The following is a 55829-nucleotide window of genomic DNA, read 5'->3' as shown; positions in this document are numbered from 1 at the left end:
CGGGGCGACCGACCAGGCCGTGCTCATCGCCCTCGCCGACACCGCCCACCGCTACGACATCGAGGGGCGCCACTTCATCGACTTCATGCGGTCGATGCGAATGGACACGCAGGTCAGCGGCTACGCCACGTTCGAGGAGCTCGACGTCTACGTGCACGGCTCCGCGGCCGTGATCGGACTGCAGATGCTGCCGATCCTGGGCACGATCGTGCCGCGCGCCGAGGCCGAGCCGGCCGCCGCCGCGCTCGGCGTTGCGTTTCAGATCACGAATTTCCTTCGCGACGTCGGGGAGGACCTCGATCGGGGCCGGCTCTACCTCCCCGCCGACGAGCTCGCCGCGTTCGGGGTGGATCGCGAGCTGCTCACCTGGTGCCGCCGCACACGCAGGCACGACCGCCGCGTGCGCCGGGCGCTGGCGCACCTCGTGGCCCACACGCGCGCGATCTACCGACGTGCTGCTCCGGGCGTCGCGATGCTCGAACCGGTGTCCCGGGCCTGCATCGCGTGCGCGTTCAGGCTGTACCGGGGCATCCTCGACGAGATCGAGGCGGCCGACTACGACGTGCTGCACCGCAGAGTGACCGTCTCCAACCGCACACGCGCCGCGGTGGCGGTGCCGGGGATGCTGCGCGCCGTGCTCGCGCGGGCGCGTTCCTGAGCCTGCCGTACGACCCTGTCAGAACGCCATCGCCTGGGCGCGGCGCTTGACCTCACGGTGGCGGCCCGCACGCAGCGACGCCACCGGTGTGCCCGGCAGCGAGTCGTCCTCGGTGAACAACCACCGCAGGATGTCCGAGTCCGAGTAACCGCCGTCGCGCAACACCGTGATCGTCCCGGACAAGCCCTTGACCACGGCGTCGTCCTCGTCGAGGAAATCGGCGGGTACAACGACCTCGCCATCACGACGGAAGGACAGGAGCTGGCCATCGCGCACCAACTGGTGCACGCGGGAAACGGGCTGGTTGAGTCTCTGGGCGACCTCCGCGACGGGCAGCGTCGCCACGACCTCGGAGAGCACGGACACGTCGTTCACGAGGAACCACGATGCCACAGGCGCGGTAGGTCCGGCACCACCGTACGCGGACGGTACCGTCTTAGTGTGAACGCCCCGCCGGCCGCGCTGCTCGACGCGCGGTACCAGGTCGGCCCGGTGCTCGCCCGTGGTGGCATGTCCACCGTCTACCGGGGTACCGACACCCGTCTGGACCGCCCTGTCGCGATCAAGGTGATGGAGTCGCGACTAGCGTCCGACCCGGCGTTCCGGGCACGTTTCGAGCGTGAGGCCCGCTCCGCGGCGCGGATCGACCACCCCGCGGTCGTCGACGTGCACGACCAGGGCGACCACATGGGCGTCGACGGGCCGGTGCTGTTCCTCGTGATGGAGCTCGTGGACGGCGGCACGCTGCGCGACGTTCTGCAGGCACGGGGAGCGCTCGGCGTGCCGGCAGCGCTGGCGGTCATGGAGCCGGTGCTGGCCGGGCTCGCCGAGGCACACCGGCTCGGGCTCGTCCACCGTGACGTCAAGCCGGAGAACGTGCTCATCAGCTACACCGGCGAGGTCAAGGTCGCCGACTTCGGGCTCGTCACGGCCGCCGCGCAGGCCGGCGCCAGCCACGCCGGCTACATCCTGGGCACCGTCAACTACTTGTCCCCCGAGCAGGTCACCACGGGCGCGGCCGACTCGCGCAGCGACGTCTACGCGGCCGGCGTGCTGCTCTACGAGCTGCTCACGGGCGCACCACCCTTCTCGGGCGACACGGCGCTCTCGGTGGCGTACCGGCACGTCAACACCGACGTGCCGGCGCCGTCACTGATCGCCGGGGACGTGCCTCCCGAGCTCGACGACCTCGTGCTGCGCGCCACCCGCCGCGATCCGGCCGCCCGTCCCCCGGACGCCGCGGCGATGCTCGCCGAGCTGCGCCGGGTGGCGGTGCAGCTCGAGGTGCCGCGGGTGCCGCCGCCGGTACCGCCACAGCGCTCCCTGGAGGACCAGGACACGCTGCCCGCCATGCCGCAGCACGTGCCCAGCGGCGCCGGTGCCGCGCTTCCTCCGGGCGCGGGCAAGCGCACCGGCACCCGGATGATGCCGCGGTCCGAGGAGGCGGAGCACCTGGCCACGCCGGGCGGTCCCCCGTCTCACCTGCGCGCCCGGCGGCGCAGCCGACGCATCTTCGCCATCTGGGTGGCGGTGGTGCTCGTGCTCGCCCTGCTCGTGGGGGTGACGGCCTGGTGGCTCGGCAGCGGCCGGTGGACGGCCATGCCGTCCCTGGTGGGCCTGCAGCAGGCCACGGCGCAGCAGTTGCTCAGCGAGTCCGACCTCGTCGCGAGCATCAAGACGGCCCGCGACAACACGCAGCCCGAAGGTGCCATCACGGCCACCGATCCGCAGCCGGATGCCCGGTTGCTGCGGGGCAGCATCGTGGTGATCACGGTCTCCTCCGGTAGGCCCACCGTGCCCGCCGTCGCTCCCGGCACTGCCGTCGCGGCTGCCGAACAGGCCCTGCGCGACGGCGATCTCACCCCGGTGCGGTCCACCGAAGCCGACCAGTTCAGCGCCACTGTGCCGGCCGGCGCTGTCGTCGGCACGAACCCCGCCGCCGGCACCGCCCTTCCGATCGGCGCACCCGTCACGCTGGTGCTCAGCCGCGGCCCCGAGCCACCGGACGAGGACCAGGTGGAGGTGCCGTTCGTCATCGGGGAGCGGTATGACGACGCCTCCGACAAGCTCGACGACGTCGGACTGGACTCCGACCAGCACTCCCGGTTCTCCGACGAGCGGGGTCGCTCCCGCGTGATCGGCCAGGACCCGAGCGCCGGCACGCTGGTGGACAAGGGCAGCACGATCACCCTGGAGACGTTCTGAGCCCCCCGCGAGTCGCCCGCATCCCGTGCGCGACTCGCGGGGGTTCGGATCAACCGCGGAGCATCTCCGCCACGAGGAACGCCAGCTCCAGCGACTGCTGCGTGTTCAGGCGGGGGTCGCAGGCCGTCTCGTAGCGTCCGGCGAGGTCGGCGTCGGAGATCTCCTGCGCGCCCCCGAGACACTCCGTGACGTCCTCGCCCGTGACCTCCACGTGGATGCCACCGGGGTGGGTGCCGAGCGCCCTGTGCACCTCGAAGAAGCCCTGCACCTCGTCGACGATCCGGTCGAAGTGGCGTGTCTTGTAGCCGGTGGTGGACTCGACGGTGTTGCCGTGCATCGGGTCGCACTGCCAGATGACCTTGTGGCCCGACGCCTCCACCTTCTCGACGATCGGCGGCAGCACGTCGCGGACCTTGCCGTTGCCCATCCGGCTGACGAGGGTGAGCCGTCCGGGTGTGCCGTGCGGGTCGAGCCGCTCGACGTACTCGACGGCGTGCTCCGGCGTGGTGGTGGCGCCGATCTTGAGCCCGATCGGGTTGGACAGCAGCTCCGCGAACGCGATGTGAGCGCCGTCGAGCTGGCGGGTGCGCTCCCCGACCCACAGGAAGTGAGCCGAGAGGTCGTAGAGCCGCGGCTCGGGGCCGGTGGTGTCCATCCGCAGCATGGCCCGCTCGTAGTCGATGAGCAGGGCCTCGTGGCTCGCGTAGAACTCGACGCTGTGCAGGTTGTGGTCGTCGACCCCGCAGGCGTCCATGAACCGCAGCGCCCGCTCGATCTCCGCCGCGATGGTCTCGAACCGCTCCCCCGCAGGCGAGGTGCGCACGAAGTCCTTGTTCCAGTCGTGCACCATCGTCAGGTCCGCCATGCCCGTGGCGGTGAGCGCCCGCACGAGGTTCATCGCCGCGCTCGCGTTGGCGTAGGCCCGGACCATGCGGGACGGATCCGGCACGCGGGCGGCCGGGTGGGCGACGATCGAGTTGACGATGTCACCGCGGTAGGAGGGCAGCCCCAGAGCGTCGACGGGCGCGCTGCGCGGCTTGGCGTACTGCCCCGCGATCCGCCCCACCTTCACCACGGGCAGCGAGGCGCCGTAGGTGAGGACGATGGCCATCTGCAGGAGCGTGCGGATCGTGGCCCGGATGTGCGGCTCGGTGTTGTCGACGAAGGTCTCGGCGCAGTCGCCGCCCTGGAGCAGGAACGCCTCGCCGCGGGCGACCTGGGCGAGCCGCTCCTGGAGGCGGTCGACCTCGGGGGGCAGCGTGACCGGCGGCACGCTCTCGAGCACGGTGCGGACGTGCGCGACGTGCTCGCTGTCGGGCCAGTCGGGCTGCTGAGCGGCGGGCCGGTCGAGGGCGTCGTCAAGGCGAGCACGCAGCTCGGCGGGCAGGGGCGGCAGCTCGGGCAGCACTTCGACCGGGGCGTCGACGGTCCAGTTCACACCCAGCAGGGTAGCCGTGCCCACGGCAGCCGGACCGCGGGAGCCACCGACCCGAACGGCCTCAGGAAGCGGCAGCCGATCCGTTCGGCCGCGCGCCGGATGAGCGCCGATACGGCCGAACTGTTGCGTGGGTCACCCGAACGGCGCGGTTCCCGGGCGAGTGATCAGGGCACTTAGCGGTATGTCAACTCTACTGTGGATCATCGCCGTGGTTCTGGTGATCGCCGGCGTGCTCGCGATCCTTCGTAAGCAGCTCATCTGGGGAATCGTGCTCATTATCGTCGGCCTGCTCGTCGGGCCCGGTGGCGTCAGCATCTTCACTTAATGCCGAGAGCACGTATCGGTGGCCGCTCGCTGATGGTCAGCGGGCGGCCACCGCCGACTCGATCGCTTCCCACCGCTTCGCGTTCAGGCGGGCGTCGGCCAGTGCGTCGTGTGCGTCGGAGGTGGGCGGCGGGAGCGGGGGACGTCCGGCGTCCTCCCAGCGCTGCCGGAGTTCACGGGTGAACCGGGGCAACGCGCGCGGCAACGCCGGCATCGCGCCCCACAGCTGGCAGAGCGCCACGTGGTCGTACGCGGCGATCCAGGCCCAGAGCTCGACGTCGCCCGGCGCTGAGGTCAGGAACTCCAGCAGGTCGGCGCGCAGCCGGGCGCGTGAGCGCCAGGCCTGATCCGCCGGGGACGGGAGCTTGGGTAGGACGTGAGCCCGCACCCAGTCGCCCGCCCGGGATGGGTCGAACTCCGTGGACACGGCGTAGAACTCGCGACCGTCCTCTCCGACCACGCCGATCGACACCAGGTCGATCGTCGTGCCGTCCTCGATGAACTCGCAGTCGTAGAAGAAGCGCATATCCGTCCTGTTCCCGCTGGTCGACACACGACCGGCCACGTTCGGTCCGCACCGGACGGGCGTGCCGGGCCGTGCCGGCGGGCGCCAGGCGGCCCGGTCGTTCCGAGCGGGGCATCGATGACTGTATGTGGCGGTTCGTGATCGCTGCCGCCGAGTGTCCCGACCGGCACACCAAGATGCCGCCGGACGACAGACGCGTCAGCGGGTCCCCGACGTCCCTGCGCCCGGCCGGGGAGTGGTGGTACGGGGCTGCGTCTGGAACAAGGGCGGGCGTCGTGTGGTGGTTCTCGGGGTGGTGGTAATTCGTGGGGTCTGGCTCGCCGTCGTCTGGGGCGGCGCAGCAGTGGTGGTGACCGGAGGAGGCGGCGGGGGCGGAGCCGGCTGCTGCGGGGTGGGGCTGGGAGGGGCCGGGCGCCTGACCTTGGTCGCCACCACGGCGGCTCGCTCCGTCTCCGGCTCCGGCTTCGCGGTCGGCTCCGCGGGTGGCGGGGCATCCGTGGTTGCCTGCGGCACGGCCGCATAGGTGGAAGGAACGGAGGCGAGAAGCGGCTTCTCGGGGCCGCGCACGGAGGCCGACCACGCCGTGGTGCCGCCGACGACCACCACCGCGACCACGCCGAACACCGCCCATGGCGCCATCCTGCGGATCCAGCTCTGCGGCGGGGCCGGTGGCGGGCTCGTCACCACCTGGACGTGTGAGGTGGGTATGTCGTCGAGGCGGACGATTGACGTCGGTGAGTCGTCGCCGGAAGAAGGGGCGTTGTCCCGTCTGACCACATTGACCCATCGCGGCACCGGGCAAGGGTATTACACCGATTGCTGGAGCTTCGTCCAAGTGGGTGTAACCGACACGGCCTAGCTCGCGCGAGCTTTCGGAAGGCCGTCTCCGGAGTGGCCGTCCGCGCTCGATTCCTGGGGATCCGCGAGCTTCGCCTTGGCCGCTCGTTCCTTGACGGACGCCGCGTACATGTCGACGTAGGTCTGCCCCGATAGCTCCATGAGGGCATACATGATCTCGTCGGTCATCGAGCGCTCGATGAATCGATCGCCCGCCATCCCCGCGTAACGGGAGAAGTCGAGCGGCTCCCCGATCTTGATGTGCACCTTACGCGGGCGCCACATTCTCGAACCGATCGGATTGACCTTGTCCGTGCCGATCATGGCCACCGGAATGACGGGGACGGCAGCCTCCAGCGTCATCCTGGCGATGCCCGTCTTCCCCTTGTAGAGACGCCCGTCGGGCGACCGCGTGCCCTCGGGGTAGATCCCGAGCAGCTTGTCCTCGCGCAGCAGCCGCACCGCGGTGTCCATCGCCGCCTGCGCGGCGGAACCCCCGGACCGGTCGATCGGCACCTGGCCGACACCGGAGAAGAACATCTTCTTCATCCGGCCGACGAGTCCCGGCTGGATGAAGTACTCGCGCTTGGCGAGGAACGTGATCCGTCGCGGGACGAGCAGCGGGAGGAAGAACGAGTCGACGACGGCGAGGTGGTTGCTGGCGAGGATGGCGCCGCCGCGCTCCGGGACGTTCCCGACTCCCTCGATGGTCGGCCGGCAGAAGAGCCGCAGCAGAGGACCGAGGAGCACGAACTTGGACCACCAGTACAGCACCTGGGCGTGCCCCCTCCACCTCGACGGCGTCAGCCTACGGACGCGCGTCACACGGCGACAACGGGCTCTGTCGATCGCACCGAACCGGGGAGCGCGCTTCTCCTCTTCCTCGCGCCGGCATGTCAGGATGGTGAGCACAGCGGGGGGCTTGGATGCGGGCCGCAGGTCGAAAGGAGGCCGCGTGGACCGGGATCCCGACGAGCGCGCGCAGCCCGACGGTGGCGGTCGGACGCCGGACGAGTTCGACGCGATCGTGGCGGAGTTGCGTCGTGATGGTCACGTGCCCGAATGGCCCGCTGCCCCGGAGCCGGCGGGGTCGCTGTTCGAGTCCCGGCCCGTCCCGACGCCGGAGCCTGCCCCCGCTGCCGACGACGAGCACTTCGTCCCGCCGGAGCCGCCCCCGCTGCCGCGGCTCGGGCCGCCCGCGATCGTCGGTCTGGTCCTGCTCGGCCTCGGTCTCGTGCTGGTCGTGGCCCCCGACTGGATCGGGGTCCCCTCGCTCTACGGGCTGCCGCTCGGACTCGTCGCGCTCGCTGCCGGGATCGGCTGGCTCGTGCTGCGGCTGTGGCCGGACCCACCCGGTACGGAGCAGGACGAGGGCGACGACGGCGCCGTGGTCTGACGCCCGGCCGGACCGCCGGGCGCGACCGCTCAGGAAAGCACGACCTCGCGCGCGAGCTGTGCCGCGCCCACCACAGCGGCCGCTTCGCCGAGCTGGGCGGTGCGGATCCTCGCGAGCGGGCGACGTCCACCCCCCGTGACGGTGGCGGCGTAGTGCTCGCGGGCCTCGTCGAGGAACAGCGGGGCCGACTCCGACACCCCACCCCCGATCACCACGAGCTCCGGGTCGAACACGTCCGCCACCAGCGCGAGCCCCTCCCCCAGCCACCGGGCGAGCTCGTCCATGGCGGCGCAGGCCACCGGGTCACCGTCGCGGGCGGCGGCAGCCACCCGCTGGCCCGTGACGCGTCCGGGGTCGCCTGCGACGAGCCTACGCAGCACCGGTGAGCGCCCCGGGTCTCGCGCCAGCAGCTCGACGGCGGTGGTGGCCAGCGCCGTGCCGCTGCAGTACCGCTCCCAGCAGCCGTTCTTGCCGCAGGGGCACGGACGGCCGTCCGGCACCACACGCAGGTGCCCCAGTTCGGGAGCCACCCCGAAGGCGCCGCGGTAGAGCTGCCCGTCGATGAGCAGGGCCGACCCGATGCCGGTGCCCAGCGCGACGAACACCGTGGTGGCCGCGCCGGATGCCGCCCCGAAGTGGCGCTCGGCCAGCGCAGCCGCGTTGGCGTCGTGCTCGACGACGACGGGCAGCCCGACACGTTCGGCGATCCGGTCGGCGACAGGGGCGTCGCGCCAGGACAGGTGCGGGGCGAACCGGACCCCGCGCCGGTCCGGCGTCACGAACCCGGCCAGGGCGAGCCCCACGGCCCCGATCCGGTACCGGCCGGCCAGCTCAGTGATGACGCCGGCCAGCGCCGCCTCCAGCGCCGCCTCACTCCGCGGGGTCGGAGTGCGAGCAGTGTCGTGAACGTTCCCCTCGGCGTCGACGACGCCGGCCCGCACACTCGTTCCCCCGACATCGACACCAACAGTCAGCACAGGAGCAGACACAGCCACCCGGGGAGTCTCCCGCCGGCGGTCATCCGGCCTCCTGCCCACGATCGATCGGAATGTGCTGCACCCGCCGTTCCGGCTCGGCCGGCTCGGGATCGGGCGGTCCACCGGAGCTCGCCGGTGCACCTTCCTCGAGCGCTGCCCTCAGCACCGCGAGCAGCCCCGCGGCGTGCGTGGCGAGCCGTCCCGCGAGCTCGGGGTGGTCGCCCCGCAACGCGGCGAGAAGGGCGCACACCGGGCAGTTCGCGCAGGTCTCGGGCGTCCGGCCGGTCGGTTCGACGCGCAGCCGCTCCACCAGGGGCTCGACCTTGCCGAGCGCGCTCAGTGCGAACGCACGCAGCTCGGCGCTGAGCCCGCTGTGGTCGCCGCAGCCTCCCGTGCCGGTCACCGGAACCAGACCGCAGGGTCGGGGGTGAACGCCACCCGCAGATCATCGCCGGAGAGGCGGGCGCCGCTCACGGTGCACCGGCGCAACACCGACGGCAGCGCGACCATGCGGCGCGTGCCGCCCGCGGTGACGGCGAGGTCGTCGTCGACGCGGCTGAGGTCGAGCGCGCCGACACCGGCGCCCGGGAGGTGCATCACGAGCTCGAACTCGGAGTCGAGCGACTTGCCCTGTCCGGCCGTGCGCTGCACCTGCAACAGCGGTTCGGGCGCCCCGCCCGCGGGTGGGACGGGATCGCTGGAGCCGTACAGGGACTGCGCCACCTCCAGCAGCGCCTCGACGCCGGTGGGCTCCTCAGCGGTGTGGACGGCGGTGCGAAGCGGCACCGGCACCGCGTCCAGCTCGGCGAGCACGGCCTGCTGCTCGGTGTGCCGGACGCGCAGCCACCGGGCGGCCGGTCCACGCAACGAGGACGGTGGCCGCGGCACGACCCGGTTGGCGACCAGCCCGTCGACGTGCAGCCCGTGCAGGGCGAGCGCGGTGAGCGTGCGGCGGGTCTCGGCGACCACCACGCGTTCCGGGGTGAGGACGAGCCGGATCGAGGTCCTGCGATGGTCGGCGAGCATCGTGCGCAAGCCGTCGAGCTGCTCGGCCAGCGTGTCGAGGGCGTCGATCGTGCGGTCCCAGGCCGACTGCGCCTCACGTCCCGCACCGGACAGGCCTGCGAGCAGGCCGCGCACGGCACGGCGGTGGGCCGGGAACAGCCGCTCCAGGTAGCCCGACATCGCCTCGGGCAGGGCGAGCAACCGCAGCGTCTCGGCCGTGGGTCCACAGTCGACGACCACGACCTCCCACGGCCCGGTCTCCGCCGCCCGGCGCACCTCGCCGAGGGCGAGCAGCTCCTCGACGCCGGGCAGCACCGTCAGCTCGTCGGCGACCAGCTCGTCGACGCCCGCCCCGGCCAGGAGCGTGCGTAGATGGGCCCGCAGGCCGGTCCAGGAGCCGTCGAGCAGCGCCCTGGTGTCGATGTGGGCCGCGGAGAGACCGGGTTCGAGCTCCAACGGTTCGCCGCTGAGCTCGACCGCCAACGCGTCGCCGAGCGAGTGCGCCGGATCAGTCGAGACGACCAATACCTTGCGACCCGCACGCGCGAGCAGCGCGGCAGTGGCCGCAGCGAGAGTCGTCTTCCCGACGCCCCCCTTGCCCGTGAACATGACGACGCGCACGAGCCGGAGAGTAACCGCGAGATGGCCGACGACCAGTCACGGGGCGCTTTCAACCCGCCGCTTCAGCCCTTTGAGAGCGGTGTCGATGATCACCTTCTCGGCCTTGCGGCGCAACATTCCGATCATCGGGATGTTCAGATCAACAGCGAGGCTGTAGGTGACGGTCGTCTCAGATCCCGTCCCTACCACGGTATATGACCCGTTCTGGGCCTTCTGGATCTGGCCCTTCACCAGCGTCCAGCTCACGGACCTCGCATCGGGCGCCCACGTGTAGTCGAGTGTGTAGGAGTCCTTGATCGGGCCGGCGTCCATCGTGAACTTCACTCTTTCGGCGCGCCCGTTCGGGTCACTGCCGAGCACCTCGACGCTCTTCACCTGAGAAGCCCACTCCGGGTAGGCCGGGAAGTCGGCGATCACCGCCATGACGCGCTCCGGCGCCGCGGCAATGGTGATCGTGGATGTCGTAGCGTCGGCCATAGCGGCAGGCTACCGAAGGGCCTCGGGCAGATCCGAACATCGATACCGAAGGGTCGCTAAGCGGGCCCCAACATCGACACCGACGGGTCACCCAGCGGGCCCGAACATCACCTACCGCGACATCCGGGGATCACCAGCGCAGCACGTAGGGCACGCCGGTCCGGCGGAAGTGCCCGACGTTGACGCACTCGGTGCGGCCGACCCGCGCCCTGGGTGCCAGTGGCTGGTGGACGTGCCCGAACAGAGCGGCCCGCGGCCGGTCCCGGCGGACGACGTCGAGCAGCGCGGGTGCCGCGGCCTCGGGGCGGCGGGAGACCACGTCGTAGGCCAGCTCCGCAACCGAGGGCGGGATATGGCTGCACAGCACGTCGACAGTGTCCAAGGCGCGGACGGTGGCCGCGTACTCCTCGAAGGGCAGCAGGTGCGGCGTCCAGGGACCGCTGGAGAGCACCGTCTGCCCCGGTGGCAGCGGCACGCCACCGACGAACCCGATCCGCAGCCCGCCCACCGTGACCACGCGCCCGTCCGGCAGGTGGAGCCCGGGCCGCTCGTACTCCGGCCACAGCCGCGGGAGATCGACGTTGCCCGGGATGGCGTAGGTCGGCACGGTCATCGCCGCGAACAGCCGGTCGTACTGCTCACGCACGGCCTGCTCGAGCACGGCGTCGGCGTCGGCGATGCGCGACCACGCGTCCTTGACGTAGGCGACGAGCTCGCTGCGGGCACCGTTGGTGCGCAGATGAGCGAAGCGGATGCTCACCTCGGGGCCGAGGACACGCCCGAGAATTCCGGCGGCGGGGTTGCCGTAGTCGACGTAGTCGATGAGGTCGCCCAGCACGAGCAGCGCGTCGGCACCGTCCCCCGCCCGGGCCAGCGCTTCCACGTTGCCGTGCACATCGGACACCACGTGCACGCGCATGGTCGCCAACCTACGTCGGGGGCTCCCCCGGCGCGCGACCCGCCTCCAGCCTGTCCTTACAGGCGAACGCGATGGCCTTGGCCGCGCGCTGGCGCCTGCGGGCCTCCGCAGCGGCGCGGCGCGGCGACGCCGGGCGCGGCGTGCCGTCCGGTCCGGCCGGGTCGGCGCGCAGGAAGTAGTGCAGCACGGTCCCGTCGAGCACGGGCTCCAGCCAGACCTCCATGCTGCCGACGAGCGCGCCCTGCACCGTCCAGCGCACCCCCTCCGCACCGCGGTCGGTCATCACCTCGAGGCGCAGATCGGGCCACAGCACGGGCCACCGCGCCGGTTGGGCGAACTCGGCGGCCACCACTTCGGGCGCCACGGCGAGAAACGTCTCGTCCACCACGTCCACCGACGGCATGCACGCAGCGTGCCGGATCTGCCGCGGTATGCGCACTCGACCCTCCCTACGGGGGGATCTCACGGTAGGTTGCCGTGAACCACAGCCAGCGCAGGCCAGGAGGTCAACGACCGTGCGCGAGTACAGCGTCCCCGCAACCTTCCGGGTCGGTGAGAACGAGAACCTCGTCGACGCGGTCTACGACAACTCCGCACAGGACGCCGCGGCACCGGCCTTCCGCCGGCGGATCGACGGGGCATGGACCGACGTGTCCGCAAGACGGTTCGCGGACGAGGTCACCGCCATCGCGCAGGGCCTGATCGCCGCGGGCGTGCAGCAGGGCGACCGCGTGGCGCTGCTGTCGCGCACCCGGTACGAGTGGACACTCGTCGACTACGCGGTGCTGGCCGCGGGTGCGGTGACCGTGCCGATCTACGAGACTTCATCGGCCGAGCAGATCAGCTGGATCCTCAGCGACTCCGCGGCCGTTGCCATCGTCGTCGAGTCCGGCAAGCACCGCGAACTGGTGCGCAGCGTCGCAGACGATCTCCCGGCCCTGCGGCACGTCTGGCAGATCGAACCGGCCGCCGACGGCGCCGACGATGCCGACGCGGCGCCGGCCGTGGACCGGATCACGGCGCTCGGCGCGGACGTCCCCGCCGACCAGGTGCATGCCCGGCGGCACGCCGTCGGGGCCGACGACCTCGCCAGCCTCGTCTACACGTCCGGCACCACCGGTCGCCCCAAGGGCTGCGAGCTCACCCACCGCAACCTGCTCAGCGAGGTCAAGGCGGCGGCGCACATCTTCCCCGAGATGCTCGGCAAGGACGGGTCCGTCCTGCTCTTCCTGCCGCTCGCACACGTGTTCGGCCGAGCGATCCAGTGCGCCTCCTTCGCCACGCGCACCGTCATCGGGCACACCCCCGACGTGTCCACCCTGCTGCCCGACCTCGCCGCGTTCCGTCCGACGGTGCTGCTCGCCGTGCCGCGCGTCTTCGAGAAGGTCTACAACGCAGCCCGCCAGCGCGCCCACGACGACGGGAAGGGCAAGATCTTCGACGCCGCCGCCGACACAGCGATCGAGTGGAGCCGGGCGCGCGACACCGGCGGCCCCGGACTCGGGCTGCGCCTGCGGCACGCGCTGTTCGACAAGCTCGTCTACGCCAAGCTGCGCGCCGCCGTCGGCGGTCAGGTCGTCGCCGCGGTCTCCGGCGGTGGTCCGCTGGGCGATCGGCTCGGCCATTTCTTCCGCGGAGTCGGCCTGCCCGTGCTCGAGGGCTACGGTCTCACCGAGACGTCGGCGGGCATCACGATCAACACGCTCGCGGCCCAGCGCGTGGGCTCGGTCGGGAGGCCGATGCCCGGCAACTCGGCGCGCATCGGCGACGACGGCGAGATCCTGCTGAAGGGCCCGCTCGTCTTCCAGGGGTACTGGCACAACGAGGCCGCCACCGCCGAGGTGCTCGAGGACGGCTGGTTCCACAGTGGTGACATCGGCGAGGTCGACGACGCCGGCTTCCTCACGATCACGGGCCGGAAGAAGGAGATCATCATCACCGCGGGCGGCAAGAACGTCGCCCCCGCGGTGCTGGAGGACCGGCTCCGGGCTCACCCGCTGGTGAGCCAGTGCATGGTCGTCGGGGATGCACAGCCCTTCGTCGCGGCGCTGGTGACGATCGACGCGGAGGCGCTGCCCGGGTGGCGCCAGCGCAACGGCAAGCCTGCCGCCGACGGCGTCGGCGACCTGGTGAACGACCCCGACCTGCGTACGGAGATCGCGGGCGCCGTGGCCGAGGCCAACAAGGCCGTCTCGCGTGCGGAGGAGATCCGCGAGTTCCGGATCCTGCCCGTCGACTTCACCGAGGAAGGTGGCGAGCTCACCCCCACGATGAAGGTCAAGCGCGCGGTCGTCGCGAAGACCTTCGCCAGTGAGATCGCGAGCATCTACAGCGCGACGAAGACCCCCGCCTGACCCTCAGGCCGACGCGGGGAGGGGGGTGCCGGTCAGCAGCGCGTGCAGGCGGGCCACCCGCGACGGCCACCCCCACTCCTCCACCATCCACTCGCGGCCTGCCGCACCCATCGCGCGGGCGCAGTCGGGGTCGGCGAGCAGGCGCGTGAGGGCGTCCGCGACGGCGGCGACGTCCTGCCCGTCGACCACGTGACCGGTGCGGCCCTCCTGCACGGTCTCGGGAGCGCCGCCGGAGTCGCCTGCCACCACCGGCACCCCGGACGCAGCGGCCTCGAGCAGCACGATCCCCAGGCCCTCCACGTCGAGCCCGCGACCCCGGGTACGGCACGGCAGCGCGAACGCGTCGCCGACGGCGTGATGGGCCGGCAGTTCGTCGACCGGCACCCGCCCGGCGAACACGACGTGCTCGGCGACGCCTTCCTCGGCCGCCAGCCTGCGCAGCTGCGGGCCGTACGGTCCGTCGCCGACCAGCAGCAAACGTGTTCCCCGCACCCGCTCGCGCACGCGGGAGAGCGCCGCGATCAGAACGTCCTGCCCCTTGCGTGCCACCAGCCGCGACACACAGGTGACGACCGGCGCGTCGCCGAGGCGGTAGCGGCGGCGCAGCTCGTCGCGGGCAGCGGGGTCGGGGCGGAACACCGCGGTGTCCACCCCGGACGGCATGACCTCCAACGCCGCATCGGGGCCGAAGGCGGCGGCCACCCGCCTGCGCGTGTAGCGGGAGATCGTGGTGAGCGCGTCGGTGTCGGTGCCGATACGGCGCAGGGCCTGCCGGGCGCCCGGCAGCATCGCCCAGCCCACCTCGTGGCCGTGGGTGCTGGCCACGACCCGGGAGATGCCCGCCCGGCGGCGCAGCCCCGGCCCGAGCAACGCCAGGGGCGCCGACGCCCCGAACCAGACGGTGCTCGACCCGTGCTCGCGCGCGAGCGCAACGGCCCGCCGGGCGACGTCGGGGGTCGGCAGCATCAGGGAGGTCGGGTGGCGGTGCACGGGATAGGAGCGCGTGGCGTCGAACTCCGCGGCGCCCGGCCAGGCCGGTGCATAGACGGCGAGCTCACCGGCGGGGAGCCGGTCGGCGAAGGCCTGCAGGTAGCTCTGGATGCCGCCGGTGCGGGGCGGGAAGTCGTTGGTCACCAGCAACGTGGGTGGCACGCGCCCGACGCTAGTGCAGGCCCTTGGCGGGCGGCGTCGGAGCGCCCTGCACGGCCGGGGGACGCGGCTGAGAGATCGGGCGGCGGCCGGCTGCGATGCCGGCCGCCGCTCGTTCCCGGGGAGCGGACGAGGTCTGTCAGGAGCGCGCTGAACAACTCGGCCCTACTGCGCGGTGTTGTTCAGCACCCTCCCTAAAGGCGCCGGGCGCCGCTGAAGGCACTGCTCGACACCGTCTGGTACTTCACGACGTCGCCGGTCTGCGGTGCGTTGATCATCTTTCCGCCGCCGGCGTAGATGCCGACATGGCTCACGGGCGAGTAGTAGAAGACGAGGTCACCAGGGCGCATGTCGCCCCACGGCACCGCCTTGCCGACCCGCGCCTGCTGGCTGCTCGAGCGCGGGAGCGTGACACCCGCCTGCTTGAAGGCCCAGCTGGTGAGGCCGGAGCAGTCGTAGCTGCCCGGTCCGCCCGCACCCCACTGGTAGGGCTTGCCGAGCTGGGTGGCCGCCGCTCGGAGCGCCTCGACGCCGACGCCGGTGCCGGTGATCGGACCCGGCGCGCTCTCCCCCGGGCCGTTGCGGTTGCGCCGTTGCTGCGGCGACAGCCGTTCGAGGAGCTTCTCCGCGTCGTCGATCCGCATCTCGGCATCGCGCTTGCGGTCCTCGACGTCCTTCTCGGCCTTGGCCGCCTCGTCGGCGGCGGCCTGCGCGCGCTGGACGGCGGCATCGGCCTCGGCCTGGGCCTTGGACGTCTGGTCGACGACGGCCTGCAGTTGCTCGAGAGCGGCCTTGTAGTCGGCCGAGATCGTCTCCAGCGCCGACATCTGGTCCAGGAAGTCCTGCGGCGACTTGCTTGCGAGCAGCGCGTTGAACTGGTCGAGGCTGCCGCTCTCGAACGTGCCCATGGCCACCGCGTCGAGCTGCTGGCGGTACTGCTCTTCGTTGCCCTTGGCTGTGTCCACGGCCGCCTGCGCGGGCGCAATGGCTTCGCGCAGCGTCCCCAGCTCGGCCTGCCGGGCGTCGACGGTGTCCTGGGCCGCGTGCCACTGCTCGGTGAGAGCTTCCGCCTCATGCTGCACCTGCTCGAGCTGCTTCGCGGCGTCAGCGGCGTTGGTGGGGGGCGGTGGGGGTGGAGGTGGGGATGGGGGCTGGGCGCTCGCCGGCCCGGCGCTGAGGACGAGGGCGAGAAGCGAAGCAAGGACGAGGGCTCCGGCCGAGGGCGCAGAACGCCTGCGGAGGGCGGGTCGATGTGTGAACCACCGGGACTTCCGACCGCGACCGGATGGGGTACGCCGAGGCGACACCACGCGGATGGATCTCCTCTCGCCACCCGCGTGCTCCCCGATCGGGGGCCCCGAACATCCGATCGGATGAGTACGCGGTGACCTTGCGTCGCCATTCCCTGCGAATGGCTGAACCGCCACAAGGTCTCGCGGAGATTACGGAGATCACCAAAGGCGTCCAAACAGAGGGTCACGGCGTGTCAGGCGTTCGGGTGACCACCGGCCGAGTGCAAAGAGCAACCAAACAGGTTCCACAACAGCGTAATGTCACCCAGCGTCACGGTCGGCCTGTCGCCCATCCGGGCCAGGGAGCGTTCGGCGCGCAGGAACGGCCACCAACCGCAATCTCGGCACGAGACCTTGATCCGCGAGCACATCGAGCGCTCGCCTTTCTGGTGCGTCGAGTTGCACTTTGGGCGCGCCGGACGGCAGGTTCTCCGCCGCGGATCCGGCGGCTCGCGGGGCAGGCGTACCGAGCAGCACGCCGATCACGCAGTCGCCACAGGCATCGCCGCGAACCGCGCAGCTGTCACAGTCGATGATCATTTCTGCTCCCTCGCCGGTCGGACGTTTCCGATGTCCGCGGACGTTAGGAGCAGCCCCCGACAGTTTCGGGTGCCGAATAACGCTTCAGGGTGATGAAGAAGGCCATCGGTGAAGCGACGAGAAGGGCGTCAGCCGCGGGCCAATCGGCCCAGAAGGATCGCCGACGGCACGGAGTAGGCCCCGCCGCGGCGCACGGAGACGACGACCGCACGGTCCGACGTGGCCACGAGGACGGGCCGGCCCTCGGGCTCGGCCGCCACCAGGTCGCGGATCACGTCGTCGGCCAGCACGCCGACGTCGCTGAACAGGACCCGCACGCCGCGGGACCCCCGGTGCGGAGCGGAGACGACGCCCGCACCGTCGAACACGACGGTGATCTCCACGCCGGTACGCGCGGCGAGCGCGGCCAGCTGCCCGACCAGCCGCGTGCGCTGGTCGGCCAGTGGCAGCTCGGGGTAGCCGGTCTTGCTGACGTTGTAGCCGTCGACGATCAGGTGCACCGACGGCACGGCGAGCAGCGCGTCGAGGCCGGCGAGCCCGTCGATCGCCGCACCCCGGTGCGCGGCCTGGGCGCCGGCGACCAGGTCGGCGGGCCGCGGGCCACCACCGCCGAGCGCGAGCTCACGGCGCAGCCCCGTCAGCGCCCCGCCGAGGGTGTCGATGAGCAGTTCGAGGCGCACCTCGTCGGCCTTGCGGGCCTCGCGCGCGGCTTGCCGCGCCGCCGCCACCTCGGCCGCGGCGCGATCGGCGCGCCTGCGCTCCGCCTCGGCCCGGCCGCGCTCACGGTCGCGCTCCGCCCGTGCCTCGGCGAGCTCGCTCTCCGCCGAGCGGCGCAGATCCGCGACGACCTGCTCGGCCTCCGCACGGGCATCGACCGCCGCTCGGAGCCGCGCGCCCTGGTCCGAGACCCGGCGCCGCAGCTGCTGGTACTCGGCGTCGCGCTGCTCCCCCGCCTCCCGCGCCTGCGCCCGGGCCTCGGTGAGCTCGCCGCGCAGCCGATCAAGCTCGATGGTGAGCTTGTCCACCCGGGACAGCGCGGCGTCCCGCTCGGCCCGCAGCTCGACGACCTCGCCCCGGCGGGCGGCGGCAGCCACCACGTCGCCTGCCGCGGGGTCGTCGGTCAGCACGGCGGCTGCGGCCGCGGTGAGGGGGTCGTCCGCGGCGGCGGTGAGCTCGCCGGGCCGGTGCTCCTCCCACCACGCGATGACCGCGGTGCGGAACGCGAGCGAGACCGCCAGTTCGGCGGTGAGGGCCGGGGCGCCGAGCTTCGCGCGCTTGGCCGGGGTGAACCGGGCCAGCCTGCGCAGCGACACGGGGACGTCCGTGACAGGCATCGAGCCGACGGCCGCCGCGGCCGTCTCGGCGAGGCGGGTGCGCACGGCGTCCGGGAGCCGTTCCCAGTTCACCGGCTCGGGCACGATCGGGTCACCGGCCGACGCCGAAACACCGGCCGCGCCGAGCTCGGGCGGCCGGGCGGCATCGTCTGACCCGGACATCGTTCCAGGTTATCCGCGTTCCGCTGGTACCACCCAGCGGTGGCTGCACGAACACGCGCAGTGGTCCGCAGGTTCTGTCGGTCAGTGCCGCTAGCGTCCGCCGCCGTGCCCGGTTCCGCCTCCCCGCAGCTGTCCTTCGACGAACTCGGCACCCCACTACGCGAGGTCACTTTCGTCGTTCTCGACCTGGAGACCACCGGCGGCTCGGCGAACACCGACGCGATCACCGAGATCGGTGCGGTGAAGGTGCGCGGCGGCGAGCACGTCGGCGAGCTCGCCACGCTCGTCGATCCCGGCACCGGCGTGCCACCGGCCATCGTCGCGCTCACCGGCATCACCACCGCGATGATCTCCGGGGCTCCCCGGCTGCCCGCAGTCCTGCCCACGGTGCTCGAGTTCCTCCGCGGTTCCGTGCTCGTGGCCCACAACGCGCCCTTCGACGCCGGGTTCCTGCGCGCCGCGTGCGAGCGGCACGGCCTGGTGTGGCCACGCCCACCTGTGCTCTGCACCGCGCGCCTGGCCCGTGCCGTCCTCTCGTCCGACGAGGCGCCGAGCGTACGGCTCGGCGCTCTGGCCCAGCTGTTCGGCACCACCACGAAGCCCACGCACCGCGCCCTTGCCGACGCCCGCGCCACCGTCGAGGTGCTGCACCGGCTGCTGGAACGGGTGGGCAACCTGGGCGTGCAGAGCCTGGAGGAGCTCCTCGGGCTGGCACGGGAGTCGGCGCCGCACCGCCCCACGCAGGCGCAGCGGAAGAAGCGGGGGCTGGCGGCCGGAGTGCCTGCGGCGCCGGGGGTGTACCTGTTCCGCGGTCCCCGCGACGAGGTGCTCTACGTCGGCACCAGCGGCGACCTGCAACGGCGGGTGCGCAGCTACTTCACCTCGGGTGAGCGTCGCCGTCGCGTGCGCGACATGGTGGCGCTCGCCGAGCGGGTCGACACCGTCGTCTGCGCGCATGCCCTGGAGGCGGCGGTGCGGGAGCTGCGGCTGATCGCGGCCCATCAGCCGCGCTACAACCGCCGCTCCCGCCGTCCTCATCGCGGGTGGTGGGTCACACCTACCGCCGAGGCGTTTCCGCGGCTCTCGGTGGTCACCACGCCCCGCGACGGGGCCATGGGCCCGTTCGGCTCCCGGCAGGCGGCTGCCGCCGCGCTCGACTCGGTGCTCGACGTGGTGCCCCTGCGGCCGTGCACGCAGCGCATACCGGCGCGTGGGGCGTCCGCGTCGCCCTGTGCCCTGCACGAGCTCGGCAGGTGCGCTGCGCCGTGCGCAGGGCTGCAGACGCCCGAGGAGTACGCCCCGGCCGTCCAGGCGCTCCACGAGCTCATCGACGGCCGGGACGACACGGCGCTCCGCACGATGGCCACGCAGGTCGACGAGCTCGCCGGGCGGGAGCGGTTCGAGGCGGCCGCCCGTGTGCGGGATCGGCTGGCCGGCCTGATCGTGGGTCTGGAACGCGCACAGCGCCTGGCCACACTCGCCGCGCTGCCCGAGGTGGTCGGCGCGCGGCCCGACGGCCGTGGCGGCTGGGAGATCGCGGTGCTCCGGTTCGGCAGGCTGGCCGCCGCGGGCGTGGCCCGCCGGGGCGTCGCCCCCATGCCCGTGATCGACGCGCTGCGGCTCGGCGCCCAGATCGTGCTCGCGGAGCCCGGTCCGCTGCGCGGTGCGCCCGCCGAGGAGGTGCGCCTGCTGCACCGCTGGCTCACCACGGGCGGCACCCGGCTCGTCCACGCCGAACCGCCCTGGGCCGAACCAGCGCACGGCGCGGCCCGCTGGAGTGACTGGGCGGAGCGAGCGCGGCCGGTCGAGATCGCGGTGGACTAAGGTCACCGTCAGCCGACCTACCCGAGGAGCCGTCGTGATCACCGCGATCGTCCTGGTGCACACCGCCGCCGACCGGATCCCGGAGACCGCGCAGGCCATCGCCGATCTCGACGGCGTCACGGAGGTCTACTCCTGCGCAGGCGAGGTCGACCTGATCGCCGTGGTCAAGGTCGCCGAGCACGACGAGCTCGCCGACGTGATCGCCGGGCGGCTCAGCAAGATCGAGGGCGTGCGGCGCACCGACACCCACATCGCCTTCCGCTCGTACTCACGCGCCGACACCGAGGCCACCTTCTCGGTCGGCCTCGACTAGCTCGGGGCCGGCGGGGCCGGCGCCGTCAGGCTCGCAGCGACGTCGAGAACTCGGCCCAGCGCTGCAGCAGGCGTTCGGCGGCTCCCGAATCGATCGCCTCCGCCACGCGCTCCAGCGCCGAGGGGAACGCCTCGGCCAGCCGGGCGGGCGGCCCGTCGAAGGCGACGACGGCGGCTGCCGCGTTCAGCAGCACCGCGGAACGCACCGGTCCGGGCTCGCCCGCGACGAGCGCACGGAACACGCCGGCGTTGACCTCCGCGGAGCCGCCGCGTAGGTCCTCCCGGGTGGCGGGGGCGATGCCGAAGGCCTGCGCGTCGAGGGTCTCGGTGCGCACCTCCCCACCGGACGCGATCCACACCGTGCTGGTGGTCGTGGTGGTCAGCTCGTCGAGCCCGTCGTCGCCGCGCACCACGAGCGCGCACGCCCCACGCCCGGCGAACACCTCCGCGAGCACCGGGGCGAGCCGGGGGTCGGCACACCCGACGAGCGCGGCGAGCGGCTGGGCCGGGTTCGTCAGCGGGCCGAGCACGTTCATCGCGGTGGGCACGCCCAGCTCGCGGCGCGGACCGGCGGTGTGCCGGAAGCTCGGGTGGAACACCGGCGCGAAGCAGAACCCGATCCCGACCTCGGCCACGCAGGCGGCGACACCGTCGGGTGGCAGGTCGACGGCCACGCCGAGCGCCTCGAGCACGTCGGCAGCGCCGCTCGCGGACGACGCCGCGCGGTTGCCGTGCTTGACGACCGGCACTCCCGCCGCTGCGACGACGACGGCGGCCATGGAGGAGATGTTCACCGTGTGCGCCTGGTCGCCCCCGGTGCCGACCACGTCGACGGCAGGTCCCGGGACGACGACGCGCCGGGCGTGCCGCAGCATCGTCTCGGCCAGCCCGGAGATCTCCGCAGCGGTCTCGCCCTTGGCCCGCAGGGCCACGAGGAACCCGGCGAGCTGCGCGGGTGTGGCCTCGCCCGAGAGGACCCGGTCCATCACCCACGCCGTGTCACCCGCCCCGAGGTGCTCGCCGCGGAGCAGCCTGCCGAGGATGCCGGACCAGGTGAGGGGGGTGTCGTCAGCCACGGATCGCAGTGTCTAGTGCGGTGGACCGGCGCAGCACGTCGGCCACCGTCTCGGCGGCGGTGAGGGGGTCGAGCGGGTGAACCAGCACGGCGTCGGCCTGCGACCACGTGGCGAGCCACCGGTCGTCGTTCCTGCGCAGCGTGACGATGATCGGCGGGCAGTCGTCGATCTCGTTCTTTAGCTGGCGCGAGAGCCCCATGCCCCCGGTCGGCTGCGCCTCGCCGTCGAGGATGGCGAGGTCGATGTCGCCCGCGTCGGCCGCGGCAAGCACCTGGGCGATGCCTTCGGCCTCGACGAACCGCACCCTGCCGAGGTCGGGCGCGGGGCGCCGACCGACGGCCGTGATGACGGATTCGCGGACCTCAGGGCGGTGGCTGAACACCAGCACGGTCAGGGTCGGGCGCGCGACGGGGCTGCTCACGCTGGGAAACTGTAGTGCCGCGCTCCGGAACATCTGGCAGGTGCCGCCCGTTCAGCCACCAAACCGTGACTGACGCCGCGGGTAGCCCGACAAGCTGTAGAAGTTGGTCCGGGGTAATAATGCCCGGGTGACGACAGCGGCTCCTAGCATCAGCGCGCGCATCCACTCGCTGAACCGCCCCAACCTGGTCAGCGTTGGCACCATCGTCTGGTTGTCCAGCGAGCTGATGTTCTTCGCCGGGCTGTTCGCGATCTACTTCACCGCCCGGGCCCAGAACCCGCCCGGGCTGTCGTGGCCGCCTCCGCCCACGCACCTGGACGTGCCGTACGCCCTCGTGGTGACAATCGTCCTGGTGTCGTCGTCGTTCACATGCCAGTTCGGGGTGTTCGCCGCGGAGCGGGGCGACGTGTTCGGGCTGCGCCGCTGGTACCTGCTGACGCTGATCATGGGGGCGATCTTCCTCGGTGGTCAGGCCTACGAGTACTGGAACCTCGTGCACGAGGGCACCACGATCTCCTCGGACGCCTACGGCACGGTCTTCTACCTGACCACCGGCTTCCACGGGCTGCACGTCACCGGCGGGCTCATCGCCTTCATCTTCCTGATCATCCGCACCAAGCTCAGCAAGTTCACTCCGCAGCAGGCCACCGCAGCGATCGTCGTGTCGTACTACTGGCACTTCGTCGACGTGGTGTGGATCGGCCTGTTCGCCGTCATCTACTTCATCCGCTGACCGACGAGGGCTGGACGACGCAGACGTGACCACCACACCTTCCTCGAAGCGCCTCCGAGGCCCGCGCAGCCGCTTCCGCCGCCGCATCGCAGGCGTGCTCGCGCTGGGTATCGGCCTGCTGGTCGTCGGCGGCCTCTACACCACCTTCTCGCCGCAGCCCCAGGTCGCGGTCGCCCAGCCGAACGACGCCGCGCTGATCGCGCAGGGCCAGGAGCTCTACAACTCCCACTGCATCACCTGCCACGGATCCAACCTGCAGGGCGTGCAGGACCGCGGACCCAGCCTCATCGGCGTCGGCGACGCGGCCGCCTACTTCCAGGTGTCGACCGGGCGCATGCCGCTGGCCCGCCAGGAGGCGCAGGCGGAGCGCAAGCCCCCGCTGGAGGAGTTCGACCCGAACACGCCCGAGGGCGCGGCGAACCTCAACGCGCTGGGCGCCTTCGTCGAGTCCCACGGTGGCGGCCCCACGCGGCCGGCGGATTCGGGTGCCGCGCTGCGTGGCCCCGACACCGCGCGCGGCGGTGAGCTGTTCCGGCTCAACTGCGCCTCGTGCCACAACTTCACGGGCCGCGGTGGCGCACTGACCTCGGGTAAATACGCCCCGACGCTCGACCCGGCCACCGAGACCGACATCTACACGGCGATGCTCAGCGGGCCGCAGAACATGCCGAAGTTCTCCGACCGGCAGCTCTCGCCCGAGGAGAAGAAGGACATCATCGGCTACATCAAGTCGGTCACCGAGGGCCACAACAACCCCGGCGGCGACCCGCTGGGCGGCATCGGGCCGGTTTCTGAAGGTTTGATCGCGTTCATCGTCGGCCTGGCCGCGATGATCGGATTCGCACTGTGGCTGGGAGCCAAGTCATGACCACCTCGCGGCAGGATCCGCCGACGTCGGGCACGGAGCACCCACACCGACGCACCCCCACCACCACCGAGGTGGAGGAGATGAGCCTCGAGCAGCGCGCCCGCCTGGCTGCCGAGCTCGACGACGTCGAGATCGTCCACAACCAGCCGAAGTTCCCGATCCCGGGCACGCGCGCCGAGAAGCGGGCCGAACGCTCCGTCGCCATGTGGTTCGCGATCTCCGCGGTCGCCGGCGCAGCGTTCTTCGCGGCCTTCATCTGGTGGCCCTACGAGTACAAGGCGCCCGGCGACCCCGGCTACTCGCTCTACACGCTCTACACGCCGGTCGTCGGTGCCACCTTCGGTATCGCGGTGCTGGCGCTGGGCATCGCCGTCATCGCGTACGTGAAGAAGTTCTTCCCCGACGAGGTGTCGGTGCAGCAGCGCCACGACGGTCCATCCGACGACGTGGCGCGCCTGACCGTGCTGGCCCAGCTCACCAAGGCCGGCCAGGACACGGGCATCGCGAGGCGCAAGCTGATCATCCGGGCGGCGGGTGCCGCGGCCGGCCTCTTCGGCCTCGGGCTCACCGTCGCGGCGATCGGCCCGCTGGTCCGCAACCCGTGGAAGCAAGGCCCCAACTCCCCGCTGTGGGTGACCGGGTGGAAGTCGGTGCACGGCGAGACGGTCTACCTGCGCCGGGACACGGGTGACCCCGAGGAGATCTCGCTGGTGCGTCCGGAGGACCAGGCCGCCGGCTCGATGGAGACGGTCTTCCCGTTCCGCGAGGAGGAGCGGGGCCACCCCGAGGCGCTTCAGGCCGCCCTGCGCGCCCCCGACACCCCCACGATGCTGATCCGGTTCCGTCCCGGCACCCAGGTCACGCAGGGCGAGGGCACGGAGAACTACCACTACGGCGACTACTACGCCTACTCGAAGATCTGCACGCACCTGGGCTGCCCGGCATCGCTGTACGAGGCGCAGACGCAGCGGATCCTCTGCCCCTGCCACCAGTCGCAGTTCCTCGCGACGGACCATGCCCGGCCGATTTTCGGTCCCGCGACACGCGCGCTGCCCCAACTTCCGATTACCGTGAACGACGAGGGTTACCTCGTCGCCACGGGTGACTTCAACGAGCCAGTCGGTCCGGCGTTCTGGGAGCTGAGATCATGAGCGCGATCACCACGCCCACCAGTTCCGCTGGAGGGCTGCAAGCGAAGGGCGCCGAGGCCCTCGACGAGTTGGACCAGCGCTTCCACCCGGCAGCGGGAATGCGGAAGCAGTTCAACAAGGTCTTCCCGACCCACTGGTCGTTCATGCTCGGTGAGGTCGCCCTCTACAGCTTCATCGTCCTGCTGCTCTCGGGCACCTACCTCGCGCTGTTCTTCGACCCGTCGATGACCGAGGTCACCTACAACGGCGTGTTCGACAACCTGCGCGGCGTGCACATGAGCCGCGCGTACGAGAGCGCGCTCGACATCTCGTTCCAGGTGCGCGGCGGCCTGTTCGTCCGGCAGGTGCACCACTGGGCGGCCCTGCTGTTCATGGCCGCGATGGTCGCCCACATGTGCCGCACGTTCTTCACCGGCGCGTTCCGCAAGCCGCGTGAGACGAACTGGATCATCGGCGTCCTGCTGCTGTTCCTCGGCTTCATGGAGGGCTTCAGCGGCTACTCGCTCCCCGACGACCTGCTCTCGGGCACGGGGCTGCGGATCGCGTCCGGGTTCATCCTGGCGGTGCCGGTGATCGGCACCTGGACGCAGTTCGCGCTGTTCGGTGGTGAATTCCCGGGTATCGAGATCATCCCGCGGCTCTACATCGTCCACGTGCTGCTGATCCCCGGAATCCTGCTCGCGCTGATCGCGGTGCACGTCGGCCTGGTCTGGTACCAGAAGCACACCCAGTTCCCCGGCCCCGGCCGCACCGAGAAGAACGTGGTGGGCGTCCGGATCCTCCCGGCGTTCGCGGCGAAGGGCGGCGCGTTCTTCGCCGTCACCGTCGGTGTCCTCGGGATCATGGGCGGCGTGTTCCAGATCAACCCGATCTGGAACTTCGGCCCGTACAACCCCTCGCACATCTCCGCCGGTTCCCAACCGGACTGGTACGTGCTGTTCACGGAGGGGATGCTGCGGATCTTCCCGCCGTGGAACATCGCCATCGGCGACTACACGATCCCGCCGGCGTTCTGGGCCAGTCCCGCGTTCCTTCCGGTGCTCTACGTGCTCGCCGGCGCCTACCCGGCGATCGAGCGCCACTTCACGAAGGACAACGCGCTGCACAACCTGTTGCAGCGGCCCCGGGACGTGCCCGTGCGCACCTCGCTCGGCGCCATGGCGATCGCGTTCTACACGCTGCTGGTCCTCTGCGGCAGCAACGACCTGATCGCGTACTTCTTCGACATCTCGCTCAACGCCACCACGTGGGCAGGCCGGATCGGCGTCCTGGTCGTTCCGCCGATCGTCTACTACGTGACGTACCGGATCTGCATCGGTCTGCAGCGCTCCGACCGGGCGGTGCTCGAGCACGGCATCGAGACCGGCATCATCAAGCGGCTCCCGCACGGTGAGTTCATCGAGGTGCACCAGCCGCTCGCCGGTGTGGACAGCCACGGTCACCCCATCCCGCTGGAGTACCAGGGGGCTCCGGTCCCGAAGCGGATGAACCAGCTGGGCATGGGTGGCTCACCGCGTCCGGGCTCGTTGCTCACTCCCGACCCGGTCGAGGAGACCGCGGCGCTGGAGCAGGCTCGGGCGGACGGGGCCGCTGCCGAGGCGGCCGAGGCCGCGCAGCGCAACGGCAGCAACGGCCACGGCGCGAGCCAGGCCCGCAGCGAGGAGCGCAAGGCCCTGACGGGCTCGCCCGACTCGGGGCGGCACGCGTCCGACTGAGACAGCTGGGCGCCGCCGAGCGCACTGCACCGACCAGGAGAGGGCCCCGCCGGAACATCGGCGGGGCCCTCTCCTCGTTCCGAAGCTCTGCACGATCGGCCGCGGGAGAACCGGACCTGCCGCACGGTGACCTACCGGGCCGCCGGCCGAGCTGCTGAACGAGCGGCTCGACGGAGTTGTGCGCTGGATGCAGCTGGAGGCACCGGAGCGGGTCAACGAGCCGCTGCTCGACTTCCTGTCCGATTCCTGAGCCGGGGCGTCATATCGAGCCACGCTCCGCTTACCGTCAGCACGGCGAGGAACAGCAGCAGGTAGGTATCGGGCTGCAGTGAGATCAGCCCGGTGCTCGGGATCGGCCCGACACCGGGCCCGGGCAGGGCCGTGACCATGGCGAACGTGCAGGCGAGCACACCGAGCAGCAACGCGACGGCAGCCCGGTGTCCCGCCATCGCACGGTGGGCGAGCAGCACCACCAGCGGCACGACCCACACCCAGTGGTGCGACCAGGCGAACGGCGCCAGCGCTGCCGAGGCGAGCCCGCACAGCGTCAGCGCGAGCACCTCCTCGCCTGCCCGGTGCGCCCGCACCGCCACCCACACCGTCAGGGCACCGAGCGCCAGCGCGCCGACGAGCCAGGGCAGCATCGAGTGGCTGCCGAGCCGCGCGAGCAGGCCGTTCACTGAATGGTTCGCTGCGCTGGCGACGCCCGAGATCCGATCGGCGTCGGCGAACGTGCCGTCGAACCAGTAGGTGGCGGAGTTGGCGGGCGCGACCAGGAAGCCGATCCCGGCGGCCGCGGCGAACGCCCCGGCAGCGTTGGCCGCGGCCCGTCTCCGGCCGGTGAACAGCAGGTACGCGACGAAGACCAGCGGCGTCAGCTTGACCGCCGCGGCGACGCCGACAGCCACCCCGCGCCACCGGCTGTCGCGGCGCCCGAGCAGGTCGGCCACCACCACAGCGAGGAGAACGATGTTGATCTGACCGAGGTAGAGCGTGGTGCGCACAGGGTCCAGGCAGGTCGCGAGCGCCGTGAGCAGCAGCGTCGCCCGAAGTGCCGAACCGGCGGGCACGCCGACGCTGCGAGCGCACCGGTGCACGACGAAGCCCAGCAGGCCCAGACCCGCGCCCGTCCAGACGACCTTGAGCACGCCGAGCGGCAGCAGCGCCAGCGGCGCGAACACCACGGCCGCGAACGGCGGATAGACGAACGGCAGGTCCAGGAGCACGCCGCCGGCATAGAGCGGCTCGCCGTGCAGTACGTGCTCCCCGCCCGCCCGGTACACCTGCAGGTCGATCATGAGCAGATGCGCTGCAGGCCACAGCGCGAGCACGACGGCCTGCCCGACGAGCGCCACCCCGACCCCGGCCACACCCCACCGCAACAGCAGACGCCGCCTGCGCACAGCCGGGTCGGGTGTCAGCGTCGTCCCCATCGGCCCCCCGGTGATCGTCCTCACCGAGGCTAGCGAGAGCGTGCCGAGGTACTGCGGCGGGCACACCGCCGGGTGAGTCATGCTCGCTGTACCGCACGTGGCACCGCGAGCCACCCGAGGAGACGGAGAGCGGATGAAGGTCGACGCGATGTTGCAGGGCACGGGGCTGGCAGATCTCGCCGAGGAGGCGCGGAAGCGCGAGGACGGCGGCTACGACGGGCTGTGGAGCTTCGAAGGCCCGCACGATCCGTTCCTCCCACTGGTGCCGGTCGCCGAACACACGTCCCGGCTCGCGGTGGGCACGGCGATCGCCGTGGCCTTCGCCCGCAACCCGATGAGCACCGCGTACGTCGCGCACGACCTCCAGGTGCACTCACAGGGCCGGTTCCTCCTCGGGCTGGGCAGCCAGGTGCGGCCTCACATCGAGCGCCGTTTCGCGATGACGTGGAGCCACCCGGCGCCGCGGATGCGGGAGTTCGTGCAGGCCATGCGGGCCATCTGGGCAGCCTGGAACGACGGGGAGCGCCTGAACTTCCGCGGCGACTTCTACTCCCACACGCTCATGACCCCGTTCTTCTCCCCCGCCCCGAGCCCCTGGGGGCCGCCCAAGGTCTACATCGCGGCGGTCGGGGAGCACATGACGCGCGCCGCGGGCGAGGTCTGCGATGGCGTGCTGCCACACGGCTTCACGACCGAGCGCTACATGCGGGAGGTCACCATGCCGATCCTGCAGGAGGGCCTCACCGCGTCCGGGCGCGCGCTCGCCGACTTCTCGATCAGCTTCTCCGGCCTCGTCGTGAGCGGGCGCAACGAGGAGGAGATCGCGGCGGCCACGCGAGGGGTGAAGGAGCAGATCGCGTTCTACGGCAGCACCCCCTCCTACCGGAAGGTGCTCGACCTGCACGGGTGGGGCGAGCTGGGCGTCGAGCTCAACCGGCTCTCGCGGGGCACCGACGACGCCCGCTGGCGGCAGATGGGCGAGCTCATCGACGACGACGTGCTGAACGCCTTCGCGGTGGTCGCCGAGCCGGATCAGCTCGGGCCCGCGATTCTGGAGCGGTTCGGCGACATCGTCGACCGGTTCACCTTCTACGCGCCGTACCAGCACGCCGACGACCTGTTCGTCCCGGCGATCGAGAAGCTGCGCGCGGCGGGCTGATCAATCGCTAGCGTGATTCCGGCGCAGGAACAGGCACGACGTCCAGGCCCGTGATCCCGACGAAGTCGGCTGGGTTGCAGGTGTGGACGGGTAGGTCATTGGCGATCGCCACCGCCGCGATCAATGCATCGTATGCGCGTGCCTGGGGCTTCCGACCGGCTGACCGGAGGGAGGAGGCGACCCGGCCGAAGACGCGGGCGGCCCGGGCATCGAACGGAAGCGGCTCGAAGTCGGCCTCGGCCTGCTGGAGGACGGACTGGCGAGCAGCCCGCTCATCGTCAGTTGCGGCCACCAAAGGGCCGACAGAGAGTTCGGCCAGGGTGATCGTCGAGATCAGTGGCTCTTCAGGCAGGCCCCGCTCGCTGCGCAGGAGCGGGAGCGCAATCACTGTGCTGGTGTCCAACAAACCACGTCCGTCACCCGCTGTCACAGTGTCGGATCCAGTACCGCATCGACGTCCGCACGGAACGCAGCCCTGTCGACAACCGGGATGCCTCGCCAGCGGGCGAGCAGTGACGTCGCGCTGAGCCGAGGTCGCGGCAGCGGGCGCAGCTCGCCTACCGGAACCCCGTCCCGGGTGACGACGACGGTCTCCCCCCGCTCCACGCGGTGCAGGACATCGCCCCCGTGGTTGCGCAACTCCCGGATAGTCACCTCGTCCACCACACGACTGTATCACCGGTGATACACGCAGGACGGCCCGCTCACAACGACCAGATCACGATCGGGCCTGATTTGTGCCTCGACGCTGGAAATGGGGAATGAAACCGGGACCATCCGATCTCTCACCTCCCGCGGAAGGGACGCGCCATGCTCGCGATCATCGCCGCAGTCCTGTTCGGTCTCGCCCTCATCTTCGAGCTCGCCGGCATCTCGCTCGACATCGTCACCGGCCAGGTGCTGGTGACAGCCGGCTTGCTGTGCGTCGCGCTGCACCTCGCCGGGGTGGGCGCGCGCACGAGCTGGCGCGCTCGCCGCTGACTCAGCCCCGCGGTGCGGGCGCACCGACCGTATGAGCGGCACTCTCGTCCGGAGCCATCGGATGAGGGTGCCGCTCGTACGGTGCGCTGCCCGAGCCCGATAACCCGGTTGCCCCGTGCCCACTCTGCGAACAAGCTGCCGCTGTGGGGGCACGGGGGGCGCCGCTCGGCGGCGGGTTCGCGCGGTTGTGGACGGCGAACGCGGTCTCGAACGTCGGGGACGGGGTGGCGCTCGCGGCCGGCCCGCTGCTACTCGCATCGCTGACCGATGATCCGGCGCTGGTGGCCGGCGCGATCTTCGTCCAGCAACTCCCGTGGCTGCTGTTCGCGCTGCCTGCCGGTGTCGTCGTGGACCGGCTGGACCGCCGCAGACTGGTGGTCCTGGTCAACGTCGTGCGCGCCGTCGTCATCGGCGCGCTCGCGGCGGCCGTCGGGACCGGCGTGGTCACCGTGGCGCTCGTGTACGCCGCGCTCTTCGTGATCGGCTCGATGGAGACGCTGGCCGACAGCGCGAGCACGGCCCTGCTGCCCGCCGTCGTGGCGCCCGAGCAGCTGCCACGCGCCAACGCCCGCCTGATGGCCACGCAGCTCGTCGGCAACCACCTACTCGCCCCGCCGCTCGGTGCCGCGTTGTTCGTGGTGGCCGCCGCGGTGCCGTTCGGCCTCAACGCGGCCACCTTCTTGGTCGCGGCCCTGCTGATCACCACATTGCGGAGGCACATGCCCGCGCGCGAGACGCCGGCGACCTCCGCCCGGCCGATGCTGCGCGACATCGCCACCGGCCTGCGGGCCCTCTTCGGTCACCCGGTGCTGCGGCTGCTCGCCCTCTGCCTGTGCCTGATGAACGTGACGCTCACCGGCGCCTTCTCGATCCTCGTGCTCTACGCCCGCGAGCGGCTGGGACTCGACGAGATCGGCTTCGGGCTGCTGCTCGCGGCGAGCGCGGTCGGGGGCCTCGCCGGTTCGCTGGTCGCCGCCCGGCTCCTGGAGCGGTTCGGCGCCTCGCTCCTGCTGCGGGTGGGGCTCGTGATCGAGACCTCCACGCACCTGTCGCTCGCGCTGGCCCGTGCCCCCTGGGTGGCGGTCACGACGATGGCCGTGTTCGGTGCGCACGCGAGCCTCTGGAATGTGATCACCCTGTCGTGGCGCCAGCGTGTGGTGCCCGACGCGCTACGCGGGCGCGTCAACAGCGTGTACTTCCTCTTCGCCGTCGGCGGATCCGCCCTCGGGGCACTGGCCGGTGGGCTCGCCGCCCGCGGCTTGGGGGTCACCGCGCCCTTCTGGATCGCGTTCGCAGGCATGGCCGCGCTGACGGTCGCGGTGTGGCGGCTGTTCAGCGCGGCCCGGCTCGACGAACAGCACCAGGCTCCGCTCGTGGTGACCTGAGCGGGCTCAGGCGCCGTCGCGCCAGCTGTGCCTCGGCTCGAACCCGAGCACCCTGCGGGCCTTGTCGATGGACAGCATCGTCTCGTGGTCGCCCAGCGCCCGGGTGACGGAGACGCCGGGGTAGACCTCGGCGGCGAGGTCGGCGCTGTGGCGTGACATCACCGTGTCGGCGTTGGCGATCACGAAGACGTCCACGCCGGTGGCCTGGTGCTCCAGTGCCAGCCGCACCGCCTGCGCCCCGTCACGGCCGTCGATGTAGCCCCACAGGTTCCACCGCCGGAGCGCGGGATCGGCGTCGAATCCGGGGAACCTGGCGTAGTCGCCAGGGTCCATCACGTTGGAGAACCGCAGTCCGATCATCTTCAGGTCCGGCACCCACCGGGTGAAATGCCGGGCCATCTCCTCTTCGAGACTCTTGACCAACGAGTAGGTGCTCTCCGGCCGCACCGGGTACTCCTCGTCCACCGGGATGTAGGGCGGCGGCGTGTCGAACGGCAGCCCGAGCACGGTCTCGCTGGACGCCCAGACGATGTTGCGGATCCCCGCCGTGCGCGCCGCAGCGAACACGTTGTAGGTGGCGGTGATGTTGTTGGCGAAGGTGGTGGCGTTGGTGACGAGCCCCGGTGCCGGGATCGCCGCGAGGTGCACCACCGCGTCCACCCCGTCGTGCCGGCTGTCGACGCCGGTCAGCGCCTCCAGAACCTGTCCGTGGTCGGTGAGGTCCACCCGCACGGCGGCCGCTGCGGGCGAGCCGGGATCGGGCACGCGATCGAGGGCGACCACGCGATAGCCGTGGTCCTGCAGGTCACGCACCACGTGCCGGCCCAGCTTGCCGCTGCTTCCGGTGACGGCGACGGTCGTCATGAGGCTTCCTCCGAAGTCGGGGGGCGAACGCCGGGAGGAGGAGCGATGAACATTCCCGGCGGCTACTCGCAACTGTTACCACCTATTCGAGGCCCATCGCGCAGGGCGCATGGAGATCACCGGAACACCGCGCTAGAGTCGTCCCCATGCGTACCGCCGTCATCCTCGACACGGCCGTACGTTTGCGCGTCGGCTGAGCCAGGCCGCCGGCGCGCCGTCTCTCCCCTTTCCTTTCCGAGGCCTGGCTCGGGTCCCCGTACCCCAAACGGAACCCCTGGAGCTACACAATGACCGTTATCGGCCATTCCCCCCGCACGGCCTGGGCACCCCGCCTGCAGCGCCGTCTCGAGATCGTCACCACCGGCGGCATGGACGGCGTGCTGCGCATCGGCGCGGCGCTTCGCGCGTGCGGCTTCCCCGTCCGTGACTTCACGGTCGAGGTCCGCGACGGCGTCCCCTACAGCTCGGTCACCTGCACCGTCTCGGTCACCAGCGACGAGTCGGCCACCTTCGAGAAGCGGATGGGAGACGTCCCGGCGGTCGTGTCGGTGGCGCCCTGCTGACCCACCCGCAGCTCTAGAACCACTCAGGGCGCACGTCGAGGGTGGTGCGGTCCAGGTCGGCCAGCAGCGCGAACTGCGGGCCGGTCCGCGGCAGCTCGTAACGGAAGAAGTACCGCGCTGCCGCCCGCTTGCCCTCGGCGAAGTCGTCCTCACGTGAACCGGTGGCCAGCAACTGCTCCAGCCACATCCAGGCCACCACCACGTGACCGACGGCCTCGAGGTAGATCGAGGAGTTGGCCAGGGTCACGGCCGGGTCACCGGCCTTCCACAGTGTGGCCGTGACCTCCCCGACCCTGGCCGCGGCGGTGGCGAGGGCGTCGGAGTATGAGGCCGGCTCGCCCCCCGCTGCCCTGGCCTTGCCGACCGTCTCGGTGATCGTCTCCAGCAGGAGGGTGAGTCCGGCGCCGCCGTTCATCACGACCTTGCGACCCAGCAGGTCCAGACCCTGGATGCCGTGCGTGCCCTCGTGGATCGCGTTGAGCCGGTTGTCGCGGTAGAGCTGCTCGACGGCGTACTCCCGCGTGTAGCCGTACCCGCCGTGCACCTGGATCGCCAGGTCGTTGCCGTGCAGGCACCACTGCGACGGCCAGCTCTTCGCGATCGGCGTCAGCACGTCGAGCAGCAGGTGCGCCCTGGACTGCTCCTCCGGCGTCGCCGCCGTGCGCTCCTCGTCGAGGAGCCGGGCGCAGTAGAGGACCAGCGCCAGGGCACCCTCGGCGTACGACTTCTGCGCGAGCAGCATCCGGGCGACGTCCGGGTGCTCGATGATCGGGATCTGAGGTGCGGCGGGATCCTTCGCGCCGAGCGGCCTGCCCTGCGTGCGGGTGCGCGCGTAGTCCAGGGCGTGCAGGTAGCCGCTGTACCCGAGGGCGGTCGCTCCCCCGCCGACGCCGACGCGCGCCTCGTTCATCATGTGGAACATGTAGGTGAGGCCGTGGTGCGGCTCGCCCACCAGATACCCCACGGCCCCGGGCTCCCCGCCGGGCGTGTGCCTGCCCTCGCCGAAGTTCAACAGGGTGTTCACGGTGCCGCGGTAGCCCATCTTGTGGTTCACCCCGGCCAGCGCCACGTCGTTGCGCTCACCGCGCGCGCCGTCCGCACCGACCAGGAACCGGGGGACGACGAACAGCGAGATGCCCTTCACCCCGTGCGGGCCGCCGGCGATCTTGGCCAGCACCAGGTGGACGATGTTCTCGCCCATCTCGTGGTCACCCGCGGAGATCCACATCTTGTTGCCGGACAGCCGGTAGGTGCCGTCGTCGCGAGGCTCGGCGCGCGTGGTGATGTCCGCGAGCGACGACCCCGCCTGCGGTTCCGACAGGCACATCGTCGCGAACCAACGGCCCTCGACCATCGGCGGGACGAACGTCCGCACCTGCTCCGGGCTCCCGTGTGCCATCAGCAGGTTCGCTCCGGCAACGGTGAGGAACGGGTACGCCGCCGTGCCGATGTTCGCGGCCAGGAACCACAGCGAGCAGGCCTGCGCGACGGTCTGTGGCAGCTGCATGCCACCGACCGACTCGTCCATCCCGGCCCCGACGAAGCCGGCCTCGCCGTACACCCGCAGCGCCTCGCCCACCTCGGGAATCATGTGGACGCGCTCGCCGTCGAACCGGGGCTCGTCGAGGTCGGCCGCCCGGTTGTGCGGGGCGAAGTGCTTCGCCGCCACCTGCTCGGAGAGGTCCAGCACGGCGTCGAACGTCGTGCGGGAGTGCTCGGCGAAGCGTGGCCGGGCGGTCAGCGACTCGACGTCGAGCCAGTCGTAGAGCAGGAAGTCCAGGTCCCGACGCGACAGCAGCAATGAGCGCACACCGGAGGCTAACTCCGATCAGGAAGTGCGCGCCCCGTGCGCCGCCTCCAACATGTCTGCGAGATCGGCGACCTTGACGCGCTCCGCGCCACGCAGACCGCCGCGGCGCACCTCCTCCGCGTCCAGGCGCAACCAGCCCGTCCAGTCGACCGGGCGGATCCCGTAGGACGCCAGTGCCGCCCGGAACGCCTCCGGCTCGGGGTGCGCGGGTGTGGGCAGTCCGGGCAGGTCGGCCAGGAGCGCCTCGACCGTCTCGGATGCATCGGACTTGTTCGTGCCGATCACACCCGTCGGGCCACGCTTGATCCACCCCGTGACGTACGCGCCAGGCACCTGCACGCCGTCGCGCATCACGCGGCCGCCGTCGTTCGGCACGGTGCCGGTGCGAGCATCGAACGGAAGCCCTTCGATCGGCTCCCCGTCGTAGCCGATGGCGCGCACGACGAGCCCGGCGTCGAAGGTCTCCTCCTCGCCTGTGGCGACCACCCGGCCGTCGGCGTCGATCTTGTTGCGCTCCACCACGACGGCACTCACCCTGCCGTCCACACCGACCAGGCGCACCGGGCTGCGGAGGAACCGCAGATGGATCCGCCGCGGCTTGCCGGTGGTCTCGCGAGCGGCCCACTCCCGGAGCATGTCCAGGTTCTGCCGCTGGCGCCTGTCCTCGGGCTCCTCCACGCCCTCGGCGAGCAGACCGTCGTCGTGGACGACCACGTCGGCATTGTGGAGCTCGCCGATCTGGCGCAGCTCGGCGGGCGTGAAGCGGACGTGTTGCGGGCCCCGCCGGATCAGGACGTGGACGTCACGCACGGCGCTGCCACGCAGTGCGCTCAGCACCGGCTCGGGAACGTCGGTCTCGGCCATCTCGTCGGCCGTCTTGGCCAGCACGCGCGCCACGTCGAGGGCCACGTTCCCCGCGCCGACGACGGCGACGCCGGGGCGGTCGAGCACCGGCTGCAGCTCCACCCGGTCGGGGTGGCCGCAGTACCAGCTCACGAACGCGCCCGAGCCGAGCGAGCCCGCAAGGTCCTCGCCCGGCACCCCGAGGTGCCGATCCACCGAGCTGCCCGTGGCGTGGACGACGGCGTGGAAATGCCGGCGCACCACGTCCAACGGAATACCGCCCTCGCCGACCCGCACCCCGCCCAGGAACTCGACGTGGGCCGGGTCGAAGGGCTTCTGCAGTACTCGGATGACCGACTTCATCTTCACGTGGTCGGGCGCGACGCCGTACCGCACCAGCCCGTACGGCGCGGGTAGTCGATCCAACACCTCGACGCTCACCGGCTCGCCGGACGCGAGGAGAGCGGCCGCGGCGTACAGGCCGGACGGGCCGGCTCCGATCACCGCGACCCGCGCCTGTCCCTGCTGCATGAGCTCATCTCCCATGATGGTCCTAGGTCGATCCTGCCACTCCAGGGCGATCCGGACTTGGTTCAGCGCGCCGCATCACCGACCTCTTCCCGAGTCGGGCACGCGTCCACTCGACGGTCCCACCGCCCTGGCGTCGGGCGCCTGGCCGGCGATCTCCCCGGTCACCGGACGGGACTGCAGTGGCCCGAGATACCCGACACGACATTCGACTGTGACGTGCACGACAAACGCCCCAACCGTCGTCCTTCATCCGTTTGGCGCAACAGGGGGGACACATATGCGGACTACCCTCCGGGCTCGTGGACCGCAGTAGGGCCGGCGAACCTCTCGGCAAGCCTGTGCTCGTCGAGCTGTCTCACGCGATCGAGCAGTTCGCCCTCGCGGCCGTCCCCGGTGAGCCGCTGATCGTCATCGCGATGTTCCAGAAGCACTCCTACTTCCAGCGGGCGCTGCCCGTTTACCGGAACATCGCGTCGGCCGGCGCCGTCACGATCGTCGGGATGGCCGAGGAGATCCCGCCCCAGCTGCCCCGCGGGCTCCATCTCGCGCTGGCACCAGCGGCGGGGCCGCTGGCCCGCGAGTGGAGCGTCACCGTGCTCGGACCCCACGGCGGCGCCACCCTCGTCGCCACCGACCTGGAGCTGGTCGACCCCGTTGCCCGGACGATCGAGGAGGGCAGGTGCTTCCGCGGTCGGTGGTCCTTCCGTCGCGAGGACGCCCTCCGGGAGGTAATGCGACTGCGCTCGCAGCTGAGGCTCCCCGCCGGGGTGATCGCCGAGATCGACGACGTGCTGCAGGCCGTGCAACGCGTACCCGAACCCGACCACCAGGGCTGGTGGGGCGTTCCGGCCCGGTTCCTCGCCGACAGGATGCAGGCCGCCGTCCGGTCCCGCACCGAGGCGCAGGTGGCGCTCGAATCCGTCGCCGAGGACAGCGGCGAGCGTGACCCGCGCACCGGCCTGTACACGGAGAAGTTCCTCAAGCGCTGGACGGCCGGTCTCGGCGCGGGCACGCTGCCGATCGGCCTGGCCCTGCTGCGGGTGTTCGGCATCGCCGAGGTGCGGGCGGACTACGGCCTGCGCGCGGAGCTCGCCGCCCTGCACGGGGTGAGCGGGTGCGTGCAGGACCTGCTGACGAACGTCGACCGGGTGGTGCGGATCGGCCGCGAGGACTTCCTCGTCGTGCTCCCCTCCTGGTCCCCGGAGAGGGTCATGTGGTTCTGCGAGGAGGTCTGTGAGCGCGTGGCGCGACTGGAGGACGCGTATCCGTTCATCTCCCTGCCGGGCGTGGCCGCCGCCACCGTCACCCGCAGCCGACCACTACCGATCCCACAGCTCGTGCACCAGGTCGAGCTCGGCGGCCGCGCCTCCGAGCCGGTGAGCCTGCTGGCCGACTGACCCTGCCGGCGCGCGAGTCGTCAGCGTCGTCGAATCCGGACGCAGCTGCCCTCAGTTTCCGGCGACCGCCGCACGCACCGTGAAGGTGCGCCGGTAGTCGGCCGGCGCGACGCCGACGACCTTCCGGAAGTGGTGACGCAACAGCGCCCCGCTCCCGAAACCGCTGCTCTCGGCCACCTCGTCGATGCCGAGGTCGGTGTCCTCGAGAAGTCGCTGCGCCCGCTGAACGCGCTGGAGGGTGAGCCAGCGGTGGGGCGTGGTGCCCGTCTCGGCGACGAAGCGGCGCGCGAAGCTGCGGTCGGACATGCGAGCCCGGCGAGCCAGGTCGGTGACCGTGTGCTCGATCTCCAGGTGCTCGAGCACCCAGTCGAGCACGGGCGCGAGGCCGTCGGACGAGCACCGCGGCACCGGCTGCTCCACGAACTGCCGCTGCCCGCCGTCCCGTTGCGGTGGCACGACCATGCGGCGGGCGATCACGTTGACGATCGCGCTGCCCAGCTCCCGGCGGACCAGGTGGAGGCAGGCATCGATACCAGCTGCCGTGCCGGCGCTGGTGATGATGTTGCCGTCGTCGACGAACAGCACGTCCGGGTCGATGAGGGCCTGTGGGTGGAGCTCGCGCAGCTCGTCGACGTTCATCCAGTGGGTGGTGCAGTGGCGGCCGTCGAGCAGCCCGGCCGCACCGAGCACGAACGCTCCCGAGCAGACGCTGAGCAGGGTGGCTCCGTCGGCAGCGGCGCCGCGCAGCGCGTCGAGGACGGGCTCGGGGAACGTCCGCAGGCGGGTGGCCGCGATCGCCACGAGGTCGGCGCCACGCAGTCCGTCGAGCCCGTGGTGCGGGACGACGCCCATTCCCACGGTGCTCGACACCGGTTCCCCGGCCACCGGACCGCACACCCGCAGCTCGAAGGGCGGCACTCCCTCGGCCGTGCGGTCGATGCCGAAGACCTCGCAGATCGTGCCGAACTCGAACGGCGAGACCTCCGGAAGCACCAGCGCAGCGACGGTGGACAGCATGCGGAGAGCATAGTGGCAGGATTTTTGCTGTGCTAGGCACCTCTGCCACTGTTGGCAGTAAGTAGATCAGCGAATAATTTCTGCCATGGCTACCGCACTCATCGTTCTTCTTCTCGTCGCCATCGCCGTCACGATCTCGATCGTCCGCCCGTCTGCTCGGCACGACGCCCCCGCGCCTGCCGATCGCGACCGTGAGCGGGAGCTCGCAGAGCTACGCGGGATGAACGGCTACCGCTCGGACATCCGCATTCCCTGACCGACCGACCCTCAGCCCGACGCGTAGAACTGGGTGAGGCGTTCGGCCTCCTCCTGCAGCGCACGCACGGCGGCAGGGGGCAACTCGTGGAACGGCTCGCAGCGGACGGCGCCGTCGACATGACGCCATGTGCCCGCCACCCGGCCGTCGACGAGGAACGTGGGCACCGACTGGGGCGACGTCTTGGCGAAGACCACCCGTCGGTGCTCCTCGGGAAGGATCTGCGCCCGCCGCGCGTGGACGAGGAGAACCGCGTCCCACTGCCCCAGGAAACGCACGGGCGACGGAGTGCCGGCGGGCGGCAGCGGGGCGCCGGGCAGGTCGAACAGCTCGCCACCCGACTCGTCACGGAACCGGCGCAGCTCCAGCCGTTGCAACACCTGCCGCGCGGTGGTGACTGTCCACCCGCAGAACGACGACAGATCCTTGGCGGACGCCGGGCCGAACCCGCCCAGGTAGCGCCGCACGAGCAGCTCCTGGCCCTCCTCCTCCGACGGAGCCGGCTCGGGCACCGGAACCGTGTGCTCAGCCAGCCCGTAGACGTGAGCCCGCGGTGTGGTCCAGGTGCCTGCGGGCGGCACCCGGACCAGGTCGATCCAGAGCTGGGCTCCGGACCACACCTCGCGCGGGAAACCGTCGGCGGCGAGGAGCCGCTGGATCTCGGCCTGTTTGAGCGGCCCCTCCGCCAGATAGCGGCGCACGGCATCGGCGACCTTCGGCATGTCGGTGGCGGCCGCCCGATAGGCGCGGAGCCACCACTGCCGCCGTGGAGCGCGCACCGCTTCGGTGAGGGGCCGGTAGTCGCGCGCCGAGACCATGTGGATCGTGCAGCGCATGACCCACCCCTGCACGATGCGGCCGCCCATCAGGGCGTCGGTGAGCATCTCCCGGCGGAAGCCTGCGAGCCTCGACCACAGCCCCACGTAGCCCGACGGCGCGTACTGCGTCTGCAGCCCCGCGACCTGCTCGACGGCGCGTTCCGGCGCCAGCGACGCACGCTCCAGGAGGAGCTGACGGGCGAGGACCGCGCGGTTGATCTCCCCGGTGGACAGCACCCGCTCGGCCATGCCGGGGAGTGTGCCCCGAACCGCCGACATTTCGGCGATCTCCCACCAACGTGACTTCTGTCAGCGAGCGCGAGGTGCTCCGCCGCGCCGCCGACGGCCTGCGGAACTACCTCTCGACGGCGATCACCGAGCTCGGGGTGCGCAACCGGATCGAGGCCGCCCGCGTGGCCCGCGACCGGGGCCGGCTCTGAGCGGCCCTCATCCCGCGGCCCGCGCCGTCGACCGGCCTGCGGTGGGGCGGGCGAGCCCGAGGTGGTCGCGCAGGGTCGGCCCGGTGTACTCGGTGCGGTAGCTACCGCGGTCCTGCAGCTCCGGCACCACCTTCTCGACGAACTCGTCGAGCCCGCCGGGCACCAGGTGCGGGATGAGGATGAAGCCGTCGGAGGCGTTCTCCTGCACGTAGACGTCCATCTGCTCGGCCACCTGCCGTGGCGTGCCGACGAACGACTGCCGCGCAGTGGTCTCGATGATCAACTCCCGGATCGAGAGGCCGCCCTTCGCCTCGGACAGCTCCCGCCACTGCCGGGCCACGGCCAGGCTGTCCTTCTCGTGCCGCACCCGGCCGCGGGTGATCGACACACCTTCCGGATCGGGATCGACGTCGGGCAGCGGGCCGTCCGGGTCGTAGGCCGACAGGTCGCGGCCCCACACCTGCTCGAGGAACGCGATCGCGGTCTGCGGACTCACCTGTGCCCGCCGGACCAGCGCGGCCAGCTCCTCGGCCTCCTCCGCGGTGTCGCCGAGCGCGAACGTCGTGGCCGGCAGGATCGTCACGTCCCGTTCGGAGCGTCCGTAGCGCGGGAGCCTGCCCTTCAGGTCGCGGTAGAACGCCTGGCCGGACTCCAGCGTGCCGTGCCGGGAGAAGATCGCGTCGGCGGTCCGGGCGCCGAACTCGCGTCCCGCGTCGGAGTCGCCGGACTGGATCAGCACCGGATGTCCTTGCGGGGTCGGCGGGAGCGAGAACCGTCCCGAGAACGAGAACTGCTCCCCCCGGTGCTCGACGACGGGCGCCGCGCCGTCGCGGACGAACACGCCGCGCTCCCGGTCGGCCACCACGGCGTCCTCCGCCCAGGAGAGCCACAGCTCACGGACCGCGTCGAGGATCTCCTGCGCCCGCTCATAGCGCTGCTCGGGCGCCAGGAACCCGCCGCGCCGGAAGTTCTCGCCGGTGAACGCGTCGGAGCTGGTGACGAGGTTCCACGCGGCCCGGCCGCCGGACAGGTGATCGAGCGATGCCAGCTGCTTCGCGAGCTCGTAGGGCTCGTTGAACGTGGTGTTGAGCGTGCCGCCCAGGCCCAGGTGCGTGGTGACGGCGGCGATCGCGTTCAGCACGGTGAGCGTGTCGGGCCGCCCGACCACGTCGAGGTCGTGGATGCGGCCGCGGTGCTCGCGCAGCCGCAGCCCCTCGGCGAGGAACAGGAAGTCGAACAGGCCCCGCTCGGCCGTCCGCGCGAAGTGAACGAACGAGGCGAAGTCGGTCTGGCTCCCGGACTCCGGGTCGCTCCACACCGTGGTGTTGTTGACGCCGGGGAAGTGTGCGGCCAGGTGGATCTGCTTCTTGTCGCTCATGCGTTCACCTCCGCGTACCGGTTGGCGGGCCGGGACAGGCCGAAGCGCTCACGCAACGTCGCGCCGGGCGGCACCGGGGGTCGCAGGCCGCGCTCGGCGAGCCGGGGCACCACATCGGCGGCGATGGCCTGCACACCGCTGGGCAGCGCCAGGGGCACGGCGGTGACACCGTCGGCAGCACCGCCGGAGACGGCCTCCGCGATCACGTCGACCAGGGCTTCCGCGGTGTCGACGACCCGCAGCGACGAGGCGGCGAGCTCGCAGTGGGCGTCGAGCTCGTCGAGTGCGCGGCGGGCGCCCGCTACGTCCGAGTCCAGCAGCACCTCCACGTCGAGCAGCACGGCGACGTCGTCCGGGTTCCGGCCGGCCGCCGCGACCGCCGCACGCACCCGCTCGCGGGCGGTGTGCGCCGCGGCGAGGTCGGCAGCCGCGACCCGCACCACGTCGGCCCGGGCGGCAGCGACCTGGAGTGCCTCGGGTTCGTCGCCGCGCAGCACGACCAGCGGGTGCGCCTGCGGGCTGCGCGGGGTGATCGACGGGCCCTTGACGGAGAAGAACTCGCCGGCGAAGTCGATGTAGTGCAGCTTGTCGCGGTCGATGTAGCGGCCGGTGGCGACGTCACGGATGACCGCGTCGTCCTCCCAGGAGTCCCACAGCGCCGCGACGACCTCGACGACGTCGGCTGCCTCGCGCCACAGGTCGGCGGCCGGTGCGGCCGGCTTGCGACCGAACAGCTCCGCCTCCGCCGGAGTGCGCGACACGACGGGCTCCCAGCCTGCGCGGCCGGAGGACACGAGGTCGAGGGTGGCGATCGCCTTGGAGATGTGGAACGGCTCGGTGTGCGTGACCGTCACCGCAGGGACGAGCCCGACCCCGGGGACGACCGGCGCCACCCGTGCGGCGATCGCCACTGCGTCCAGTCGTAGGGGCACGAGGTCCGGGTCGCCGGACGGAGGGACGAGCAAGTCGGGCACGGCCACGAAGTCGGCGCCGGCGGCGAGCTTCACCAGCTCGACGTGATAGGCGGCGGTGAGCAGCTCCTCGGGACGCGCGTCTGGCCGTCGCCACGCAGCCGGGTGCCGGCCCGCCCCGGACATTTCCACCGCCAGATACGTGCCCTGTGCCATGCGTCCCTCCGGTGGGTGACGTCGACCGGTCTCCCGTGCAAACCCGGGGCCGTCACGAGCACATTCCCACCGATCGGCGTACGCGTCAGCGCGGACGCCGGTCACCTGCGGCGATGTCGGCCTCGATCGCCGACGCACAGGCCTGCAGCGGCGGGAGGATCTCGCGAACGACGTCGCGCGAGCCCGCCCTCGTGCTGACGTTCGCCGCCGCCACGACGCTGCCTGCCGCGCCCCGCACCGGCACGGAGATCGAGCGCAGGCCCAGCTCCAGCTCCTGGTCGACCACGCAGAACCCGGCCTCGCGCACCGCGTCGAGCTCGCGGGAGAGGTCCGCCGGATCGGTGAGTGTGCGGTCGGTCAGGGCTCGCGGTCGCAGCTCGGCGAGCCGCTGTGCCCGCTCCTCGGGCGGGAGGGCCGCGAGCAGCACCCGTCCCATGGACGTGGCGTAGGCCGGGAGGCGGGTGCCGATCGTGATGGCGACCGTCATGATCCGCGAGGTCGGCACCCTGGCGACGTAGACGACGTCGCCGCCGTCGAGGACCGAGACCGAGGCCGACTCCTGGACCTCGCGGACCAGCGCCTCCAGGTGCGGCGCGGCGATCTCGGGCAAGGACAGGCTGGAGAGGTAGGAGTAGCCCAGCTCCAGCACGCGTGGGGTGAGCGCGAAGATCCGTCCGTCGGTGCGGACGTAGCCGAGCTCGGTGAGGGTGTGCAGGAAGCGCCGGGTGGCGGCACGCGGCAGCCCGGTGCGCCGGGCGACCTCGCTGAGGGTCTGCTCCGGGTGCTCGGCGTCGAACGCCCTGATCACGGCGAGGCCGCGGGCGAGCGAGCGGACGTGCTCGGTCATCGCGGCGCCGCCGTCACGGCCGCTCCGCGAGCAGCCGGTCCACCAGGTCGGCGGCGTGCCCGGGCGAGGGGTTCGTGCCGGTGGTGAGCGCGAGGTCGGCGGCCATCCGGTCAGGGTGGACGGCCAGGCCCTCCAGGGACGTGCGCAGCCGGGCCGCGGCGCCGCCGGTGGCGCGGAGCAGATCGCCGAGCGTCTCCCACTCGGCGTGCCAGGCTCCGGCCGCGCGCTGGTGCTCGTGGTCGGCCGCGGCGAGCAGCACCGCGGCGAGCCCGGGAGCGCGTCGCGCCGCTCCCCGCGCCGTGATCGCGGCGATCGGGTTGCGCTTGTGCGGCATCGACGACGAGTCGCCCGGCGCCGCCTCGGACACCTCCCCGAGCTCCGTCCCTGCAAGCAGCACAATGTCCGTGGCCGGCTTCGCGCAGGCCCCTGCGGCGACGGCCAGTGCACCGGCGAGCTCGCCGATCCGCGTGCGCTCGGTGTGCCACGGCGCAGCGTCGGAGAGCCGCAGGCCCGCGGCGAGCGACGCGGCCACGGCCGGCCCGTGCGGATGCAGCGCCGCGAGGGTGCCCGCCGCCCCGCCGAACTGGACGGGCAGCGCGGCGAGGACGCGGGCCAGGCCCGTTCTGGCCCGGTCGAGTCCGGCGCACCAACCGGCCGCGACCAGGCCGAACGTCGTCGGCAACGCCTGCTGGCCGAGGGTGCGGGCGATCATCGGGGTCGTCCGGTGCGCGTCGGCCAGCGCCGCGGCGGCGTCGGCCGCACCGCGCAGGTCGTCGAGCACGATCTCCCCGGCCCAGCCCACGAGGAGCACCGCGGCCGTGTCCATGATGTCCTGGCTGGTGGCGCCGGGGTGGACCGAACGACCGGCCTCCCCTGCGGCCGACCTCAGCAGCCGGACCAGCGGGATCACCGGGTTGCCGCCCTCCACGGCCGCGCGCCCCAGGTCGGAGGGGTCGATCGTGAGGTCCGCCGCCACCGTCGCGATGCGCTCCGCGTCCTTCGCCGGGACGACCCCGTGCTCGGCGGCGGCGCGCGACAGCGCCACTTCGACGGCGACCAGCGCGGCCACCCACGACGCGTCGTCGAGCCGGGCGGCCACCCGGTCGGCCCCGAACACCGGGTCGAACAGAGCACTGGACATGGGCCGGAAACTTACGTGCCCCCGAGCGGCCGCGAGGCACAGCCCCGCTCGTCCGGGCGACTCGCGGAGTCGTAGTGTGTTCGCTGTGCGAACAGTTGTACGGCTGACGCACGGCGCCGTAAGGTCGGCTTTCGTGATGGACAAGGTGGTCGCGTCCGCGGCCGAGGCGGTGGCCGACGTCCCTGACGGCGCGTCGCTCGCGGTGGGTGGGTTCGGGATGTCCGGGGTGCCGGCCGCGTTGATCGCGGCGCTGCTCGAGCAAGGCGCCACGGATCTGGAGACGATCAGCAACAACCTGGGCCTGGACGGTTTCGGGTTGGGCACGCTGCTGGCGGCCGGTCGGATCCGGCGCACGATCGGCTCCTATGTGGGCAACAACAAGGAGTTCGCCCGCCAGTATCTGGCCGGGGAGATCGAGTTGGAGCTCACCCCGCAGGGCACGCTCGCCGAGCGGCTGCGTGCCGGCGGTGCGGGTATCCCGGCGTTCTTCACCCCCGCGGGTGTCGGTACCCAGGTCGCCGACGGCGGTCTGCCCTGGCGTTACGCGGCCGATGGTGGTGTGGCGGTGCACTCGCCGCGCAAGGAGGTGCGGGAGTTCCGCGGCCGGTCCTACGTGCTCGAGGAGGCGATCTTCCCCGACTACGCCCTCGTGCACGCCTGGAAGGGCGACCGCCACGGCAACCTCGTCTACCGGCGCAGCTCGCGCAACTTCAACCCTGTGTGCGCCGCGGCCGGGCGGATCACGATCGCGCAGGTCGAGCACCTGGTCGAGCCGGGTGAGATCGACCCGGACGCCGTGCACACCCCGGGCATCCAGGTGCAGCGCGTGGTGCATGTGCCCGACGCCGACAAGCCCATCGAGTTCCGGACGGTACGCGCTTCGAAGGTGGAGACGGCATGACGCTCACCCGTGATCAGCTCGCCGCGCGCGTGGCCGCGGAGCTGCCCGACGGTTCGTACGTCAACCTCGGGATCGGCATGCCGACCCTGGTGCCCGGCTTCATCCCGGTGGGGCGCACCGTCGTGCTGCATTCGGAGAACGGCATCCTGGGCGTGGGCCCGTACCCGACCGAGGACGAGATCGACGCCGATCTGATCAACGCGGGCAAGGAGACCGTGACCGTCCTGCCCGGGGCGTCCTACTTCGACTCGGCCACGAGCTTCGGGATGATCCGGGGCGGGCACGTGGACGTGGCCGTGCTCGGGGCGATGCAGGTCAGCGCCCGTGGTGACCTGGCCAACTGGGCCGTGCCCGGCAAGATGATCAAGGGCATGGGAGGGGCGATGGACCTCGTCCACGGCGCCCGGCGGGTGATCGTGATGATGGAACACACCGCTCGCGACGGCTCACCGAAGATCGTGGCGGAGTGCACGCTGCCGCTCACCGGTGCCGCATGCGTGGACCGGATCGTCACCGACCTCGCCGTGATCGACGTAACCGACGCCGGCCTCACACTCGTGGAGACCGCCCCCGGCGTCACCCCCGACGAGGTACGCGCGGCAACGGGCGCACCACTGCGCTGAGGTCCGTGGCCCTGCGGACGCCGGACGACCGCAGGGCCACGATGCCGATCAAGCGGAGGGACCGAGCTCCACCGGGAGTGTGGTCAGACCGCGGATGAGTGTGCTGCGCCGGTGGAGCAGCTCCTGCGGATCGATCGCCAGTGCCAGCTCCGGGCGCCGGGCGAGCAGCATCCCGATCGCCTCCTGACCTTCGATGCGCGCGAGCTGCGCGCCGAGGCAGTGGTGAAGGCCGTGTCCGAAGGCGACGTGGCCGGAGACGTCGCGGTCGACGCGCAGTTCCTCGGAGTCGGCGAAGCGCTCCTGGTCGCGGTTGGCCGCTGCCAGCGAGAGCTGGACGATCGAGCCGGCCGGGATCGTGACGCCCGAGTACACGACGTCCTCGGCGGCGAAACGGGCCGGGGTGCTGTGCACCGGCGCGTCCCAGCGGAGGAACTCCTCGATCGCCGACGGCAGCAGCTCCGGGCGCTCGCGCAGCAGCGCGAGCTGCTCAGGGTGGGTGAGCAGCGCGAGCAGGCCGTTGCCGATGAGGTTGACCGTGGTCTCGTGCCCGGCGATGAGCAACATCATCGCCATGCCGACGAGTTCGGGCTGTGAGAGCCGGTCGCCGTCCTCCGCCACCTCGATCAGCCCGCTGATGAGGGCGTCGTCGGGCTGCTGGCGCTTCTGCTCGATCAGCTTGCTCAGGTACTCGAAGAGCTTGGCGGAGGCGGCCATCGACTCGTCGCGCGTCGACTCGTCGACCATCGTGTTGGACCAGGCCGCGAAGTCGTCGCGGTCATCGGCAGGCACACCGAGCAGCTCGCAGATCACGAAGACGGGCAACAGGAACGCGTACTCGGCCATGATGTCGACCCGGCCGGAGGCCGGCAGCGCGTCGAGGAGCTCACCGGCGATCTGCTCGACCCGCGGGCGCAGCTCCTCCATGCGCCGCAGGGTGAACGAGCGCGACACCAGCTTGCGCAGCCGGGTGTGCTCCGGTGGGTCCATCAGCAACATCATGGGGACGTTCGGGGTGGGGGCATCCGCCCGCGCCTCGGGCGGCAGCGTGAAGCGCCAGTCCTTGCTCAGCCGCGGGTCGGCGAGCGCGGCGCGCACGTCGGCGTAGCGGCTGAGCAGCCAGACCGTGCCGTCCTGGCGCTCCAGCTTGCACACCGGCTCGTCGGAGCGCAGGGCTGCGTAGGCCGGGTAGGGATCGCGCCAGAAGGCGCCCTCGAACAGCTCGACGGTGGAGGTCACCGGTCTCCTTCGCGCATTCCGACTGATGTAAGCAGGAGCTTACAGCCGCGTCGGGCTCAATGTGCCGGGAACGACCGCGATGTCGGCAGGCACCGGCTCCCCCGTCACCACCGCCGCGCCCAACGCCGCGAGCGCAGGCGAACTTTCGATGCCCGACCCACCCTGACCTGCGAAGAAGTGGAAGCCCGGATGGTCGGGGCGGGCCCCGACCACCGGTCGGCGATCCGCCACGAACGACCGTAGCCCCGCCCAACTGGTCCGTACCGACCGCAGCCCGAGCCCGGTGACGGCCTCGACGCGCTCCAGCCCCGTCGCCACGTCCAGCTCGTCGGGCCGGGCGTCGTGCGGCTCGACGGGCGTCTCGTCGGCGGGGCTCACCAGCAGCCCGTCGCCCTCCGGTTTGAAGTAGAACCGCTCGTCGGCCTCCCGCACCATCGGCAGCGGGCCGGCGGGCACCCGCGACCGGGCTGCGTCCGGTATCGGGACCAGCGCGATCGTGCGCCGGAACGGGACGAGCCCGATGGGTGGAACGCCGGCGAGCCCGGCCACGACGTCGGCCCACGCGCCCGCCGCGTCCACGACGTCGGCCGTGTCGATCGCGGTTTCTCCTGCGTGCACCCGCCATCCGGCGCCCCGCGGCTCCAGCGCCGTGACCGGCGCACCGGCCCGGACGGTGCCGCCGCGCCTGCGCAGACCGCGGACGTAGGCCTGGTGCAGCGCCTCGGTGTCCACGTCCGCCGCGCCCTCCACCACCGCGGCCGCCCGCACGATGCCTGGCAGGAGGAGCGGACACCGGCGCTCCGCCTCAGAGGGGTCGAGCGCCACCGGGGCCCCCGGCTCCTGCGCCTGCTCGCGGAGCAGCGCGGCGAGCGCCGCCTCGCCCACGTCGTCCACGGCGATGTGCAGCACCACCCGTGGCGTGAGCAACGGCGGCGCATCCAACTCCTCGGCGAGCCGGGCGAAGCGAGGTCCGCTCGCGACGATGAGCGCCCGGACCGCGCGGGTGCCGTGGCCAGGGATGTAGGTGGCCGCCGAGCGGGCGGTCGAGTGCCGGGCCAGTGCTGTCTCGGCCTCGAACAACACCACCGAGCGGGTGGCGGAGAGCTCGTAGGCGATCGACGCGCCGGCGATTCCCCCACCGATCACGACGACGTCCGCGGAGTCGGTCATGGATCTGACGCTAGTGCCGAGGAAGCGAGGTCGTCTTGCGCGCCTCCGGGCAAGGAACCCCGTTTCCGCGGCACCAGCCGGAAAACCGGTAGCGCCCCGCGAACGGGCCTCGTACGGTTCCTCCCATGCGCCTGTAGAGACGACCGCCTCGTGCGGCACCGCGGCCCGGACCCGTCGTCCGCGCCGCTCCGTCCCCGTCATCCGGCCGGCCCCGGGTTCCTCCCGGCTCCGCCGCCGTTGCGGCCGCCGGCCTCGTCATCACCCTGCAGGAGGCACTCATGCGTGATCCATTGCTGTCCACCGCCGCGGGCGACCCCGCCCTCGACGCCACCCTTCCCACCGACACCGTCCTGCGCGACACCGTTCTCGGACGGCCGGTTCCGCCCGCCGATGCGGAGGAACCCGCGCCGTCCAACAGGGCGGCCCGTCGCGGGCGCTCGGGCAAGAAGACCCGCAGCGGCGCCGTGCTACCCGGCGCCCAGAGTCGTGCCCGAGCTGCGCAGGGCCGCCGGATCAACCCTGTACGCCGCACGGGTTGATCCCCCCGGTACCGCCGGCCTCGCGTCCACGGGGCCGGCGGTACACCCGCGACATGGACGCATCTCGCTGATCGCGCGCGCGATCGTCCCTCGTCATGCGTCCATGTCGCGCTCATAACCCTGGGGCTGCCCGGGAAACGTGTGACCATGGCTGCGTGGCCATCGCGCGCAACAACCCCGCCACCACCGTCTGGTGGGCAGCCCCCGTCCCGCCGGAGGCCGCGCCCGGCCTCGTCGCGCTTCTGGACGCGCACGAGCGAGCCCGCCTCGACCGTTTCCGGCTGGCCGCCGACCGCGCCCGCTACGTCGCCGCGCACGCGCTCACGCGGATCGTGCTGGCCGAGGCCGTCGGCAGGCCGGCAGGCGATCTCCGGTTCGACCGCACCTGCCAGTGCGGGCAGCAGCACGGCAAGCCCGTCCTCGTCGACGGGCCGGGATTCTCGATGACCCACGCCGGAGACTTCGTGGGTGTGGCCGTGCATCCGGGCGGCTCGGTCGGTCTCGACGTCGAGCAGGTCCGGGAGCTCACGGACCTCGCCGCGATGGCCGACCACGTCTGCTCACCGGCGGAGTCGGTGGCCGACACGGCGTCCTTCTTCGTCGCGTGGACGCGCAAGGAAGCGTTGCTCAAGGCCACCGGTGCCGGACTGTCCAGCCCGATGAAGGCGATCACGCTCGGGCCGTCCGGCGTGCGGGAGTGGACCGGCGACGGCGCCCCGTCCGGGCCGGTGTGGCTGCGGGACCTGCACCCGGGCGGCGACTACCGGGCGGCTGTGGCCGGGCTCGGCACGGCGCCGCCCCGCGTCGACGAGGTGGACGGCAACGCCCTCCTGCGCGCCGGGGTGAGCTGACCCCGCACTCTCCGAGGGCAGGGACAACCCGAGGCGCCAGGGAACTGTCGGTGGGCTCAGGGAGAATGGCGCCGTGGGCGTGCGCTGGGTGCTGCACCTCGACATGGACGCGTTCTTCGCCTCCGTCGAGCAGCTCACCCGCCCCACCCTCCGCGATCGCCCGGTGCTGGTCGGCGGCCTGGGGCCACGCGCGGTGGTGGCGGGCGCCAGCTACCAGGCTCGCGTCTTCGGAGCTCGCTCCGCCATGCCGATGGGCCAGGCCCGCAGGCTCTGTCCGCACGCCGTGGTGCTCCCGGCGCGGTTCGCGCTCTACCACGCCCTGAGCGAGCGGGTGATGGCCGTGCTCGCCGACGCCGCACCCGTGCTCGAACCGGTCTCGCTCGACGAGGCGTTCCTGGAGCCCCCCACCCTCGCCGGTGCCTCGGCGGCCGACGTCGAACGGTTCGGCGCGGAGTTGCGGGCCTCCGTGCGAGCCGCCACCGGGCTCCCCGCCTCGGTCGGGGCCGGATCGGGCAAGCAGCTCGCCAAGATCGCGTCCGAGCTCGCCAAGCCCGACGGGCTGCGGGTCGTGGCGCCGCACGAGGAGCAGGCGGTGCTCGCGCCGCTCCCGGTGCGCGCGCTGTGGGGCGTCGGGCCGGTGGCCGAGGCGGGGCTGCGCAAGCTCGGCGTGCACACCATCGGCGAACTCGCCGCCATGGACCTGCGCGAGCTCACCGCCCTGCTGGGCACCGCGATCGGCACCGAACTGCACCGCCTCGCCCGTGGTGTGGACGAGCGGCCGGTCGCGCCGCGAGGCGCGGCGAAGCAGGTGAGCGCCGAGACCACCTTCGACAGCGACCTCACCGCCATGACGGCCGTGCACGACGCCGTGGCCAGGATGACCCAGGCCGCCCACCGGCGGCTCCTCGATTCGGGGCGCGCGGCCCGTACCGTCACGGTCAAGGTCCGCAGCGCCGACTTCACCACGTCCAGCCGCTCGGCCACCAGCGGCAGCGGGAGCACCGACCTCCAGACGCTCACCGCTGTCGCCCAGCGGCTGGCACTCACGGCGGTGCCCGAGGGCGGTGTGCGGTTGATCGGGGTGTCGCTGGCGGGTCTCATCGACGACCCCCCGCCTGCACTGTTCGAGCCGGGCCGGTTCGAGGCCGTACCGGCGGATTCCGTCCCCGTCGAGCCCGAACCCGACGAGCCCGGTCCGTCAACCACGGCCGGGCTCGACGACCGTCCCTGGCGCCCCGGCGACGACGTGCGCCACCCCGAGCACGGCCACGGCTGGGTGCAAGGGGCCGGGCACGGCCGCGTCACGATCCGGTTCGAGACCCGCAGCACGGGCCCCGGACGCGCTCACACCTTCGCGGCCGACGACAGCGACCTGGTCCGTGCCGACCCGCTGGAGAGCCTGCAGTGATCGGTCCCGACCCCCGTCGCGGCCGTCGAGCGGCGGTCTAGGCAGGCGGTCGCCACGGGCGCGGCGGCAGCACCGGGAGCCCGCTCGGGGCGCACTGGCCGCCCCGCTCCCCGGCCAGCCGGAAGATCAGCCAGCCGATCACTCCCGCCAGGATCGAGCCGGCGAGGATGCCGATCTTCGCGTCGTTCACCAGCACCGGGTCGGTCAGGGCCAGTTCGGTGATGAACAGGGCCACCGTGAACCCGATGCCCGCGAGCCCGGCGCCACCGATCAGCTGGCCCCACCGCAGTGTGTCGGGCACCCGCCCGATCCCGAGGCGCAGCGCGATCCAGGTGCCGAAGCTGACCCCGACCAGCTTGCCGACCGTCAGGCCCACCACGATGCCCCAGAAGAGCGGCGACGCGACGGCAGCGGCGATCGCGTCGCCCGAGAGCACCACACCGGCGTTGGCCAGCACGAAGATCGGGACGATCACGTAGCTGCTCCACGGCTGGATACGCAGTTGCAGCCGCTCGTTCGGCGACACGGCCTCCAGCGCGGCGGCCTGAGCGGCGAGAGCTCGTTCCGGGCTGGGGTCGACGAGCAGGCTGCCGCCCAGCACCTGCACCCTGGCGATGTCGCGTGGCCGCGGGGCGTAGGCGTTGACGAGCAGGCCGAGTGCGACGCCGACAACGCTCGGGTGCACGCCGGACTCCAGCACCGCGACCCACATCACCACCGCGATCACGACGTAGATCGGCGTACGCCAGAAGTCGACGAATCGGAGCCCCAGGAGCGCCAGGAACAGAACGACGGCGAGGAGCAGCGCCGTGTAATTGACCTCGTGGGTGTAGAAGATGGCGATCGCGAGAACGGCGCCGATATCGTCGACGATCGCGAGCGCGAGCAGGAACACCCGGAGCTGATCCGGGCAGCGCGGCCCGATAAGCGCGAGCATGCCGATGACGATCGCCGTGTCGGTCGAGATCGGGATGCCCCACGCGCCTGCTGCCGGTCCGCTCGCGTTGAACACCAGGAAGATCGCAGCCGGTAGGACCAGGCCGCCGATGGCAGCCACTGCCGGCGTGGCGAGCGCCCGGATGCCCCGCAGCTCGCCCAGCACGGTCTCGCGCGATATCTCCAGCCCGACGCTGAGGAAGAACAGCACCATGAGGCCGTCGTTGACCCAATGGCGCAGGTCGAGGGTCAGGTCGAGGGAACCGACCGAGAACGAGAGCGGCGTATGCCAGAACTCCTCGTAGCCGCCGACGTTGGCCCAGATCAGTGCCAGGACCGCGGCGCTGAGAAGCAGCACGGCCGATCCGGATTCGGTCCGCATGAAGGACCGCGCCGCGCGACTCAGCTCGCCGCGCTCGGTTAAGGTCGTCACTGCCACGGGGGGATCCTGCCATCCGGGTTTCGGGCGCCCGACGCACATCACTGGAGGTCACGATCACTCTCGACCCCCGGATAGGGAATTACGACCATCTACAGGGCGTACTCGGGGCCGAGCTGTCGCTCCTCGAGTACGGCGATTTCGAATGCCCGTACTGCCGTAAGGCGGCCCCGGTGATCGAGGAGGTGCGCGAGCGTCTGGGCAGCCGTCTCGTCTTCGCGTTCCGCCACTTCCCCCTGGCTGAGCTGCATCCCTACGCGCTCTCGGCCGCTGTGGCGTCGGAGGCCGCGGCCCTCAAGGGTCAGTTCTGGCCGATGCACGACAAGCTCTTCTCGGGCGACGAGCCTGCGCTGCGGCAGGAGGACCTGCGCCGCTACGCGGAGGAGCTCGGGATCCCGCCGGAGAAGGTGGTGTGGCCCGCCACACAGTTCGTCGAGGACCGTGTGGAGGCCGACTTCAACTCGGGAGTCCGCAGCGGGGTACGAGGCACCCCCACGCTCTTCGTCAACGGGCGGCAGTACCACGGTGCCGTCTCCGTCGGAGACCTGATCGCGGCGCTGCTGGAGTAGGGCGAACGGACGGGTCAGGTCGTCTCGTCCTTGTCCGCCACGCCTGCCGCGTCGAACGTGGCGACGTCCAGCAGGGCCTGCACGGCCGCCTGCAGAACGGGCAGGGCCAGCAGGGCACCGGTGCCCTCGCCCAGCCGCATCCCGAGGTCGAGCAACGGCTCCAGACCCAGGTGCGCGAGGGCGAGGGCGTGCCCGGGCTCGGCCGAACGGTGCCCGGCCACGCAGTAACCCACCGCGGTCGGCGCGAAGGCACCGGCCACGAGTGCGGCCGCCCCGGCGTTCACCCCGTCCAGGAGCACCGGCACCCGCAGCGCTGCGCCACCGAGCACGAACCCTGCCAATGCCGCGTGCTCGAGCCCGCCGAACGCGGCGAGTACGCCGATCGGGTCACGTGGGTCGGGCTCGTGCCGCTCCAGGGCCGCGGCCACCACGGCGGTCTTGTGGGCGAGCATCGCGTCGTCGATGCCGGTGCCGCGCCCCGTCGCCGCAGCCGGGGTGGTGCCGGTGAAAGCGCAGATCAGGGCCGCGGCCGCGGTGGTGTTGGCGATGCCCATGTCGCCCGTGACGAGACACCGGTTGCCTGCCGCGACGAGGTCACGGGCGGTCTCGATGCCCACCTCCACCGCCGCCTGGGCCTGCGCGCGGGTGAGGGCCGGTCCGGCGGTCATGTCGGCCGTGCCGGGCGCGATGCGGCGCGGCAGGAGGCCCGTAGCGGCGCCGGGGCCCTCGATCGACCCGGCCACCCCCACGTCGACGATGCACACCTCCGCCCCCAGCCGCCGCGCGAAGGCGTTGACCACGGCCCCACCGGCCAGGAAGTTCCCCACCATCTGTGCCGTGACCTCCTGCGGCCACGGCGACACGCCCTGGGCGTGCACGCCGTGGTCGGCGGCGAACACGGCCACCGCAGCGGGCTCGGGTATCGGCGGCGGCCAGGTCCCGGCGATGCCGGAGAGGGTCACGGCCACGTCCTCGACCTGCCCCAGCGAGCCGCGGGGCTTCGTCATGCGGTCGAGGCGCTCGGCCGCGGCGGTGCGCGCCTGCGCGTCCGGCGCGGCGATCGCGGCGACGGTCTCGGCGAACAGGTCCATCGGTTCCTCCCCGGGCATTCCCCGTTGTCCGTACCGGTCGTGATGCACGGCCCAGCCCAGCGGCCTGCGATGCGCCCAGCCCGCCGTGGCGAGCTCCGGCTCGGCCGCGAAGGCGGCAACGGGGCCGACGCACAGGTACGCCACGAGCTCCAGCCGCGGTGGCAGGCCGAGCAACGCCGCCACCTCGCGCTCGTCACCGAAACTGACCCAGCCGACCCCGAGGCCCTCGGCCCGCGCGGCGAGCCACAGGTTCTGGACGGCGAGGACCGTCGAGTACGGAGCCATCCGCGGCTGGGTCTGGCGGCCCAGCGTGTGGCGGCCACCGCGAGCGGGGTCGCAGGTCACGGCGATGTTGAGCGAGGCGTCCAGGATCGCCTCGATCTTCAGGTCCCGGAACGCGACGGCTCGCGCGCCCGGGAGAGAGCCTGCGTAGGCGGCGCGCGCGGCGGTGACGTGGGCGTGCACCCGCTCCCGCACACCCCGGTCCCGGATGACGAGGAAGTCCCACGGCTGGGAGAACCCCACGCTCGGGGCGGCGTGGGCTGCGGCGAGCACGCGGCGCAGCACGGCGTCGTCGACGGGCGCGTCGGGCAGGAAGCCGGAGCGAACGTCCCGCCGGGAGTGCACGACCTCGTAGAACGCATCGGGGTCCACGGGTGCGTCAGCGCAGACCGTGGCCGCGCCCGGAGCGTTTCGGCGGGACGACCAGCGTGGACAGGTAGGGACCGTGTTCGTCCGGGTCGAGCTCGCGGGCCGGGCGGATGTCCTCCCCCGCAAGGCCCAACCCGGCGCCGTACACCGCGTCGTCGAGCCGGCCCGTCTCACGCAGGACGGCGAGGGTTGCAGGCAGCATCCGGCCGAACTTGTAGGCCGCCACGGCGTCCCCGCGCTCCAGCGCCTCCCGGAACCGCTCAGGGCCCGCGGTCATGGGGAACAGGGCGAGCGACTCGCGCCCCTCCACCAGCGACGTCCCGCTGCGCGCGGCCAGGTCCTGCATCGCGGTGATGCCGGGTACCAGCTCGACCGACAGCTCCCCCACCACCGCACGCACGGATGCGGCGAGGTAGGTGAACGTCGAGTACACGCACGGATCGCCGATCGTCGCGAACACCGCCGTGCCGCCCGGATGCCGGTCGAACCAGCGCGCCACCTGCGCGGCAGCCGCGTCCCAGGCCTCTTCCCGGCGCTGCGTGTGCTCCCGGTCGTGCAGCGCGAACACCACGCGCTCGATCCGCCACGCCTCGGCGTAGAAGAGCGCGGTCTGCTCGGCGCGTCCGGTCTCGCCGGAGTCGGCGACGGGCACGAACACGATGTCGGCCGAACCCAGCAGGTTGGCCGCCTTGACCGTGACGAGCTCCGGGTCGCCAGGACCGACCCCCACCCCCACCAGCGTGCCTGCCATCACGCGCCCTCCCCTTCGAGGTCGCCTTCGAGGTCGAGGTAGGTCTGACGCAGCCGGTCGAGCACGGTGTCGTCCGGCTTGGCCCACAGCCCGCGGTCGGCGGCCTCCAGCAGCCGCTCGGTGATCCCGCGCAGCGCCCACGGGTTCGACCGCTGCATGAACTCCCGGTTGGTGGCGTCGAAGACGTAGCTCTCGGCGAGCTGGGCGTACATCCAGTCGTCCACCACGCCCGCCGTGGCGTCGTACCCGAAGAGGTAGTCGACGGTGGCGGCGAGCTCGAACGCGCCCTTGTACCCGTGGCGCTGCATCGCCGCGATCCACTTGGGGTTCACCACGCGCGCCCGGAAGACCCGCTTGGTC

At 72.0% G+C, this 55829-nt stretch carries 58 protein-coding genes (2 of these 58 only partly in view); 24 read left to right on the top strand and 34 right to left on the bottom strand.

Features of this window, described 5'->3' with window-relative positions; translation table 11 throughout:
* Positions 1 to 658, top strand: partial view of a phytoene/squalene synthase family protein gene (locus ACQPZQ_RS11725; RefSeq protein ID WP_433294941.1) — the 3' portion only. 284 nt of this gene lie to the left of the window's left edge; only the last 658 of its 942 coding nucleotides appear in the window; its start codon lies off the left edge, out of view; its stop codon occupies positions 656 to 658.
* Between the two features lie 18 nt (positions 659 to 676).
* Here ACQPZQ_RS11725 and ACQPZQ_RS11720 read toward each other — a convergent pair whose 3' ends face one another.
* Complete coding sequence (locus ACQPZQ_RS11720; protein WP_241039450.1) at positions 677 to 1033, bottom strand: Rv2175c family DNA-binding protein; 357 nt, start codon at positions 1031 to 1033, stop codon at positions 677 to 679.
* Positions 1034 to 1099: 66 nt separating this feature from the next.
* Between ACQPZQ_RS11720 and pknB the strand changes: the two genes are divergently transcribed.
* Complete coding sequence (gene pknB, locus ACQPZQ_RS11715; RefSeq protein ID WP_433294940.1) at positions 1100 to 2863, top strand: Stk1 family PASTA domain-containing Ser/Thr kinase; 1764 nt, start codon at positions 1100 to 1102, stop codon at positions 2861 to 2863.
* Positions 2864 to 2912: 49 nt separating this feature from the next.
* Here the strand turns inward: pknB and ACQPZQ_RS11710 are convergent, their stop codons facing one another.
* Positions 2913 to 4301, bottom strand: coding sequence for a class II 3-deoxy-7-phosphoheptulonate synthase (locus ACQPZQ_RS11710; protein ID WP_433294938.1), 1389 nt, complete (start codon positions 4299 to 4301; stop codon positions 2913 to 2915).
* Positions 4302 to 4482: 181 nt separating this feature from the next.
* Between ACQPZQ_RS11710 and ACQPZQ_RS11705 the strand changes: the two genes are divergently transcribed.
* Positions 4483 to 4626 carry a GPGG-motif small membrane protein gene (locus ACQPZQ_RS11705; protein ID WP_241039453.1) on the top strand — a complete coding sequence of 48 codons (144 nt, stop codon included), beginning with the start codon at positions 4483 to 4485 and terminating at the stop codon, positions 4624 to 4626.
* A gap of 36 nt (positions 4627 to 4662) precedes the next feature.
* Here ACQPZQ_RS11705 and ACQPZQ_RS11700 read toward each other — a convergent pair whose 3' ends face one another.
* From ACQPZQ_RS11700 to ACQPZQ_RS11690, 3 genes are all read right to left on the bottom strand, one after another.
* Positions 4663 to 5151, bottom strand: a complete 489-nt coding sequence (locus ACQPZQ_RS11700) for a polyadenylate-specific 3'-exoribonuclease AS (RefSeq protein WP_241039454.1) — start codon at positions 5149 to 5151, stop codon at positions 4663 to 4665.
* A 198-nt stretch (positions 5152 to 5349) separates the two neighbouring features.
* The gene (locus tag ACQPZQ_RS11695) at positions 5350 to 5946 is read right to left on the bottom strand and encodes a hypothetical protein (protein ID WP_433294936.1); all 597 of its coding nucleotides are present in this window, start codon (positions 5944 to 5946) and stop codon (positions 5350 to 5352) included.
* Positions 5947 to 6006: 60 nt separating this feature from the next.
* The gene (locus ACQPZQ_RS11690; RefSeq protein ID WP_433294934.1) at positions 6007 to 6762 is read right to left on the bottom strand and encodes a lysophospholipid acyltransferase family protein; all 756 of its coding nucleotides are present in this window, start codon (positions 6760 to 6762) and stop codon (positions 6007 to 6009) included.
* A gap of 181 nt (positions 6763 to 6943) precedes the next feature.
* On the opposite strand from ACQPZQ_RS11690, the gene ACQPZQ_RS11685 reads away from it, so the two are divergent.
* Entirely contained in the window at positions 6944 to 7384 is a 441-nt protein-coding gene (locus tag ACQPZQ_RS11685; RefSeq protein ID WP_433294932.1) for a hypothetical protein, read from the top strand.
* A 29-nt stretch (positions 7385 to 7413) separates the two neighbouring features.
* On the opposite strand, the gene ACQPZQ_RS11680 is transcribed toward ACQPZQ_RS11685, so the two are convergent.
* From ACQPZQ_RS11680 to ACQPZQ_RS11655, 6 genes are all read right to left on the bottom strand, one after another.
* Positions 7414 to 8361: an ROK family glucokinase gene (locus ACQPZQ_RS11680; protein WP_433299132.1), complete on the bottom strand. Its 948-nt coding sequence runs from the start codon at positions 8359 to 8361 to the stop codon at positions 7414 to 7416.
* 40 nt (positions 8362 to 8401) lie between these two features.
* Complete coding sequence (locus tag ACQPZQ_RS11675) at positions 8402 to 8764, bottom strand: hypothetical protein (RefSeq protein WP_433294930.1); 363 nt, start codon at positions 8762 to 8764, stop codon at positions 8402 to 8404.
* On the bottom strand, positions 8761 to 9987 hold the full coding sequence (locus ACQPZQ_RS11670; protein ID WP_433294928.1) for an ArsA family ATPase: 1227 nt from the start codon (positions 9985 to 9987) through the stop codon (positions 8761 to 8763). Before ACQPZQ_RS11670 ends, ACQPZQ_RS11675 begins: the two co-directional genes overlap by 4 nt.
* A gap of 36 nt (positions 9988 to 10023) precedes the next feature.
* Entirely contained in the window at positions 10024 to 10464 is a 441-nt protein-coding gene (locus ACQPZQ_RS11665) for an SRPBCC family protein (RefSeq protein ID WP_241039460.1), read from the bottom strand.
* A gap of 130 nt (positions 10465 to 10594) precedes the next feature.
* Positions 10595 to 11383, bottom strand: coding sequence for a metallophosphoesterase family protein (locus ACQPZQ_RS11660; protein WP_433294926.1), 789 nt, complete (start codon positions 11381 to 11383; stop codon positions 10595 to 10597).
* Between the two features lie 10 nt (positions 11384 to 11393).
* A complete protein-coding gene (locus tag ACQPZQ_RS11655; RefSeq protein WP_344724306.1) occupies positions 11394 to 11786 on the bottom strand; it encodes a polyketide cyclase / dehydrase and lipid transport in 393 nt (130 codons plus the stop codon).
* A gap of 112 nt (positions 11787 to 11898) precedes the next feature.
* Here ACQPZQ_RS11655 and ACQPZQ_RS11650 point away from each other — a divergent pair, with 112 nt between their 5' ends.
* Positions 11899 to 13737: an AMP-dependent synthetase/ligase gene (locus ACQPZQ_RS11650; protein ID WP_433294924.1), complete on the top strand. Its 1839-nt coding sequence runs from the start codon at positions 11899 to 11901 to the stop codon at positions 13735 to 13737.
* A 3-nt stretch (positions 13738 to 13740) separates the two neighbouring features.
* On the opposite strand, the gene ACQPZQ_RS11645 is transcribed toward ACQPZQ_RS11650, so the two are convergent.
* The 3 genes from ACQPZQ_RS11645 to ACQPZQ_RS11635 all read right to left on the bottom strand — a co-directional run bounded on the left by ACQPZQ_RS11645 (position 13741) and on the right by ACQPZQ_RS11635 (position 18214).
* On the bottom strand, positions 13741 to 14889 hold the full coding sequence (locus ACQPZQ_RS11645) for a glycosyltransferase family 4 protein (RefSeq protein ID WP_433294922.1): 1149 nt from the start codon (positions 14887 to 14889) through the stop codon (positions 13741 to 13743).
* Between the two features lie 191 nt (positions 14890 to 15080).
* A complete protein-coding gene (locus ACQPZQ_RS11640; RefSeq protein ID WP_433294920.1) occupies positions 15081 to 15968 on the bottom strand; it encodes an NlpC/P60 family protein in 888 nt (295 codons plus the stop codon).
* A gap of 878 nt (positions 15969 to 16846) precedes the next feature.
* Complete coding sequence (locus ACQPZQ_RS11635) at positions 16847 to 18214, bottom strand: NYN domain-containing protein (RefSeq protein ID WP_433294918.1); 1368 nt, start codon at positions 18212 to 18214, stop codon at positions 16847 to 16849.
* 105 nt (positions 18215 to 18319) lie between these two features.
* Between ACQPZQ_RS11635 and ACQPZQ_RS11630 the strand changes: the two genes are divergently transcribed.
* Positions 18320 to 20038 (top strand): DEDD exonuclease domain-containing protein, encoded by a 1719-nt coding sequence (locus ACQPZQ_RS11630; RefSeq protein WP_433294917.1) that lies wholly within the window; start codon positions 18320 to 18322, stop codon positions 20036 to 20038.
* Positions 20039 to 20072: 34 nt separating this feature from the next.
* Positions 20073 to 20351, top strand: coding sequence for an Lrp/AsnC family transcriptional regulator (locus ACQPZQ_RS11625; protein WP_433294916.1), 279 nt, complete (start codon positions 20073 to 20075; stop codon positions 20349 to 20351).
* Between the two features lie 25 nt (positions 20352 to 20376).
* On the opposite strand, the gene trpD is transcribed toward ACQPZQ_RS11625, so the two are convergent.
* Both trpD and ACQPZQ_RS11615 read right to left on the bottom strand, forming a co-directional pair.
* Positions 20377 to 21426, bottom strand: coding sequence for an anthranilate phosphoribosyltransferase (gene trpD, locus ACQPZQ_RS11620; RefSeq protein ID WP_433294914.1), 1050 nt, complete (start codon positions 21424 to 21426; stop codon positions 20377 to 20379).
* Positions 21419 to 21847 (bottom strand): hypothetical protein, encoded by a 429-nt coding sequence (locus ACQPZQ_RS11615; RefSeq protein WP_241039471.1) that lies wholly within the window; start codon positions 21845 to 21847, stop codon positions 21419 to 21421. Before ACQPZQ_RS11615 ends, trpD begins: the two co-directional genes overlap by 8 nt.
* A 127-nt stretch (positions 21848 to 21974) precedes the next feature.
* Here ACQPZQ_RS11615 and ctaE point away from each other — a divergent pair, with 127 nt between their 5' ends.
* The 4 genes from ctaE to qcrB are packed head-to-tail and all read left to right on the top strand — an operon-like array spanning position 21975 to position 26314.
* Positions 21975 to 22580, top strand: coding sequence for an aa3-type cytochrome oxidase subunit III (gene ctaE, locus ACQPZQ_RS11610; protein ID WP_344724317.1), 606 nt, complete (start codon positions 21975 to 21977; stop codon positions 22578 to 22580).
* Positions 22581 to 22605: 25 nt separating this feature from the next.
* Positions 22606 to 23448, top strand: a complete 843-nt coding sequence (gene qcrC / locus ACQPZQ_RS11605) for a cytochrome bc1 complex diheme cytochrome c subunit (RefSeq protein ID WP_433294912.1) — start codon at positions 22606 to 22608, stop codon at positions 23446 to 23448.
* Positions 23445 to 24599: a cytochrome bc1 complex Rieske iron-sulfur subunit gene (gene qcrA, locus ACQPZQ_RS11600; protein WP_433294910.1), complete on the top strand. Its 1155-nt coding sequence runs from the start codon at positions 23445 to 23447 to the stop codon at positions 24597 to 24599. Before qcrC ends, qcrA begins: the two co-directional genes overlap by 4 nt.
* Positions 24596 to 26314: a cytochrome bc1 complex cytochrome b subunit gene (qcrB, locus tag ACQPZQ_RS11595; protein ID WP_433294908.1), complete on the top strand. Its 1719-nt coding sequence runs from the start codon at positions 24596 to 24598 to the stop codon at positions 26312 to 26314. The genes qcrA and qcrB overlap by 4 nt, the downstream gene beginning before the upstream one ends.
* A 212-nt stretch (positions 26315 to 26526) precedes the next feature.
* Here the strand turns inward: qcrB and ACQPZQ_RS11590 are convergent, their stop codons facing one another.
* Positions 26527 to 27747 carry a glycosyltransferase 87 family protein gene (locus ACQPZQ_RS11590; protein WP_433294906.1) on the bottom strand — a complete coding sequence of 407 codons (1221 nt, stop codon included), beginning with the start codon at positions 27745 to 27747 and terminating at the stop codon, positions 26527 to 26529.
* Positions 27748 to 27880: 133 nt separating this feature from the next.
* On the opposite strand from ACQPZQ_RS11590, the gene ACQPZQ_RS11585 reads away from it, so the two are divergent.
* Complete coding sequence (locus ACQPZQ_RS11585) at positions 27881 to 28906, top strand: LLM class F420-dependent oxidoreductase (RefSeq protein ID WP_433294904.1); 1026 nt, start codon at positions 27881 to 27883, stop codon at positions 28904 to 28906.
* A gap of 7 nt (positions 28907 to 28913) precedes the next feature.
* On the opposite strand, the gene ACQPZQ_RS11580 is transcribed toward ACQPZQ_RS11585, so the two are convergent.
* Both ACQPZQ_RS11580 and ACQPZQ_RS11575 read right to left on the bottom strand, forming a co-directional pair.
* Positions 28914 to 29309: a type II toxin-antitoxin system VapC family toxin gene (locus ACQPZQ_RS11580; protein ID WP_433294902.1), complete on the bottom strand. Its 396-nt coding sequence runs from the start codon at positions 29307 to 29309 to the stop codon at positions 28914 to 28916.
* A 23-nt stretch (positions 29310 to 29332) separates the two neighbouring features.
* A complete protein-coding gene (locus ACQPZQ_RS11575; RefSeq protein ID WP_433294901.1) occupies positions 29333 to 29569 on the bottom strand; it encodes a type II toxin-antitoxin system Phd/YefM family antitoxin in 237 nt (78 codons plus the stop codon).
* A 147-nt stretch (positions 29570 to 29716) separates the two neighbouring features.
* On the opposite strand from ACQPZQ_RS11575, the gene ACQPZQ_RS11570 reads away from it, so the two are divergent.
* Positions 29717 to 29887 (top strand): hypothetical protein, encoded by a 171-nt coding sequence (locus ACQPZQ_RS11570; RefSeq protein ID WP_433294899.1) that lies wholly within the window; start codon positions 29717 to 29719, stop codon positions 29885 to 29887.
* Between the two features lie 143 nt (positions 29888 to 30030).
* Complete coding sequence (locus ACQPZQ_RS11565) at positions 30031 to 31272, top strand: MFS transporter (RefSeq protein WP_433294897.1); 1242 nt, start codon at positions 30031 to 30033, stop codon at positions 31270 to 31272.
* A gap of 6 nt (positions 31273 to 31278) precedes the next feature.
* On the opposite strand, the gene ACQPZQ_RS11560 is transcribed toward ACQPZQ_RS11565, so the two are convergent.
* Positions 31279 to 32136 (bottom strand): NAD-dependent epimerase/dehydratase family protein, encoded by an 858-nt coding sequence (locus ACQPZQ_RS11560; RefSeq protein ID WP_433294895.1) that lies wholly within the window; start codon positions 32134 to 32136, stop codon positions 31279 to 31281.
* Positions 32137 to 32423: 287 nt separating this feature from the next.
* Between ACQPZQ_RS11560 and ACQPZQ_RS11555 the strand changes: the two genes are divergently transcribed.
* Positions 32424 to 32699: a hypothetical protein gene (locus ACQPZQ_RS11555; protein ID WP_433294893.1), complete on the top strand. Its 276-nt coding sequence runs from the start codon at positions 32424 to 32426 to the stop codon at positions 32697 to 32699.
* A 13-nt stretch (positions 32700 to 32712) separates the two neighbouring features.
* On the opposite strand, the gene ACQPZQ_RS11550 is transcribed toward ACQPZQ_RS11555, so the two are convergent.
* Positions 32713 to 34509 (bottom strand): acyl-CoA dehydrogenase, encoded by a 1797-nt coding sequence (locus ACQPZQ_RS11550; RefSeq protein WP_433294891.1) that lies wholly within the window; start codon positions 34507 to 34509, stop codon positions 32713 to 32715.
* An 18-nt stretch (positions 34510 to 34527) separates the two neighbouring features.
* Complete coding sequence (locus tag ACQPZQ_RS11545; protein ID WP_433294888.1) at positions 34528 to 35898, bottom strand: FAD-dependent oxidoreductase; 1371 nt, start codon at positions 35896 to 35898, stop codon at positions 34528 to 34530.
* Positions 35899 to 36182: 284 nt separating this feature from the next.
* Between ACQPZQ_RS11545 and ACQPZQ_RS11540 the strand changes: the two genes are divergently transcribed.
* Positions 36183 to 37280, top strand: a complete 1098-nt coding sequence (locus tag ACQPZQ_RS11540; RefSeq protein ID WP_433294886.1) for a sensor domain-containing diguanylate cyclase — start codon at positions 36183 to 36185, stop codon at positions 37278 to 37280.
* Positions 37281 to 37331: 51 nt separating this feature from the next.
* Here ACQPZQ_RS11540 and ACQPZQ_RS11535 read toward each other — a convergent pair whose 3' ends face one another.
* Positions 37332 to 38297 (bottom strand): GlxA family transcriptional regulator, encoded by a 966-nt coding sequence (locus ACQPZQ_RS11535; protein ID WP_433294884.1) that lies wholly within the window; start codon positions 38295 to 38297, stop codon positions 37332 to 37334.
* 85 nt (positions 38298 to 38382) lie between these two features.
* On the opposite strand from ACQPZQ_RS11535, the gene ACQPZQ_RS11530 reads away from it, so the two are divergent.
* Positions 38383 to 38553, top strand: coding sequence for a hypothetical protein (locus tag ACQPZQ_RS11530; protein WP_433294882.1), 171 nt, complete (start codon positions 38383 to 38385; stop codon positions 38551 to 38553).
* 11 nt (positions 38554 to 38564) lie between these two features.
* On the opposite strand, the gene ACQPZQ_RS11525 is transcribed toward ACQPZQ_RS11530, so the two are convergent.
* On the bottom strand, positions 38565 to 39620 hold the full coding sequence (locus ACQPZQ_RS11525; RefSeq protein WP_433294880.1) for a winged helix DNA-binding domain-containing protein: 1056 nt from the start codon (positions 39618 to 39620) through the stop codon (positions 38565 to 38567).
* A gap of 50 nt (positions 39621 to 39670) precedes the next feature.
* Between ACQPZQ_RS11525 and ACQPZQ_RS11520 the strand changes: the two genes are divergently transcribed.
* Complete coding sequence (locus ACQPZQ_RS11520; RefSeq protein WP_433294878.1) at positions 39671 to 39811, top strand: hypothetical protein; 141 nt, start codon at positions 39671 to 39673, stop codon at positions 39809 to 39811.
* 7 nt (positions 39812 to 39818) lie between these two features.
* Here the strand turns inward: ACQPZQ_RS11520 and ACQPZQ_RS11515 are convergent, their stop codons facing one another.
* The 4 genes from ACQPZQ_RS11515 to pcaB form a co-directional block, all read right to left on the bottom strand.
* On the bottom strand, positions 39819 to 41189 hold the full coding sequence (locus ACQPZQ_RS11515; protein ID WP_433294876.1) for an NtaA/DmoA family FMN-dependent monooxygenase: 1371 nt from the start codon (positions 41187 to 41189) through the stop codon (positions 39819 to 39821).
* Positions 41186 to 42316 carry an LLM class flavin-dependent oxidoreductase gene (locus ACQPZQ_RS11510; RefSeq protein WP_433294874.1) on the bottom strand — a complete coding sequence of 377 codons (1131 nt, stop codon included), beginning with the start codon at positions 42314 to 42316 and terminating at the stop codon, positions 41186 to 41188. Before ACQPZQ_RS11510 ends, ACQPZQ_RS11515 begins: the two co-directional genes overlap by 4 nt.
* Before the next feature lie 85 nt (positions 42317 to 42401).
* Positions 42402 to 43163, bottom strand: coding sequence for an IclR family transcriptional regulator domain-containing protein (locus ACQPZQ_RS11505; RefSeq protein WP_433294872.1), 762 nt, complete (start codon positions 43161 to 43163; stop codon positions 42402 to 42404).
* Between the two features lie 13 nt (positions 43164 to 43176).
* Positions 43177 to 44304: a 3-carboxy-cis,cis-muconate cycloisomerase gene (pcaB, locus tag ACQPZQ_RS11500; protein ID WP_433294870.1), complete on the bottom strand. Its 1128-nt coding sequence runs from the start codon at positions 44302 to 44304 to the stop codon at positions 43177 to 43179.
* Positions 44305 to 44440: 136 nt separating this feature from the next.
* Between pcaB and ACQPZQ_RS11495 the strand changes: the two genes are divergently transcribed.
* Positions 44441 to 45205: a CoA transferase subunit A gene (locus tag ACQPZQ_RS11495; protein WP_433299130.1), complete on the top strand. Its 765-nt coding sequence runs from the start codon at positions 44441 to 44443 to the stop codon at positions 45203 to 45205.
* A complete protein-coding gene (locus ACQPZQ_RS11490; RefSeq protein WP_433294868.1) occupies positions 45202 to 45828 on the top strand; it encodes a CoA transferase subunit B in 627 nt (208 codons plus the stop codon). The genes ACQPZQ_RS11495 and ACQPZQ_RS11490 overlap by 4 nt, the downstream gene beginning before the upstream one ends.
* Positions 45829 to 45876: 48 nt before the next feature.
* Here the strand turns inward: ACQPZQ_RS11490 and ACQPZQ_RS11485 are convergent, their stop codons facing one another.
* Together ACQPZQ_RS11485 and ACQPZQ_RS11480 are read right to left on the bottom strand one after the other, a co-directional pair.
* On the bottom strand, positions 45877 to 47064 hold the full coding sequence (locus tag ACQPZQ_RS11485; RefSeq protein WP_433294866.1) for a cytochrome P450 family protein: 1188 nt from the start codon (positions 47062 to 47064) through the stop codon (positions 45877 to 45879).
* A gap of 39 nt (positions 47065 to 47103) precedes the next feature.
* Positions 47104 to 48234 carry an NAD(P)/FAD-dependent oxidoreductase gene (locus ACQPZQ_RS11480; RefSeq protein ID WP_433294864.1) on the bottom strand — a complete coding sequence of 377 codons (1131 nt, stop codon included), beginning with the start codon at positions 48232 to 48234 and terminating at the stop codon, positions 47104 to 47106.
* Between the two features lie 278 nt (positions 48235 to 48512).
* On the opposite strand from ACQPZQ_RS11480, the gene ACQPZQ_RS11475 reads away from it, so the two are divergent.
* The 3 genes from ACQPZQ_RS11475 (at position 48513) to ACQPZQ_RS11465 (ending at position 51032) form a co-directional block, all read left to right on the top strand.
* Complete coding sequence (locus tag ACQPZQ_RS11475) at positions 48513 to 48773, top strand: hypothetical protein (protein WP_433294862.1); 261 nt, start codon at positions 48513 to 48515, stop codon at positions 48771 to 48773.
* A gap of 155 nt (positions 48774 to 48928) precedes the next feature.
* Positions 48929 to 49624, top strand: coding sequence for a 4'-phosphopantetheinyl transferase family protein (locus ACQPZQ_RS11470; protein ID WP_433294860.1), 696 nt, complete (start codon positions 48929 to 48931; stop codon positions 49622 to 49624).
* Between the two features lie 73 nt (positions 49625 to 49697).
* Positions 49698 to 51032: a DNA polymerase IV gene (locus ACQPZQ_RS11465; protein WP_433294858.1), complete on the top strand. Its 1335-nt coding sequence runs from the start codon at positions 49698 to 49700 to the stop codon at positions 51030 to 51032.
* Between the two features lie 37 nt (positions 51033 to 51069).
* On the opposite strand, the gene nhaA is transcribed toward ACQPZQ_RS11465, so the two are convergent.
* Positions 51070 to 52407 carry a Na+/H+ antiporter NhaA gene (gene nhaA, locus ACQPZQ_RS11460; RefSeq protein ID WP_433294856.1) on the bottom strand — a complete coding sequence of 446 codons (1338 nt, stop codon included), beginning with the start codon at positions 52405 to 52407 and terminating at the stop codon, positions 51070 to 51072.
* Between nhaA and ACQPZQ_RS11455 the strand changes: the two genes are divergently transcribed.
* Complete coding sequence (locus ACQPZQ_RS11455; RefSeq protein WP_433299128.1) at positions 52401 to 52976, top strand: DsbA family protein; 576 nt, start codon at positions 52401 to 52403, stop codon at positions 52974 to 52976. The two genes, nhaA and ACQPZQ_RS11455, sit on opposite strands and share 7 nt — an antisense overlap.
* Before the next feature lie 14 nt (positions 52977 to 52990).
* Here the strand turns inward: ACQPZQ_RS11455 and cobT are convergent, their stop codons facing one another.
* The 3 genes in view from cobT to cobN are tightly spaced (at most 7 nt apart) and all read right to left on the bottom strand, a layout consistent with a single transcriptional unit that may run on beyond the window.
* Complete coding sequence (cobT, locus tag ACQPZQ_RS11450; protein ID WP_433294854.1) at positions 52991 to 54721, bottom strand: nicotinate-nucleotide--dimethylbenzimidazole phosphoribosyltransferase; 1731 nt, start codon at positions 54719 to 54721, stop codon at positions 52991 to 52993.
* 7 nt (positions 54722 to 54728) lie between these two features.
* Positions 54729 to 55469 carry a precorrin-2 C(20)-methyltransferase gene (gene cobI / locus ACQPZQ_RS11445; protein WP_433294852.1) on the bottom strand — a complete coding sequence of 247 codons (741 nt, stop codon included), beginning with the start codon at positions 55467 to 55469 and terminating at the stop codon, positions 54729 to 54731.
* On the bottom strand, positions 55469 to 55829 hold the end of the coding sequence (cobN, locus tag ACQPZQ_RS11440; RefSeq protein WP_433294850.1) for a cobaltochelatase subunit CobN. It continues 3497 nt past the right edge of the window; the window shows 361 of its 3858 coding nt (coding positions 3498-3858); the start codon falls outside the window, past its right edge — the gene reads right to left on this strand; its stop codon occupies positions 55469 to 55471. Before cobN ends, cobI begins: the two co-directional genes overlap by 1 nt.

Source organism: Pseudonocardia sp. CA-142604 (assembly GCF_050948475.1).
Lineage (GTDB): Bacteria > Actinomycetota > Actinomycetes > Mycobacteriales > Pseudonocardiaceae > Pseudonocardia > Pseudonocardia alaniniphila.
The sequence above is the reverse complement of the archived record's forward strand: the minus strand, read 5'-3'. Positions and strand labels throughout refer to the sequence as shown.

Coding starts and splice junctions, on each gene's coding strand:
- ACQPZQ_RS11705 (WP_241039453.1), top strand. CDS start 4,483: ATGTCAACTCTACTGTGGATCATCGCCGTGGTTCTGGTGATCGCCGGC.
- ACQPZQ_RS11700 (WP_241039454.1), bottom strand. CDS start 5,151: ATGCGCTTCTTCTACGACTGCGAGTTCATCGAGGACGGCACGACGATC.
- ACQPZQ_RS11665 (WP_241039460.1), bottom strand. CDS start 10,464: ATGGCCGACGCTACGACATCCACGATCACCATTGCCGCGGCGCCGGAG.
- ACQPZQ_RS11660 (WP_433294926.1), bottom strand. CDS start 11,383: ATGCGCGTGCACGTGGTGTCCGATGTGCACGGCAACGTGGAAGCGCTG.
- ACQPZQ_RS11655 (WP_344724306.1), bottom strand. CDS start 11,786: ATGCCGTCGGTGGACGTGGTGGACGAGACGTTTCTCGCCGTGGCGCCC.
- ACQPZQ_RS11635 (WP_433294918.1), bottom strand. CDS start 18,214: ATGTCCGGGTCAGACGATGCCGCCCGGCCGCCCGAGCTCGGCGCGGCC.
- qcrA (WP_433294910.1), top strand. CDS start 23,445: ATGACCACCTCGCGGCAGGATCCGCCGACGTCGGGCACGGAGCACCCA.
- qcrB (WP_433294908.1), top strand. CDS start 24,596: ATGAGCGCGATCACCACGCCCACCAGTTCCGCTGGAGGGCTGCAAGCG.
- ACQPZQ_RS11590 (WP_433294906.1), bottom strand. CDS start 27,747: ATGGGGACGACGCTGACACCCGACCCGGCTGTGCGCAGGCGGCGTCTG.
- ACQPZQ_RS11585 (WP_433294904.1), top strand. CDS start 27,881: ATGAAGGTCGACGCGATGTTGCAGGGCACGGGGCTGGCAGATCTCGCC.
- ACQPZQ_RS11570 (WP_433294899.1), top strand. CDS start 29,717: ATGCTCGCGATCATCGCCGCAGTCCTGTTCGGTCTCGCCCTCATCTTC.
- ACQPZQ_RS11560 (WP_433294895.1), bottom strand. CDS start 32,136: ATGACGACCGTCGCCGTCACCGGAAGCAGCGGCAAGCTGGGCCGGCAC.
- ACQPZQ_RS11555 (WP_433294893.1), top strand. CDS start 32,424: ATGACCGTTATCGGCCATTCCCCCCGCACGGCCTGGGCACCCCGCCTG.
- ACQPZQ_RS11545 (WP_433294888.1), bottom strand. CDS start 35,898: ATGGGAGATGAGCTCATGCAGCAGGGACAGGCGCGGGTCGCGGTGATC.
- ACQPZQ_RS11535 (WP_433294884.1), bottom strand. CDS start 38,297: ATGCTGTCCACCGTCGCTGCGCTGGTGCTTCCGGAGGTCTCGCCGTTC.
- ACQPZQ_RS11530 (WP_433294882.1), top strand. CDS start 38,383: ATGGCTACCGCACTCATCGTTCTTCTTCTCGTCGCCATCGCCGTCACG.
- ACQPZQ_RS11525 (WP_433294880.1), bottom strand. CDS start 39,620: ATGGCCGAGCGGGTGCTGTCCACCGGGGAGATCAACCGCGCGGTCCTC.
- ACQPZQ_RS11515 (WP_433294876.1), bottom strand. CDS start 41,189: ATGAGCGACAAGAAGCAGATCCACCTGGCCGCACACTTCCCCGGCGTC.
- ACQPZQ_RS11510 (WP_433294874.1), bottom strand. CDS start 42,316: ATGGCACAGGGCACGTATCTGGCGGTGGAAATGTCCGGGGCGGGCCGG.
- ACQPZQ_RS11505 (WP_433294872.1), bottom strand. CDS start 43,163: ATGACCGAGCACGTCCGCTCGCTCGCCCGCGGCCTCGCCGTGATCAGG.
- pcaB (WP_433294870.1), bottom strand. CDS start 44,304: ATGTCCAGTGCTCTGTTCGACCCGGTGTTCGGGGCCGACCGGGTGGCC.
- ACQPZQ_RS11495 (WP_433299130.1), top strand. CDS start 44,441: ATGGACAAGGTGGTCGCGTCCGCGGCCGAGGCGGTGGCCGACGTCCCT.
- ACQPZQ_RS11490 (WP_433294868.1), top strand. CDS start 45,202: ATGACGCTCACCCGTGATCAGCTCGCCGCGCGCGTGGCCGCGGAGCTG.
- ACQPZQ_RS11480 (WP_433294864.1), bottom strand. CDS start 48,234: ATGACCGACTCCGCGGACGTCGTCGTGATCGGTGGGGGAATCGCCGGC.
- ACQPZQ_RS11475 (WP_433294862.1), top strand. CDS start 48,513: ATGCGTGATCCATTGCTGTCCACCGCCGCGGGCGACCCCGCCCTCGAC.
- cobI (WP_433294852.1), bottom strand. CDS start 55,469: ATGGCAGGCACGCTGGTGGGGGTGGGGGTCGGTCCTGGCGACCCGGAG.